Annotated in this window: 55 protein-coding genes and 3 riboswitches (2 of these 58 cut by a window edge); of the genes, 26 read left to right on the top strand and 29 right to left on the bottom strand. The window is 64.0% G+C overall.

Translation table 11 applies throughout. The features are described from left to right. Window positions 1-224, bottom strand: the beginning of a protein-coding gene (locus tag LY284_RS17870; RefSeq protein WP_014250660.1) for a bifunctional cobalt-precorrin-7 (C(5))-methyltransferase/cobalt-precorrin-6B (C(15))-methyltransferase. It extends 988 nt beyond the left edge of the window; 224 of the gene's 1212 nt are visible here — the first part of the coding sequence; its start codon is at window positions 222-224; the stop codon falls past the left edge of the window. A 76-nt stretch (window positions 225-300) separates the two neighbouring features. Continuing rightward, window positions 301-489: riboswitch (cobalamin riboswitch) on the top strand. A 64-nt stretch (window positions 490-553) separates the two neighbouring features. On the opposite strand from LY284_RS17870, the gene cobG reads away from it, so the two are divergent. The 4 genes from cobG to cobJ are packed head-to-tail and all read left to right on the top strand — an operon-like array spanning window position 554 to window position 4794. Then, window positions 554-1831, top strand: a complete 1278-nt coding sequence (gene cobG / locus LY284_RS17865) for a precorrin-3B synthase (RefSeq protein WP_375294267.1) — start codon at window positions 554-556, stop codon at window positions 1829-1831. Continuing rightward, the gene (locus LY284_RS17860; protein WP_233387486.1) at window positions 1824-2450 is read left to right on the top strand and encodes a precorrin-8X methylmutase; all 627 of its coding nucleotides are present in this window, start codon (window positions 1824-1826) and stop codon (window positions 2448-2450) included. Before cobG ends, LY284_RS17860 begins: the two co-directional genes overlap by 8 nt. Then, window positions 2447-3175, top strand: coding sequence for a precorrin-2 C(20)-methyltransferase (locus LY284_RS17855; protein ID WP_233387485.1), 729 nt, complete (start codon window positions 2447-2449; stop codon window positions 3173-3175). The genes LY284_RS17860 and LY284_RS17855 overlap by 4 nt, the downstream gene beginning before the upstream one ends. Further along, a complete protein-coding gene (gene cobJ / locus LY284_RS17850) occupies window positions 3172-4794 on the top strand; it encodes a precorrin-3B C(17)-methyltransferase (protein ID WP_233387484.1) in 1623 nt (540 codons plus the stop codon). Before LY284_RS17855 ends, cobJ begins: the two co-directional genes overlap by 4 nt. Here the strand turns inward: cobJ and LY284_RS17845 are convergent. From LY284_RS17845 to cobW, 4 genes are all read right to left on the bottom strand, one after another. Beyond that, window positions 4770-5348, bottom strand: a complete 579-nt coding sequence (locus LY284_RS17845) for a VWA domain-containing protein (RefSeq protein ID WP_233387483.1) — start codon at window positions 5346-5348, stop codon at window positions 4770-4772. The two genes, cobJ and LY284_RS17845, sit on opposite strands and share 25 nt — an antisense overlap. A gap of 107 nt (window positions 5349-5455) precedes the next feature. Beyond that, window positions 5456-6454 (bottom strand): ATP-binding protein, encoded by a 999-nt coding sequence (locus LY284_RS17840; protein ID WP_233387482.1) that lies wholly within the window; start codon window positions 6452-6454, stop codon window positions 5456-5458. Between the two features lie 5 nt (window positions 6455-6459). Then, on the bottom strand, window positions 6460-10230 hold the full coding sequence (gene cobN, locus LY284_RS17835) for a cobaltochelatase subunit CobN (protein WP_233387481.1): 3771 nt from the start codon (window positions 10228-10230) through the stop codon (window positions 6460-6462). 4 nt (window positions 10231-10234) lie between these two features. Next, the gene (gene cobW / locus LY284_RS17830) at window positions 10235-11338 is read right to left on the bottom strand and encodes a cobalamin biosynthesis protein CobW (RefSeq protein WP_041731582.1); all 1104 of its coding nucleotides are present in this window, start codon (window positions 11336-11338) and stop codon (window positions 10235-10237) included. Window positions 11339-11447: 109 nt separating this feature from the next. Then, window positions 11448-11705: riboswitch (cobalamin riboswitch) on the bottom strand. A gap of 80 nt (window positions 11706-11785) precedes the next feature. Between cobW and LY284_RS17825 the strand changes: the two genes are divergently transcribed. The 4 genes from LY284_RS17825 (at window position 11786) to LY284_RS17810 (ending at window position 14584) form a co-directional block, all read left to right on the top strand. Next, a complete protein-coding gene (locus LY284_RS17825) occupies window positions 11786-12187 on the top strand; it encodes a cobalamin biosynthesis protein (protein ID WP_233387480.1) in 402 nt (133 codons plus the stop codon). 251 nt (window positions 12188-12438) lie between these two features. After that, window positions 12439-13041: a cob(I)yrinic acid a,c-diamide adenosyltransferase gene (gene cobO, locus LY284_RS17820; protein WP_045453669.1), complete on the top strand. Its 603-nt coding sequence runs from the start codon at window positions 12439-12441 to the stop codon at window positions 13039-13041. 5 nt (window positions 13042-13046) lie between these two features. After that, window positions 13047-14345, top strand: a complete 1299-nt coding sequence (locus LY284_RS17815; protein ID WP_233387479.1) for a cobyrinate a,c-diamide synthase — start codon at window positions 13047-13049, stop codon at window positions 14343-14345. Then, a complete protein-coding gene (locus LY284_RS17810) occupies window positions 14342-14584 on the top strand; it encodes a DUF1289 domain-containing protein (RefSeq protein WP_233387478.1) in 243 nt (80 codons plus the stop codon). The genes LY284_RS17815 and LY284_RS17810 overlap by 4 nt, the downstream gene beginning before the upstream one ends. A 5-nt stretch (window positions 14585-14589) precedes the next feature. On the opposite strand, the gene LY284_RS17805 is transcribed toward LY284_RS17810, so the two are convergent. After that, on the bottom strand, window positions 14590-15387 hold the full coding sequence (locus LY284_RS17805) for a CbtA family protein (RefSeq protein WP_233387477.1): 798 nt from the start codon (window positions 15385-15387) through the stop codon (window positions 14590-14592). A 9-nt stretch (window positions 15388-15396) separates the two neighbouring features. Then, the gene (locus tag LY284_RS17800; RefSeq protein WP_077158366.1) at window positions 15397-15624 is read right to left on the bottom strand and encodes a CbtB-domain containing protein; all 228 of its coding nucleotides are present in this window, start codon (window positions 15622-15624) and stop codon (window positions 15397-15399) included. A 28-nt stretch (window positions 15625-15652) separates the two neighbouring features. Then, a riboswitch (cobalamin riboswitch) is annotated at window positions 15653-15777 on the bottom strand. A 49-nt stretch (window positions 15778-15826) separates the two neighbouring features. Between LY284_RS17800 and LY284_RS17795 the strand changes: the two genes are divergently transcribed. The 3 genes from LY284_RS17795 to LY284_RS17785 all read left to right on the top strand — a co-directional run bounded on the left by LY284_RS17795 (window position 15827) and on the right by LY284_RS17785 (window position 17175). Beyond that, window positions 15827-16375, top strand: coding sequence for a histidine phosphatase family protein (locus LY284_RS17795; RefSeq protein WP_014250645.1), 549 nt, complete (start codon window positions 15827-15829; stop codon window positions 16373-16375). Window positions 16376-16454: 79 nt separating this feature from the next. Continuing rightward, the gene (locus LY284_RS17790; RefSeq protein WP_014250644.1) at window positions 16455-16826 is read left to right on the top strand and encodes a DUF1428 domain-containing protein; all 372 of its coding nucleotides are present in this window, start codon (window positions 16455-16457) and stop codon (window positions 16824-16826) included. Window positions 16827-16860: 34 nt separating this feature from the next. Further along, entirely contained in the window at window positions 16861-17175 is a 315-nt protein-coding gene (locus LY284_RS17785; protein WP_233387476.1) for an antibiotic biosynthesis monooxygenase, read from the top strand. A 108-nt stretch (window positions 17176-17283) separates the two neighbouring features. On the opposite strand, the gene LY284_RS17780 is transcribed toward LY284_RS17785, so the two are convergent. Both LY284_RS17780 and lhpI read right to left on the bottom strand, forming a co-directional pair. Beyond that, on the bottom strand, window positions 17284-17595 hold the full coding sequence (locus tag LY284_RS17780; RefSeq protein WP_233387475.1) for a hypothetical protein: 312 nt from the start codon (window positions 17593-17595) through the stop codon (window positions 17284-17286). Window positions 17596-17728: 133 nt separating this feature from the next. Next, window positions 17729-18664, bottom strand: coding sequence for a bifunctional Delta(1)-pyrroline-2-carboxylate/Delta(1)-piperideine-2-carboxylate reductase (gene lhpI, locus LY284_RS17775; protein WP_233387474.1), 936 nt, complete (start codon window positions 18662-18664; stop codon window positions 17729-17731). 234 nt (window positions 18665-18898) lie between these two features. Between lhpI and ppk2 the strand changes: the two genes are divergently transcribed. Beyond that, window positions 18899-19795, top strand: coding sequence for a polyphosphate kinase 2 (gene ppk2, locus LY284_RS17770; RefSeq protein WP_233387473.1), 897 nt, complete (start codon window positions 18899-18901; stop codon window positions 19793-19795). Between the two features lie 9 nt (window positions 19796-19804). On the opposite strand, the gene LY284_RS17765 is transcribed toward ppk2, so the two are convergent. From LY284_RS17765 to LY284_RS17745, 5 genes are all read right to left on the bottom strand, one after another. Continuing rightward, on the bottom strand, window positions 19805-20032 hold the full coding sequence (locus tag LY284_RS17765) for a hypothetical protein (RefSeq protein WP_081478203.1): 228 nt from the start codon (window positions 20030-20032) through the stop codon (window positions 19805-19807). A gap of 151 nt (window positions 20033-20183) precedes the next feature. Further along, window positions 20184-21674 (bottom strand): efflux transporter outer membrane subunit, encoded by a 1491-nt coding sequence (locus LY284_RS17760; protein ID WP_375294266.1) that lies wholly within the window; start codon window positions 21672-21674, stop codon window positions 20184-20186. 5 nt (window positions 21675-21679) lie between these two features. Continuing rightward, on the bottom strand, window positions 21680-24880 hold the full coding sequence (locus LY284_RS17755) for an efflux RND transporter permease subunit (RefSeq protein WP_014250639.1): 3201 nt from the start codon (window positions 24878-24880) through the stop codon (window positions 21680-21682). A gap of 29 nt (window positions 24881-24909) precedes the next feature. Next, window positions 24910-26106 carry an efflux RND transporter periplasmic adaptor subunit gene (locus LY284_RS17750; protein WP_233387472.1) on the bottom strand — a complete coding sequence of 399 codons (1197 nt, stop codon included), beginning with the start codon at window positions 26104-26106 and terminating at the stop codon, window positions 24910-24912. 69 nt (window positions 26107-26175) lie between these two features. Then, window positions 26176-26994 carry an alpha/beta hydrolase fold domain-containing protein gene (locus tag LY284_RS17745; RefSeq protein ID WP_233387471.1) on the bottom strand — a complete coding sequence of 273 codons (819 nt, stop codon included), beginning with the start codon at window positions 26992-26994 and terminating at the stop codon, window positions 26176-26178. Window positions 26995-27213: 219 nt separating this feature from the next. Between LY284_RS17745 and LY284_RS17740 the strand changes: the two genes are divergently transcribed. From LY284_RS17740 to LY284_RS17725, 4 genes are all read left to right on the top strand, one after another. Continuing rightward, on the top strand, window positions 27214-28224 hold the full coding sequence (locus LY284_RS17740) for a LysR family transcriptional regulator (protein WP_014250636.1): 1011 nt from the start codon (window positions 27214-27216) through the stop codon (window positions 28222-28224). 24 nt (window positions 28225-28248) lie between these two features. Continuing rightward, window positions 28249-28785, top strand: a complete 537-nt coding sequence (locus LY284_RS17735) for a GNAT family N-acetyltransferase (RefSeq protein ID WP_255724414.1) — start codon at window positions 28249-28251, stop codon at window positions 28783-28785. A 176-nt stretch (window positions 28786-28961) separates the two neighbouring features. Then, on the top strand, window positions 28962-29330 hold the full coding sequence (locus LY284_RS17730; protein ID WP_053569135.1) for a DUF4148 domain-containing protein: 369 nt from the start codon (window positions 28962-28964) through the stop codon (window positions 29328-29330). Window positions 29331-29362: 32 nt separating this feature from the next. After that, window positions 29363-29500: a hypothetical protein gene (locus LY284_RS17725; protein WP_175582504.1), complete on the top strand. Its 138-nt coding sequence runs from the start codon at window positions 29363-29365 to the stop codon at window positions 29498-29500. A gap of 37 nt (window positions 29501-29537) precedes the next feature. Here the strand turns inward: LY284_RS17725 and LY284_RS17720 are convergent, their stop codons facing one another. Next, complete coding sequence (locus LY284_RS17720) at window positions 29538-32060, bottom strand: adenosylcobalamin-dependent ribonucleoside-diphosphate reductase (protein ID WP_233387470.1); 2523 nt, start codon at window positions 32058-32060, stop codon at window positions 29538-29540. A 129-nt stretch (window positions 32061-32189) separates the two neighbouring features. On the opposite strand from LY284_RS17720, the gene mobB reads away from it, so the two are divergent. Then, entirely contained in the window at window positions 32190-32714 is a 525-nt protein-coding gene (gene mobB / locus LY284_RS17715; protein WP_233387469.1) for a molybdopterin-guanine dinucleotide biosynthesis protein B, read from the top strand. On the opposite strand, the gene LY284_RS17710 is transcribed toward mobB, so the two are convergent. The 4 genes from LY284_RS17710 to LY284_RS17695 all read right to left on the bottom strand — a co-directional run bounded on the left by LY284_RS17710 (window position 32711) and on the right by LY284_RS17695 (window position 36087). Then, window positions 32711-32920 (bottom strand): DUF2783 domain-containing protein, encoded by a 210-nt coding sequence (locus LY284_RS17710; RefSeq protein WP_014250631.1) that lies wholly within the window; start codon window positions 32918-32920, stop codon window positions 32711-32713. The two genes, mobB and LY284_RS17710, sit on opposite strands and share 4 nt — an antisense overlap. After that, window positions 32920-34599: an FAD-dependent oxidoreductase gene (locus tag LY284_RS17705; RefSeq protein WP_233387468.1), complete on the bottom strand. Its 1680-nt coding sequence runs from the start codon at window positions 34597-34599 to the stop codon at window positions 32920-32922. Before LY284_RS17705 ends, LY284_RS17710 begins: the two co-directional genes overlap by 1 nt. A gap of 166 nt (window positions 34600-34765) precedes the next feature. After that, window positions 34766-35545 (bottom strand): IclR family transcriptional regulator, encoded by a 780-nt coding sequence (locus LY284_RS17700; protein WP_041731567.1) that lies wholly within the window; start codon window positions 35543-35545, stop codon window positions 34766-34768. Continuing rightward, window positions 35542-36087, bottom strand: a complete 546-nt coding sequence (locus LY284_RS17695; protein ID WP_233387467.1) for a cupin domain-containing protein — start codon at window positions 36085-36087, stop codon at window positions 35542-35544. Before LY284_RS17695 ends, LY284_RS17700 begins: the two co-directional genes overlap by 4 nt. A 77-nt stretch (window positions 36088-36164) precedes the next feature. On the opposite strand from LY284_RS17695, the gene LY284_RS17690 reads away from it, so the two are divergent. Then, window positions 36165-36902, top strand: a complete 738-nt coding sequence (locus LY284_RS17690) for an ABC transporter substrate-binding protein (protein ID WP_233387466.1) — start codon at window positions 36165-36167, stop codon at window positions 36900-36902. A gap of 2 nt (window positions 36903-36904) precedes the next feature. Next, window positions 36905-37327: an N-acetyltransferase gene (locus LY284_RS17685; protein ID WP_053569129.1), complete on the top strand. Its 423-nt coding sequence runs from the start codon at window positions 36905-36907 to the stop codon at window positions 37325-37327. Between the two features lie 9 nt (window positions 37328-37336). On the opposite strand, the gene LY284_RS17680 is transcribed toward LY284_RS17685, so the two are convergent. Further along, complete coding sequence (locus LY284_RS17680; RefSeq protein ID WP_233387465.1) at window positions 37337-38026, bottom strand: DJ-1/PfpI family protein; 690 nt, start codon at window positions 38024-38026, stop codon at window positions 37337-37339. A gap of 137 nt (window positions 38027-38163) precedes the next feature. On the opposite strand from LY284_RS17680, the gene LY284_RS17675 reads away from it, so the two are divergent. The 3 genes from LY284_RS17675 (at window position 38164) to pqqA (ending at window position 42706) form a co-directional block, all read left to right on the top strand. Beyond that, complete coding sequence (locus LY284_RS17675) at window positions 38164-39123, top strand: GlxA family transcriptional regulator (protein ID WP_077159085.1); 960 nt, start codon at window positions 38164-38166, stop codon at window positions 39121-39123. A 170-nt stretch (window positions 39124-39293) separates the two neighbouring features. Next, window positions 39294-42212: an EAL domain-containing protein gene (locus LY284_RS17670; protein ID WP_233387464.1), complete on the top strand. Its 2919-nt coding sequence runs from the start codon at window positions 39294-39296 to the stop codon at window positions 42210-42212. Window positions 42213-42631: 419 nt separating this feature from the next. Further along, window positions 42632-42706 carry a pyrroloquinoline quinone precursor peptide PqqA gene (gene pqqA, locus LY284_RS38665; protein ID WP_008353049.1) on the top strand — a complete coding sequence of 25 codons (75 nt, stop codon included), beginning with the start codon at window positions 42632-42634 and terminating at the stop codon, window positions 42704-42706. 61 nt (window positions 42707-42767) lie between these two features. Here the strand turns inward: pqqA and LY284_RS17660 are convergent, their stop codons facing one another. The 9 genes from LY284_RS17660 to LY284_RS17620 all read right to left on the bottom strand — a co-directional run bounded on the left by LY284_RS17660 (window position 42768) and on the right by LY284_RS17620 (window position 53113). Then, window positions 42768-43097: a hypothetical protein gene (locus tag LY284_RS17660; RefSeq protein ID WP_014250622.1), complete on the bottom strand. Its 330-nt coding sequence runs from the start codon at window positions 43095-43097 to the stop codon at window positions 42768-42770. Window positions 43098-43213: 116 nt separating this feature from the next. After that, window positions 43214-44632 carry an aspartate aminotransferase family protein gene (locus LY284_RS17655; RefSeq protein WP_233387463.1) on the bottom strand — a complete coding sequence of 473 codons (1419 nt, stop codon included), beginning with the start codon at window positions 44630-44632 and terminating at the stop codon, window positions 43214-43216. A gap of 46 nt (window positions 44633-44678) precedes the next feature. Next, window positions 44679-46157: an NAD-dependent succinate-semialdehyde dehydrogenase gene (locus tag LY284_RS17650; protein WP_233387462.1), complete on the bottom strand. Its 1479-nt coding sequence runs from the start codon at window positions 46155-46157 to the stop codon at window positions 44679-44681. 752 nt (window positions 46158-46909) lie between these two features. Next, window positions 46910-47392, bottom strand: a complete 483-nt coding sequence (locus LY284_RS17645) for an Lrp/AsnC family transcriptional regulator (RefSeq protein WP_233387461.1) — start codon at window positions 47390-47392, stop codon at window positions 46910-46912. A gap of 1 nt (window position 47393) precedes the next feature. Beyond that, complete coding sequence (gene doeB, locus LY284_RS17640; RefSeq protein WP_233387460.1) at window positions 47394-48416, bottom strand: N(2)-acetyl-L-2,4-diaminobutanoate deacetylase DoeB; 1023 nt, start codon at window positions 48414-48416, stop codon at window positions 47394-47396. Window positions 48417-48420: 4 nt separating this feature from the next. Then, window positions 48421-49638, bottom strand: a complete 1218-nt coding sequence (doeA, locus tag LY284_RS17635) for an ectoine hydrolase DoeA (RefSeq protein ID WP_233387459.1) — start codon at window positions 49636-49638, stop codon at window positions 48421-48423. Window positions 49639-49649: 11 nt separating this feature from the next. Continuing rightward, window positions 49650-50654, bottom strand: a complete 1005-nt coding sequence (locus tag LY284_RS17630; protein WP_233387458.1) for a cyclodeaminase — start codon at window positions 50652-50654, stop codon at window positions 49650-49652. A 4-nt stretch (window positions 50655-50658) separates the two neighbouring features. After that, a complete protein-coding gene (eutB, locus tag LY284_RS17625) occupies window positions 50659-51624 on the bottom strand; it encodes a hydroxyectoine utilization dehydratase EutB (RefSeq protein WP_233387457.1) in 966 nt (321 codons plus the stop codon). A gap of 91 nt (window positions 51625-51715) precedes the next feature. Beyond that, entirely contained in the window at window positions 51716-53113 is a 1398-nt protein-coding gene (locus tag LY284_RS17620; protein WP_233387456.1) for a PLP-dependent aminotransferase family protein, read from the bottom strand. A gap of 226 nt (window positions 53114-53339) precedes the next feature. Between LY284_RS17620 and ehuB the strand changes: the two genes are divergently transcribed. The 4 genes in view from ehuB to ehuA are tightly spaced (at most 50 nt apart) and all read left to right on the top strand, a layout consistent with a single transcriptional unit that may run on beyond the window. Next, complete coding sequence (gene ehuB / locus LY284_RS17615) at window positions 53340-54194, top strand: ectoine/hydroxyectoine ABC transporter substrate-binding protein EhuB (protein WP_041731560.1); 855 nt, start codon at window positions 53340-53342, stop codon at window positions 54192-54194. 50 nt (window positions 54195-54244) lie between these two features. Continuing rightward, complete coding sequence (gene ehuC / locus LY284_RS17610; RefSeq protein ID WP_014250612.1) at window positions 54245-54937, top strand: ectoine/hydroxyectoine ABC transporter permease subunit EhuC; 693 nt, start codon at window positions 54245-54247, stop codon at window positions 54935-54937. Beyond that, window positions 54934-55602: an ectoine/hydroxyectoine ABC transporter permease subunit EhuD gene (gene ehuD / locus LY284_RS17605; RefSeq protein ID WP_014250611.1), complete on the top strand. Its 669-nt coding sequence runs from the start codon at window positions 54934-54936 to the stop codon at window positions 55600-55602. Before ehuC ends, ehuD begins: the two co-directional genes overlap by 4 nt. Further along, a protein-coding gene (ehuA, locus tag LY284_RS17600) for an ectoine/hydroxyectoine ABC transporter ATP-binding protein EhuA (protein ID WP_375294265.1) crosses the window boundary here: on the top strand, window positions 55599-56098 show its 5' portion. It continues 355 nt past the right edge of the window; 500 of the gene's 855 nt are visible here — the first part of the coding sequence; its start codon is at window positions 55599-55601; the stop codon falls past the right edge of the window. Before ehuD ends, ehuA begins: the two co-directional genes overlap by 4 nt.

Raw genomic sequence — 56098 nt, 5'->3', positions numbered from 1 at the left:
ACGCAGATGCGCGTGTGGCCGTCGCCGCGCTCGGCGAGCACGGCATCGAGCGAAAAGGGCTTGGGCCACGGCACGCGCCGCGCCGCGACGCGCGCGGGCAGGAGCGCGAGATGGCGCTCGCCGCCGTGAATCGACTGCGCATCGACGAGCGCACGGCGCGCCACGCGCGACAGCCCGTGCCAGCCGTCTTCGCCGATCCCCACCACGGTCAGCCAGGTCGACATGCGCCGTCTCCTTTTTGCGGTTCGGAATACGCTTCGCGTTGCGGCCCGGAAGCGTCCAGATGGTCGATAAAAGCGGGCATAATACAGGTCCGTCGGTGCCCGAGGGTTCAGCCCGAGGGCCTAAGATGGAACACAGAGAAACTGTGGCTGCCCCCGCAATTGTACGCAGCGAGTCCGCGCTCCACTGCCACTGGTTTTCACCGGGAAGGCCGGCGCGAATGAAGACCTGCCAGCCAAGAGACCTGCCGACTCAACGCATTCGCGCAACGCCAGCCGGGCGGGGTGTACCGGTTCGCTCGACATGCGCGAAGCCCTGACGGGTCACGCTTTTGACTTCATTCGACCACTCACCGCTGACGACCGCCGCGCGCGCATCCGCGTGTCCGGGCCTTATGCGCATCGTGCCCGCGCGCGACGGCGGGCTCGCCCGTCTGCGCCTCGTCGGCGGCGCGCTGAGCGCGCACGCGGCGCGGGCCGTGGCGCGCGCCGCGCGGGAGTGCGGCTCGGGCGTGATCGAAGTGACCAATCGCGCGAATCTGCAACTGCGCGGCATTCGCGACGACGCCCACGCCGCGCTCGTCGATATCGCGCTCGATGCCGGCCTCGGCCCGGCCGCGGCGAGCGGCGACGACATCCGCAATCTGATGCTGAGCCCGCTCGCGAGCGACGGCACGCGCGCGCTCGCGGCGGACCTCATCGCGGCGATGCAGGCCGATGCCGCGCTTCACGCGCTGTCGCCCAAGTTTGCGTTGCAGCTCGACGGCGGCGAGCGCCTCGCGATGCTCGATCATCCGCACGATCTCTGGCTCTCGACCGTCGACGGCGGCGCGCGCTTCGCCTTCGGGCTTGCCGGCACACCGCGACAGCCCGCGCTCGGCGCCATCGCGGCGGGCGAACTGGTGACGTTCGTTCCCGGCATCTTGCGCGCTTTTCTCGCGATGGCCAGGCCCGAAGAAAACCGCATGCGCGATCTGCTCGCGCGTATCGGCACTACGGGCACTGCGCGTTTTCTCGGAGCCTTCGCCTTCGATACCGGTTTGGAAACATGGCGACGCGCCCCCGCCGATGCCTCGTTACGGCTCGGCGCGCACGAAGAGCCGCAGCGCGCGACATGGTATGCGGGCGCGCAGACGCCGCTCGGGCGGCTCGACGCCAGCACGCTCGATGCCCTCGCCGATCTCGCCGACGAGCACGCGCAAGGCCGCCTTTCGATGACGCCGTGGCAAAGCGTGCTGATCGCGGGCATCGCGCCGGCGGACACGCACGACGTGCTGCGGCGCCTGAACGCGCTCGGCCTCGCCACCGACCCGCGCGCGCCGCTTGCGCGCCTCATCGCGTGCGCGGGTTCGGCGGGCTGCGCAAAAAGCCGCGCCGACACCAAAGCCGATGCGCTTCGCCTCGCCCCGCTGCTGCCCGCGCACGACACGGCACAGGTGCATCTGAGCGGCTGCGAGCGCTCGTGCGCGGCGGCGCATCCGGTTCCGGCCACGCTCTATGCCGCCGCGCCGGGCCGTTACGACCTACATCGCGACGATGGAACCGTCGCGCGCAATCTCACTATCGAAGAGGCGGCCGAACGGCTCGCCCGGAGCCATGCCGATGTCTGACTATATCCGCGACGGCGCGGAGATTTACCGCCAGTCCTTCGCGACGATCCGCGCCGAAGCCGATCTGACCGCCCTTCCCGCCGATCTGGAAAAGCTCGCGGTGCGCCTGATCCACGCCTGCGGCATGGTCGATATCGTGAGCGATCTGCGCTTCTCGCCGGGCGCGGGCATGGCGGGCCGGCGAGCGCTGGCGGCAGGCGCTCCGGTTCTGTGCGATGCGCGCATGGTCGCCGAAGGCATCACGCGCGCGCGTCTTCCCGCAGGCAATCGCGTGATCTGCACGCTCGGCGATGCCTCGGTGTCCGAACGCGCCCGCGCGATGGGCAACACGCGCTCGGCCGCCGCGCTCGAACTCTGGCGTCCCGATCTGGACGGCGCGATCGTCGCGATCGGCAACGCGCCGACCGCGCTCTTTCATCTGCTCGACATGCTCGATGCGGGCGCGCCGAAGCCCGCGCTCATCCTCGGCTTTCCGGTCGGGTTCATCGGCGCGGCCGAATCGAAAGCCATGCTCGCCGCCGACAGCCGCGGCGTGCCCTTCGTCGCGCTGCTCGGCCGGCGCGGCGGCAGCGCGATGGCCGCCGCCGCAGTGAACGCACTTGCTTCGGAGACCGAATGATGCGCGGACGTCTTTATGGCCTGGGCGTCGGCCCGGGCGATCCGGAACTGATCACCGTGAAGGCATTGCGGCTTCTGAAGGCCGCGCCCGTGGTTGCGTATTTCGTCGCGAAGGGCAAGAAGGGCAATGCGTTCGGCATCATCGAGTCGCATCTCGACGCGGCGCAAACGCGCCTGCCGCTCGTCTATCCGGTGACGACCGAAGCACTCGAACCGCCGCTGTGCTACGAGACGATCATCAGCGCGTTTTACGATGAAGCCGCGCTCACGATCTCCGGTCATCTGGAAGCCGGGCGCGACGTCGCGGTGATCTGCGAAGGCGATCCCTTCTTCTACGGCTCGTACATGTATCTGCACGATCGGCTCGCCGCGCGCTTCGAAGCACAGGTCGTGCCGGGCGTGTGCTCGATGCTCGGCGGCGTCGCGGTGCTCGGCGTGCCGCTCGTGTATCGCAATCAGAGTCTGTCGGTGCTTTCGGGCGTGTTGCCCGAAGACGACTTGCAGCAACGTCTCGAAGCGGCGGATGCGGCCGTCATCATGAAGCTCGGACGCAACTTCGAGAAAGTGCGGCGCGTGCTCGGCAAGCTCGGGCTCGATGAACGCGCGCTCTACGTCGAACGCGCGACGATGAGCAACCAGCGCATCGTGCCGCTCGACGAAGTCGATCCGATGGCGTCGCCGTATTTTTCATTGCTCGTCGTGCCGGGGAAGAAATGGCGGGCATGAGTTCTCCGTTGGCGATCGTGATTTTGGGCCCCGCCGCGCTCGATACGGCGCGGCGCATTCAATCGCGTTTTGATGGAGCGCGCGTGCACGGCCTCGCGCATCGCGTGAGCGCCGATATCGCTTATGACGACTTCGGCGAGCATATGCGCGAGTTGTATCGCGCGGGTGTGCCGATCGTCGCGCTGTGCGCGGCGGGCATCGTGATTCGCGCGCTCGCGCCGTGCCTCGCCGACAAGTCCGCCGAGCCGCCCGTGCTCGCCGTCGCGCAGGATGGCAGCGCGGTCGTGCCATTGCTTGGCGGCACGAGCGGCGTGAATGCGCTGGCGCGCGAGATCGGCGCGGCGCTCGATATCGCGCCCGCGATCACGACGAGCGGCGAATTGCGCTTCGGCCAGTGTCTGCTCGCACCGCCCGAGGGTTACGCGCTCGCGGATATCGAGCAAGGCAAGCGCTTCGTGTCGGACTTGCTTGCGGGAGCAACGACGCGCATCGAAGGCGGCGCGCCGTGGCTCGACGCCGCCGCCCTGCCCCTCGCGGACGATGCGCGTCTCGCGGTGCGCATCACCCCGCACGCCGTGAACGACGAACACAGCCTCGTGATTCATCCGCGCTGCGTGCTGGCGTGGATCGACGACGATACCGGCATCGTGGAACGTGTGCGTATCGCCTTGCGCGAACGAGGGCTGTCGCCGCTGGCGCTTGCGGCCCTGGTCGCGCCCATGCATCTGATGACATCCGAAGCCCTCGCCGATGCCGCGCGTGCGCTGGATCTGCCTCTACGTTTCTCCGATGCCGCGCCGTTTGACAGAGGCGACGGCATCGCGTTGCAAGTGCACGATGCGCCCGTCGATGCGCAGTCGATAGGCCGCGCGCGCGGCACGCTGACCGTCATCGGGCTCGGCCCCGGCAACGCGGAGTCGATGACGCCCGCCGCGCGCGCCGCGCTCGACGCCGCGCAAGACGTGCTCGGCTACGAGACGTATGTGCGCATGGCGGGCCCGTTTCGCGGCGATCAGCGCGTGCACATCACCGACAACCGCGAGGAACTGCAGCGCGCGCGCCACGCGTTCGAACTGGCGAGCGAAGGGCGGCGCGTGGTCGTGGTGTCGTCGGGCGATCCGGGCGTCTTCGCAATGGCCGCGGCCGTGCTCGAAGCGCTCGACCGCGGCTACGCATCGCAGCCCGCATGGCGCGCGGTGAAACTCGCGATCCTGCCGGGCGTGTCGGCATCGCTCGCGACGGCCGCGCGCGCGGGCGCGCCGCTGGGCCATGATTTCTGCGTGCTGTCGTTATCGGATAACCTGAAGCCGTGGAGCGTGATCGAGAAACGTATCGCGCATGCTGGCGAAGCGGATCTCGTGATGGCCTTCTATAACCCGCTGTCGAAGGCGCGGCCGTTGCAGTTCGATCGTGCTATCGAGATCGTGAAGCGGTATCGGAAACCGCAGACGCCCGTGGTGCTGGGAAGAGACATCGGGCGTCCGGCCGAGGCCTTACGAGTCGTGACGCTCGGCGAGCTGAAAAGCGAGTGGGTCGATATGCGGACGATGGTCATCGTCGGCTCATCGACGACGCGCGTGGTGGGCGACTGGGTTTATACGCCGCGCTGGTACGAGTAGGACAGCGCGTCATCGGCGGTGACGTATTGCGCGTTCCAGTCGCTAGCGAAGCGCTTGCCGCGTCCCGCCCGTATCGCGCCTTCCTCGAAATCCACCACGACGATTTCGTCCGCCGATGCAGGCGCTTCGGGCCGCTCGTTCGTGCGTCCATCGGTCAGCACCCACAGCCAGCGCTTCTGCGAAGGCCTGCGCCTCGCCGCGCGTTCGAGCACCGTCGCCGCACTCGCCAGGCCGAGCGCGAGCGGCGTTCCACCTCCGCCGCCGATCGGCGCAACCCATCGCTTATTGAACCAATGCGCCGCGCCCGGCTGACGACGCACCTCCGCGCGGCCTCCGCCGAAGCACACGAGCGCGATCTGCGCGCGCTCGCGATAAGCCCGGTCGAACAGCGCGACGAGCATCCCTTTCGCGCGCGCGAGCCGCTCGCCGGCGAGCATCGAACCGGAGCAATCGAGCACGAAGCAATGCAGTTGCGCGCCCTCGCCTTGCGTGCGGCGATAGCGGAGATGCCGCGCATCGAGTGGGGCGGAACGTTTTGCGCGCAGTGTCGCCATCCAGTCGATGGACGCGCCCGGTTCGCCTTCACGCGACGCGAAACGGCCTGTGTTCCATCGAAGGCGATGCCCTGTGTCGAAGGCATCCGCGTCGCGCCTTCGATGGCTCAGGCTTTTTTTGCGGCGAGCGGCCTTACCGATTTGACGTGCGCGGTTCCCGCCGGCTCGGGCGGCATGTAGCCCCAATCCGCGTCGCCTTTGTTTGTATCGCCCGGCGTCGGATCAGCCGTGTTTTGCGGCGCTTCCGAACCGGCTTGCGCTTCACGACGCCGATGCTTCAACACGGCATCGGCGACGCGTTCGACATGCGTCACGGAAATACGCGATGCGCCTTCGAGCGCGGCCAGGGCCCGCGCCGCACGCAGCATCACGATATCCGCGCGCAAGCCATCGACATGCGCTTCGATGCAAAGATCGCTCACGCGCGCATGAACGGCATCGTCGAAATCGAATGTGGAGAGCGACGCGCGCGCCGCGTGAATGCGCTCGACCAGGGAAGCCTGCTCGCCTGCATACCGCGCGCGAAATGTTTCGGCATCCATATCGAATTCGAGACGCGCTTTCACGATGCGCTGCCGCACGCCCGCATCGAAATGATTGCTCATCTCGACCGCAAGCCCGAAGCGATCCAGCAACTGCGGACGCAAGTCGCCCTCTTCCGGATTCATCGTGCCGATCAGGACGAAGCGCGCATCATGCTGATGCGAGATGCCATCGCGCTCGATGATATTCACCCCGCTCGCCGCGACGTCGAGCAACTGATCGACGAGCGGATTCGGCAGCAGATTGACCTCGTCGACATAGAGCACGCCGAGATGCGCTTTCGCGAGCAGGCCCGGAGAAAAGCGCACCGCGCTGTCGCGCAATGCGCTTTGAATATCCAGCGTGCCAATGAGTTGCTCCTCGCTTGCGCCGAGCGGCAGCGTCACGAGCCGACCTTCGGGCAGCAACTCGGCGAGCGCGCGCGCCGCCGTCGATTTCGCCGTGCCGCGCGGCCCGCTGACGAGCACGCCGCCAATCGACGGATCGACCGCAGCGAGCAAGAGCGCCTGCTGCAAGGGCGCTTGCGCAACGAGCGCGGAGAAAGGAAATACGGAAGATGACATGGATGCTATCGGCCTTCGATTCGCTGTTCGACATCGAGCAGATGGCGTTCCACCTGCTCGCGATAACCCGCCGGCTCACGCCACAAGCCGCGCTCCATCGCTTCGAGCAGGCGTTCGCAGATCGATTGCAGCGCATGCGGATTGTGCTCGGTGATGAACGCGCGCGTGCCGGCATCGTTCACGTAAGCATCGGTGACGAGCGCGTATTGATGATCCGACACGACGCGCGCGGTCGCATCGTAGCCGAAGAGATAATCGACCGTCGCCGCCAGCTCCGACGCGCCCTTGTAGCCATGCCGCTTCACGCCGTCGATCCACTTCGGATTCACGACGCGCGCACGCACCACGCGCGCGATTTCCTCGTTCAGCGTGCGCACGCGCGGCGCGGCGGGATTGCTGTGGTCCGCGTTATAAGTCTGCGGCTGCACGCCCGACAGATAGCGCACGGCCGCGACCATGCCGCCCTGAAACTGGTGATAGTCGTTGGAATCGAGCAGATCGTGTTCGCGGTTGTCCTGATTCTGCACCACGACATCGAGCGTGGAAAGCCGCGCACCGAAGCTCGCGCGCGCTTCCACGCCGTCGCCGGATTGCGAATATGCATAACCGCCCGTGCTCTGATAAGCCGCCGAGAGATCGGCGTCGGTCTGCCATTGCCGCGAGTCGATCAATTCCTGCAAGCCCGCGCCATAGGCGCCCGGTTTCGTGCTGAACACGCGCCAGCCCGCACGGCGCCGCGCCTCCTTCGCATCGATGCCGCGCGCGATGAGTTCGTCGCGCTCGCGAAGAATGCGCGCGCGAATCGGGTTGACGTCGTCGGGCTCGTCGTCGAGTTCGGCGACCGCTTGCACCGCCGCATCGAAGAGATGCATGAGATTCGCGAACGCATCGCGAAAGAAGCCCGACACGCGCAACGTCACATCAATGCGCGGACGATTGAAAATGGAAATCGGCAGGATCTCGAAGTCGGTCACGCGATGACTGCCCGCGGCCCATTTCGGTCGCACGCCGATCAGCGCGAAGGCCTGCGCGATATCGTCGCCGCCGGTGCGCATCGTCGCCGTGCCCCACACGGACAAGCCGATCGCGTGCGGGAAATCGCCGTGATCCTGCACGTGACGTTCGACCAGCGCATTCGCCGACTTGACGCCGAGCGACCAGGCGGCCTGCGTCGGCAATGCGCGCGTATCGACGGAATAGAAGTTGCGGCCCGTGGGCAAGACATCGGGCCTGCCGCGCGATGGCGAGCCGCTCGGGCCCGGCGGCACGAAACGTCCTTCCAGACCGCGCTTGAGTTGCAGCAGTTCCTGCGGTCCGCATGCATCGAGCCGCGGCAGCACGTCGCCGCGCAAGCGTTGGAGCACGCACGCCGAATGCGGACCGGGCGCGGCGGCGTCATCGTCGGATAGCAATTGCATGGCGAACGATTCAAGGCGCTCGCGCGTATCGCCATGATGACGCCACGGCGCATCGATGATATCGGCGAGCGCTTGCGGGCGCGGCCCATTCCACGGCGCGGCCCAGTCGGCGTCGAGCGGATCGAAGTCATCAGGCAATCGCAGATCGCGCGCAATGGCCGCGATGAGACTCGCGTTCGCGCCCTGAAGGTCGCCCACAGGAAAGCGTCCGAGCGCAAGCAGGGTATCGCGCCGTTGCACGCCTTGCGGCGAGACGCCGAACACATGCAAGCCGTCGCGAATCTGCGCTTCCTTCAGCTCGCAAAGATAGGCATCGGCGCGCGTGAGCAAGGCATCTTCGCCGGCGACATCGCGCGGCGCATCGAGGCCGAGTTCTTCGTGAAGGCTGTTCTCGACGATGTTCTCGAGGATCGATTTGCGCAACAGCTTCGCGCGGCGCGCATCGACCATCAGCGCCTCGTAGTATTCATCGACCTGACGTTCGAGATCCTGCAACGGCCCGTAGTTCTCGGCGCGCGTGAGCGGCGGCATCAGATGATCGATGATCACGGCCTGCGCGCGGCGTTTCGCCTGACTGCCTTCGCCCGGATCGTTCACGATGAACGGATAGAGATGCGGCATCGGCCCGAGAATCGCATCGGGCCAGCACGACGACGACAACGCGACGCTCTTGCCCGGCAGCCATTCGAGATTGCCGTGCTTGCCGACATGCACGAGCGCATCGGCCTCGAAGCGCAGCCGCAACCAGAAATAAAACGCGAGGTACGAATGCGGCGGAACGAGTTCGGCGTCGTGATAACTGGCGTAATCGTTGCGCTCGCGCGAGCGCGACGGTTGAATGCCGATAAAGACCTGACCGCAGCGATAACCCGCGATCATGAAGCGGCCGCGCCGCACCGTCGGATCGTCTTCGGGCGCGCCCCAGGTTGTTTCGAGTGCGATGCGCGCATCCGCTGGCAGCGCGCGATACGCTTCGCGATAGTCTTCGAGCGACAGACTTTGCAACGCGGGCCGCAGATCGCGCACAACGGCATCGTTGGTCACGCCTTCGGTCAGCGCGGCGATGAGCGCATCGCCATTCGCGGGTATCGTGCCGACGCGATACGCTTCGCGCGCGAGCATCGACAGAATGCCGATGGCCGACGCGGGCGTGTCGAGGCCCACGCCATTGCCGATGCGCCCTTCGCTCGCAGGATAGTTCGCGAGCACGAGCGCGATGCGCTTTTGCGCATTCGGCGTGTGGCGCAGCGCGCACCATCGGCGGCTCAGTTCCGCGACGAAGCGCACGCGTTCCGCATCGGCCTGATAGCGCACGACGTCCACTTGCGTGTGCTCGCAGTGATACGCGAGGCCCTTGAAACTGACCGCCCGCGTGATGATGCGGCCATCGACTTCGGGCAGCGCAATGTGCATGGCAATGTCGCGCGAATTCAGGCCGTGATTGTCCTTGAGCCAGTCGTCGCGGTTGCCGCCGCTCAGAATGACTTGCAGCACCGGCGCATCGCCCGCGACTTCAAATACTTCGTCTTCGCCGATCACGCTGGCCGCGAACGCCGTCGTATTCAGGACGAGCGACGCGCGATGCTCGGCGCACAAACGCTCGACCACTTCGCGGCTCACGCTTTCCTTCAGCGACGAAATCGCGATCGGCAGCGGGTTCAACCCTTCTTTTTCGAGCGCTTCGATGAGCGCGTCGAACACGGCGGTGTTGCCCGCCTGCAAATGCGCGCGATAGAACAACAGGCCGACGACAGGCGCGTCTTGCGTCCAGCGCGCCTGCCAGTCGTCGATGACGGCGATATCGCGCTCCGGATGATAGATCGCGACCGCGGGCAACGGACTCGGCGACTGCGGCGCGCGTCCGAAACCGAATGCCCGATATGCGATGCTGCGCAGAAATTCTTCCGCATTGCGCGCGCCGCCTTCGCGCAGATAGCGCGACAACTCGCGGCAGAACGGCGCGTCCGCGGTGCTTTTTGCCGTCAGGTTGGGGTCTTCGGCGAGATCGCCCGAGAACATCGCGAGCAGTTGCTTTTCCTGCTTCGCCAGCGCGACGAGCCGCTCGATGCCATACGGCCAGTACGATTCGCCGCCGAGATGATCGACGATCACGACCTGCGCGTGCCGCAATACATCGTCGATATAAAAATCGACGGACGCGGGCTGACGCAGAAACGACTGATTCACCAGCCGCACTTCGGGAAAGCCCGCTTCCAGACGCGGAAACACGCTTGCGAGCAAGGCGAGCGTGGTATCGGCGGAACTGAGCACGACGATCGGCGCACGCGTCTGATCGATGCGCATGACGCCCTGCGCGTCGTCGACGAAGCCCCCCGGTGTCGTGCGAAGCAGATGCATTGCGTCAGGCCTGCACGGGCGCGCTCGCGAGCGCGGCGTCGAACGCGCGTTGCAACGTGTCGCGATCGAGATCTTCGCCGATCAGCACGAAGCGGCTTTCGCTCTTCGCATCCTTCAGTTCATTCACTTCATTCACGTTCCAGCGCCGGTCGAAATAGCTGTCGAAGCGCCGTCCGACGCCCTGCACGACGAGCCGCATCGCCGCGCCGGGCAACGCGGCGAAACCCTTCACGCGATAGATCGTGTGATGCTCGACGAGCGCATGCAGCGCCGCGATAGCCTGCTCGCGCGATTCGACGCGGCCATGCACGACGACCGAATCGAATTCGTCATGGTGATGGTCGGCATGACCTGCATCGTCGGGCGAGCCGTGATGATCGTGCCGCAGGTGAATGGTTTCCTCCGATGCCGATTCGAGCCCGAGCAGCGTATGCGCATCGAGCTTACCCATGTGCGCGGGCACGATCTTCACTTCGGGCGGGATTTCGGGGCGCACGAGCGCCACGACCTTTTGCAGCGCGTCGTCGTCCATGAGATCGGTCTTGTTGACGATGACCAGATCCGCCGACGAAAGCTGATCCTCGAACAACTCGTGCAGCGGAGATTCGTGATCGAGATTCGGGTCCGCCTTGCGCTGCGCATCGACCGCGACGGGATTGGCCGCGAACTGGCCGCTCGCGGCGGCGGGGCCATCGACCACGGTCACGACCGCATCGACGGTGAACGCGTTCCTGATCGACGGCCAGTTGAACGCCTGCACGAGCGGCTTGGGCAACGCGAGCCCCGACGTTTCGATCAGCACGTGATCGATGCTGTCGCGCCGCTCGACGAGTTGCTCCATGACCGGATAAAACTCTTCCTGCACCGTGCAGCACAGGCAGCCATTCGCCAGCTCATAAAGATTGCGATCGGCGGAACCGGCTTCGTCGTCGCAGCCGATGCCGCAACCCTTCAGGATTTCCCCGTCGATGCCAAGCTCGCCGAATTCGTTGACGATGACGGCGAGACGTTTTCCCTGCGCGTGGGAGAGGATATGCCGCATCAACGTGGTCTTGCCGCTGCCGAGAAAGCCGGTCACGACCGTGACGGGGATCTTGCGGGTTTGCATCGTAGCTCCGTGGCGGATGAAGCGTGAAAGTCGGCGCGATGCGTTGCGGGGACCGCGTGCGTCGTGCCGCGCTTCGATGGATCATGGACCGTGCCGCATCCCCGCGGCATCGATCCCTCTGAAGTCTGGCCGGTATCCGGGCTGACGATGACGCCGCTTCGCCTTCCCGCGCGTTTTCGCGCAGTGGCTTCGAAGCCGGCTTCCCGCACACGCGTTGAAAAACACCGTGCGCGCGGGGAATCGCTTACCGTTGCGGGGGCAGCGCAGGTTGACGTCCGTTCGATCGGCCGAATGGAACGCGCCCTGCTTCCCGTTTAACTGCGCGCGAGAGAATCCGCGCGCGAGCACCAAAACTGCGTGAAAGTCTAGGGCCGGCGGGGCCGAGCGTCAAGAAAAGGCGGACAGGCGTTGTATCATCTTCGGTCTTTACGGGAGGCCGGTTTCGCCATGGAGCACAGCATCATGCGGCTCGCGATCGGCATCGGCTGCAGGCGCGGTGCGAGCGCGGATTCGATCGAGCGAGCGGTGCGCATCGCGCTCGGCGCGCATGATTTCGGCGCGATCGCCATCGTCGCGAGCATCGATGCGAAAAGGGAAGAAGCGGGATTGCTCGCGTTCTGCGAGCGCCATCGCGTGCCGCTCGCCTTCTTTACCGCCGATGAAATCGCCCAAGCGCCGCGCACCGCGATTTCATATCATGCGCAACAAGCAATGAACGTCGATGGCGTATGCGAACCGTGCGCGCTGCTCGCAGGCAACGCGGACACGCTCATCGCGCCAAAAACGATCTATTGCGGCGTAACCGTCGCGATTGCAAGGGCGCGCGATTTCTCTGCGGCCGGAACATGAAGAGCGGCTTCTTCATCGCGCGGGGTGCTTCGTTTGCAGCGGACTTTTTCTGGGCTCGCGCTTTGAACATGTCCTTGCAGACGTAGACGAGTAAGACGAGCGCAATGAGTTCCATATATAAGTAGATCGCGTCCATTTCCTTGCTCCTCGAATCGGTTGCTGCATGGTTTCATGATGCACACCGTTTGTTAGCGCCGAGTTAGCACGTTATCTGGGGTACGATACGGCCCTTCCTTCACACTGGAGATCATGTGAAAACCGATACCGAATCGCATCTGCGCATGACCCAGCGTCGCAAAGAAGGGCACGAGAAAAAGCAGGCCGCGGCCGATCACGAGAAAGGTCTGTTGATCGTGAATACCGGCAACGGCAAGGGCAAGACCACGGCCGCTTTCGGCATGGCCGTGCGCGTGCTCGGTCACGGCATGAAGCTCGGCGTCGTGCAGTTCATCAAGGGCGCGCTGCACACGTCGGAGCGCGATTTCCTCGGCGCGATCGCGCAATGCGATTTCGTCACGATGGGCGACGGCTACACCTGGAACACGCAGAACCGCGAAGCCGATATCGCCACCGCCCGCAAAGGCTGGAACGAAGCGCGGCGCATGATCGAAAGCGGCGAGTATCAAATGGTCGTGCTCGACGAGCTGAACACCGTGCTCAAGTACGAGTATCTGCCGCTCGACGAAGTGCTCGGCGTATTGAAGTCACGTCCCGCGATGCTGCATGTGGTCGTAACGGGCCGTCACGCGCCGGACGCGCTCATCGAACTCGCCGATCTCGTCACGGAGATGCGCCTCGTGAAGCATCCGTATCGCGAGCAGGGCGTGAAAGCGCAACGCGGCGTCGAGTTCTGAACGCGATGCCCGACTGCCCCGCTCTTTTCATCGGCGCGAGCGCGTCGCATCAAGGCAAGACCACGGTCACGGCCGCGCTTGCGCGGCATCACGCGCGCCGCGGCCTGAAGGTGCGCGTCTTCAAGACCGGCCCGGATTTCCTCGATCCGATGATCCTCGAACGCGCATGCGGCGCGCCCGTCTATTCGCTGCATCTGTCGATGGTCGGTCTCGAAGCATGCCGCGCGCTGCTCGCACAGGCCGCGCGCGAGGCCGATCTCATTCTTATCGAAGGCGTGATGGGCCTCTTCGACGGCACGCCGAGCAGCGCCGATCTCGCCGCCGCGTTCGACGTGCCCGTGCTCGCGGTGATCGGCGCGCACGGCATGGCGCAGACCTTCGGCGCCATCGCGTTCGGCCTCGCGCGTTATCGCGCGGACGTGCCGTTTCATGGCGTGCTCGCGAATCGCGTTGCGTCGCCGCGTCATGCGCAGATGTTGTCCGAGACCATTCCGGAAGGGCTGCGCTATTGCGGCCATCTTTCGAATGCCGACGATATCGCGCTGCCCGAGCGTCATCTCGGTCTCACGCAGCCGGACGAGGTCGCCGGGCTCGATGCGCGTCTTGACCGCGCCGCCGATGCCATCGCGCAAACGACGCTCGCCGCGCTTCCGCCGCCTGTGCATTTTGCCGATGCGACGCTTCCCGCGCCGCCGCGTCTTCTGGAGGGCCTCGATATTGCGATCGCACGCGATGCCGCGTTCTCGTTCGTTTATCCGGCGAATATCGATCTGCTCGTCGCGATGGGCGCGCGCGTCCACACGTTTTCGCCGCTCGCCGACGAGCCCGCGCCGCCCGAAGCCGATGCGCTCTATCTGCCCGGCGGGTATCCCGAACTGCATGCCGCAACGCTCGCGGCCAATGCGCGCACACGCGCGTCGATCGCGCATCACGTCGCGCGCGGGAAGGCGGTCGTCGCGGAATGCGGCGGCATGCTGTATCTGCTCGATACGCTCACCGACGTCGAAGGTACACGGCATGCCATGCTCGGCGTACTGCCCGGCGATGCCGCGATGCAACGCAAGCTGTCGCGCCTCGCGATGCAGCGCATCGACACGGCGCATGGCGCGATGACCGGCCACACGTTCCACTACTCGACACTCGACACGCCGATGCGCCCTGTTCTCAACGCAACGCACGCGACCACGGGCGCGGCGGGCGAAGCGCTGTATCGGCATGGCCCGGTGACGGCCACGTACATGCATGCCTACTGGCCGTCGAATCCGGCCGCAGCCGCCGCGCTCTTTCGCGGCGAAACACTATGACGACCACGCAAGACATCCGCACGCCGCTCGACCTCGCCGACACCATCGAGCGTGCAAGAACGCAGCAGCCGGTCGGCTCCCCGTGCACCGACGTCTGCAAGCTCGATGCCGAAAGCGGCCTGTGCCTCGGCTGTTTCAGAAGCCGCGAAGAGATCAAAACCTTCAGGTCGATGGACGACGCCGCGAAGCTGGCTCTGTTCGACGCCCTGCTTGCGCGGCGCGCGGCGAAAGCGAAGTAAGACGCTCAGGCCGCAGCCATGCGCCGCACCGAAGGACTTTCCAGTTCCCGCGCGGCGAGCGCGCCGAACACGAGGCCGAGCGTCGTCCAGATCAGCGCCTGAATACCGATCGCGGCCACGCGGAAATTCCACAGCAGCGACGCGGAGAACCCGGCGGGCACTTCGTCGATACCCGGCAGCGCGACCTGCGCAATCACGATCACGACGACATACGCCGCCACGGCGATGAGCGTCGCGTTCCAGCCGCCGTGCCGCGCCGCCATGCGCCGCTGCAAGCGCACGGCGAACACGGCCGCCGCGAGGGAAATCGCGACCATGCCGAAGAACAGCGCCGTACGCGGCCCGATGGTCTCGGCATTGCCCACGGCGGGCGGATTCGGCGGGTACTTGAGAAACGGCACGATCGCGACGCTCACGAAGCCGAACAACGCCAGCAACGCCGCCGTGCCCCGCGCCCGCAGCGCGCCGAGCCGTCCATAGGCGAATGCGAACACGAGCGAGAAGAGCCCGCCCAACGCGGTGCCGAATACGGCGACGCCCGTCAGCAGGCCGAGGCCCGCTTGCGTATCGCGCGAGACCACGTCTTCGCCGCCGTGATCGTGCGAGTGCGCGGCGTTCGCCGATGCATCGGCGGGCGCGTGTTCATGCTCGTGTTCGTGCGCGGGCTGCGCCTCTTCGTGTTGTTCCTCGAACGCAATGGCGCGCGCCACCGACGGCTCGCCGAACGCACGCGCGAAACCGAAGCCGATCAGGCCCGCGACGAGTCCCGCGATCATGCCGCGTATCAGCAAGGTGCGAATCATGAATCGCCCTCAGTGGCACGGAAAGCCGAGCAGATGCCGGCCATCGTGAACGAATTCGTGGACGTAAGTGCCCGAGAAGATCGATGTCGCGCCCTGCTCCGCCCCGACGAAATAAATGGCGATCAGCAGAATGAGGCCGATGAAAATGGCCCAGGGCAGCACCTCGCGCACCGGAATGGGCACGGGTGCATCCAGCGACGAGGGAGCCGGAAAGACCGGCGCGTTGGAAGCGTTCATGGTGGTTCTCCAGGGAAAAGCGCGTCCCGATTGACGAAGAGCATGCAGCGGGGTCTGACTCGCGGCGCAGCGCCTTTCGGCTCTGCCGCATACAGTGGCGCGACCGTGCCGGGTTTGCACCGGCTTCCTCGCACTGCAAGCTTGCCATTCTATGATGATTGACGGCAAAGTGAAACGATTCCGATCCGCCCGTCACGCTCCCTTGGAACTCATCTTTCTGTGCCACGCCGCCACGCGCGCGATGAAAGCCGGCCGCTTTCCCACCGGCGACGAACCGGCCGCCCACGATGAGCGCGACCGGGTCGCTTCGCTGCGCGCACGCGGCGGCACGCGCGTCATCGCGAGCCCGGCGCGTGTTGCGCGCCAGACGGCGGAATGGATCGCCGATGCCTTCGAGATCGTGCCCGCGTTCGACGACATCGATTACGGCCGTTGGCGCGGGCTTTCTCTGCGCGAAGCCGGCGAGCGCGAACCCGCGCAACTCGCCGCATGGCTCGCGGACCCGGAGGCGCATCCGCACGGCGGGGAAAGCGTCGCGATGCTCGCTGCACGCGTCGCTCAGGGTTTTGCGTTTATCGACCGGCTCAATGCGCGCGAGCGCTGCATCGTCGTCACGCATGCGATCGTCGTGAAAGCCGCGCTCGCGCATGCGCTCGGCATGCCGCTTCGATCGGTCTACGGGATGGACCTCGCGCCGCTGTCCTCGACGGTGCTGAAACGCGCTTCGCCCGCCGATGCATGGATCGCCTGAACTTCGCTCCCGGCGAACGGCTCAAAGCAGACAGCGTATCGCATGCGCGATGCCGCCCGAACCGTTACAGGAGACTCAGATGGCGCACTACGTGGATGGATTCGTCGTACCCGTTCCCATCGACAAAATCGATGCCTACCGTGCGATGGCCGAAGCAGCCGGCAAAATCTGGCTGGAACACGGCGCGCTGCAATTCGTCGAGACCATCGCCGACGATGTGAAGCCCGGCAAGGTCACGTCTTTTCCGCAGAGCGTGCAGTTGAAGGAAGGCGAGACCGTCGTGTTCTCGTATATCGTCTACGCATCACGCGAAGAGCGCGACAGCGTCAACGCGAAAGTCATGGAAGACCCGCGCCTCAAAGCCATGATGGAAAACGGCGAGCCGCCGTTCGACGGGAAACGCATGTTCTTCGGCGGCTTCACGACCATCGTCGAACTCGAACGCAACTGATTTTCTTGTTCAATCGCGAAGGAAATATATCGACATGTATATCGCCATGAACCGCTTCAAGATCGTGCCCGGCGCCGAGGCCGACTTCGAACGTCTCTGGACCAGCCGCGACACGCATCTGAAAGACGTGCCGGGGTTCGTCGAGTTTCATCTGCTCAAAGGTCCGACAAAGGACGATCACGTCCTCTATTCGAGCCATACGATCTGGGCCAATCAGGCGGCCTTCGAAGACTGGACGCGCTCGGACGCGTTTCGCGCCGCGCATCGCAACGCGGGCGGCGAAACGCGCCAGCTCTATCTCGGGCATCCCGAGTTCGAAGGATTCGAGGTCATTCAGACCGTTAAATAGGCACTGGCGCGTGGATTCGAACGGTCGCGCGCTTCTCCGGTGAAACACGTTCGTTTTACACAGATGTGAAAAAACGCGCTTTGCATTCGTGCTTTTTTCAGACGGTTGTCAGTTCTTCGCGCCGCGCGCCATGCGCTGCAACGTCGACGAATCGATCGCCGCCGCGCAGATGCGCACGGCTTCCTTCAACGTACGCGGGCGCCCCGCGCCGAATTGCGATTCGAGCATCGCCACGGCGCGCAAACGCTCGTCGTTGCCGAGCTTCTCGCCGGTGGCAAGCTCGAGCACGGATATGAAGTATGCCGCCGGCGGCGCGGCGCTTGGCCGGGCCGCCCCCTTGCGGTCCCCGCCCGCGCCCTCTCGTCCGTCCTCGTGTGCCGGAATCCACGGGTGCCATTTGCTGTCGTATCGACTTTTCATGGGTCAGTTCGCTGGCTCTATTGCTGTGGCGCGCTGTGCGCCGTTCATCCGATGGCGTCTTCGCGCCTTCATCGCTCAAAAAAAACAGTCAGCAAGTCCCGTTCCAACCCGCACGGCCTTATGGGGTCTGGCGTTACGCGCCTTTTTCCTCCGACAAAATCGCGCGCGCGACGCGGCACGCCGCCAGGTCCCACGCCGCGCAGCCGACCGACTTGAACATCACGGCGCGCGTGGCGTCGGCGTTCTTCGCCGAAGCCGCGAGCGCCTCGGCCAGCGGATGCACCGCGTTCCAGTCGATGCCCGCGAGAATGAAGTCGCCCGCTTCGTGCCGCGCGCCCGCGGGATCATCCACGTAAAGCTCGCTCGCATGAACGGTCGCGGCGGCGATCTCGGCGGCATCGGCGGTGAACGCGCCCACGCCGATCACGAGGCGGCCCGCGCGCGCGGGCATCGTGTAGACGGGCGTCTTGCTCGTGGTCGCGGCGATCACGACATCGACGGAATCGGGAATCGCCGCGTCGTTCAGCGCGGTCAGACTGGCCGACAGCGACGCGTGCGCCGCGCAGAATTCGCGCGCACGTCCCGCACGCGAGCCCTGCACGCGAATACGCGCATCGGGATAGACGGCGGCGAGCGCCTCGATGTGATACGCCGCCTGCTTGCCCGTGCCGATCACGAGCACCTCGCGCGGCGCGCCCGCATGCAGCGCGCGGATCGCGAGCATCGAGACCGACGCCGTGCGCCGGCCCGTGACGGTCGGACCGTCGAGCATGAACTGCGGCACCCCGGTGACGGCGTCATACGCCGTGACCTGGCCATGAATCGTCGGCAGGCCGAGCGCGCCATTGCCCGCGCAGACGTTCACGAGCTTGTGCATGGCGAGATCGGCGGCGCTCGCGGGCATGGAGAGCATCACGCCGCCTTCGATCGGCACCACCATGCGCTCCGGACTGACGATGCGCCCCGCCGCGTAATCGAGCATGGTCGCGGCGAGCGTGTCCACGAGCCGGTCGTACGGCACCAGGCGTGCGGTGTTGGCTTCGTCGAAACTGTGGATCGTCGCGGTCATCGTGTCGCTCGCTGTTAGGGTTGAAAGTGCCATCGGCATGCCATCGAAATGCCGGAACATTCTAACGGCGCGCGCCGTCGTGTCATAAAGCGCGCGCGCTTTCTAAAATGAATCAGCGAATCGCCGATGCGGTCATTGTCATATGACTGCCATCGAATGCCGTCATAATCGGCCGTCCCGCGCCGCAAGTCGAAACGACGACAGCGGCTGCCCCAGAACGCCACGGAGCCCTTCATGAACACGACGGACAAACAGCGCCGTTTCCATGCCGACATCATCGACAGCTACGACGAAGAGTTCGAGATGGAGGTCGACGATCGCTTCCTGGACGGCGAATCGACCTTTTCGGAAGAAGAGCGCCAGTTGCGCAAGACGTATTTCCGCGAACTGTTCCGTTTGCAGGGCGAACTCGTGAAGCTGCAGGACTGGGTCGTGCACACGGGGCACCGGCTGGTCGTGCTTTTCGAAGGACGCGATGCGGCGGGCAAAGGCGGCGCGATCAAGCGCATCACGCAACGCCTGAATCCCCGCGTGTGCCGCGTGGCCGCGCTGCCCGCGCCGAACAATCGCGAACGCACGCAATGGTATTTCCAGCGCTATGTTTCGCACTTGCCGGCGGCCGGTGAAATCGTTTTATTCGACCGGAGCTGGTATAACCGCGCGGGCGTCGAGCGCGTGATGAATTTCTGCAGCGACGAAGAGTATGAAGAATTCTTCCGCTCGGTGCCCGAGTTCGAGAAGATGCTGGTGAGAAGCGGCATCCAGATCGTGAAGTACTGGTTCTCGATCACCGATGACGAACAGGAAGTGCGCTTCCAGGCGCGCATCGAAGATCCGCTCAAGCAGTGGAAGCTGAGCCCGATGGATCTGGAAAGCCGCCGCCGCTGGGAAGCGTATACGGCGGCCAAGGAAGTGATGCTTCAGCGCACGCACATTCCCGAGGCGCCGTGGTGGGTCGTGCACGCGGTCGACAAGAAGCGCGCACGCCTGAACTGCATCAGCCACCTGCTAAGCCAGGTGCCGTATCACGATGTCGAGCATGCGTCGATCGAACTGCCCGACCGCGTGTTCAATCCCGATTATCTGCGTCAGCCCGTTCCCGACGATATGTACGTTCCCGAAGTCTATTGAGCGTCGATATCAGCAGCAGTTGTTGCAGGGCAGATGCTTGACGGCGGCGCTGCTGCGCTGACGCGCCACCGTATGACGCAGCGCGAACTGATACGCGTGCTGCGAGCCCTTCAGCATCATCACGAACATCACCTGGGCGAGATTGAAGTCGAGCGTGACCATCAGGCGCGTCAACAGCAGCAGTGGCAGCACCACCGCCGGCTGATACAGTTGCTTTGCGATCAAGTCTCTCATCATCGGCTCCTTATCCCTTGATTGAATTCTAAGGATTCGAGCCCTGCGGATAAACGCTAGATAGGTGAAGACATATGTTCCGGGAAACGAACAATCGCGTTTACCCGGCGCCTAATGCATATGGCCCTGCATTGAGCAGGGCCATATTCATGCATTACTTCTGCGCGAGACTCGGCTCGGGCACGGGTTTGGGCATCGCATCGCCCCAGCCGCCGCCCAGCGCGCGGATCAGATTCACCGTCGAGATCGCCTGCGCGCCCTGCAATTGCACCGATGAACGCTGCGTTTGCAGCACGGTGCGCTCGGCATCGATCACGTCGAGATAGTTCACCGCGCCCTCGGTGTACTGCGTGCGCGAGAGCTGCGCCGCGCGGACCGACGCCTTCACGGCATCCTCCTGCGTGGCCGTCTGGTCTTCGAGAATGCGCAGGTCCGAGAGGTTGTCCTCCACCTCGCGGAACGCGACCAGCACCTGCTGGCGATAGCTCGCCACATCCTCTTCATAGATCGCGCGCGCATTCGCGAGATTGCCCTTGCGCCGGCCGCCATCGAAGATCGGGATATTGAGCGCCGTGCCCGCGAACGGCCCGAGCAGGAATGTGCGGCTCGACCATTTGAAGAGATCGCCGAGCGTCGCCGATTCGAAACCGCCCAGGCCCGTCAGCGTAAGCGACGGGAAGAACGCCGCCTTCGCCACGCCGATGCGCGCATTCGCCGCCGCCATGGCGCGTTCCGCCGCCGCGATATCGGGACGACGCTCCAGCAGCGACGAAGGCAGACCCGGCGGCACGCGGATCGTCACCGGCTTGAGCGGATTCGCGGCCATCGTGAACTCGGCGGGCGCCTTGCCCAACAGCACCGCAAGGCTATGCTCCGATGCCGCGCGCAGACGTTGCACCGTCATCGCTTCCGAGCGCGCCGTCGCAAGCTCCGACTTCGCGCGCGCCAGATCCAGTTCGCTGATATCGCCTTCGTTGAAGCGCTTTTGCACGAGCTTCAGCGCTTCCTCGCGCAGTTGCACCGTGCGCGTGTAGACGTCGGCTTCGGCATCGAGCTCGCGCAGATTGAAGTAGTTCTGCGCGACATCCGCCTGCAGCGCGAGCTGCACCGAACGGAACAGCGCCTCGCTTTGCTGCGTCTCGGCGTTCGCGGCCTGCACCGTGTTCGCGACGCGGCCGAACAGATCCACTTCATACGACACGCTCGCCTGCGCGCGCCACAACGTCTGCGCGGGCACGTTGCCATTGGGCGGCAGGAACTGCGATGCGGGCGAGAACTTCTCCCGCGTCGGCCCGAAGCCCGCGTCGAGCGTCGGGAACAGGCCCGCTCGCGCCGTCTGGTTGATCGCGCGCGCTTCCTTCACGCGCGCGGCGGCGGCCCGCAGATTCTGGTTCGCGTCCTGCGCCTGCTTTTCCAGATCGTCGAGCGTGGCGTCGCCGAAAATCGTCCACCATTCGCCGCGCAGCATCTCTTCGGAAGGCTGCGCGGCTTTCCATGTGCCCGCTTCCGACGCCTGCAAAGCGGGCGTTTCCTTATAGGCGGAAGGCGCGTTGACGTCGGGCTTCTCGTAGGTGGGCGCAAGCGAACATCCGACCAGCAGCAACGCGGCCATCAGACTCGAAACAACATGCAGCTTATTCATCATTGACCTCATTGCGCTTCGACCGAAGCACCGATACCGCGCATCTGCGGATGCGTGCCGTGCTTGTCCGTCACATGCTCCGTGCGCGAGAGCTTGCGCAGGATCACATAGAACACCGGCGTGAGCATCAGACCGAAGAGCGTGACGCCCAACATGCCGAAGAACACCGCGACGCCCATTGCATGACGCATTTCCGAGCCCGCGCCCGACGACAGCACGAGCGGCACCACACCCATGATGAACGCGATGGACGTCATCAGAATCGGGCGCAGACGCAGGCGGCTCGCTTCGATCGCGGCCTGCACGATGGAACGTCCCTGCATCTCCAGTTCGCGTGCGAACTCGACAATCAGAATCGCGTTCTTCGCCGACAGGCCCACGAGCACCATCAAGCCGATCTGCGTGAAGATGTTGTTGTCGCCATCGGTGAGCCATACGCCGAGCAAGGCGGAGAGAATGCTCATCGGCACGATCAGGATGACCGCGAGCGGCAGCGTCAGGCTTTCATACAGCGCGGCGAGCACGAGGAACACGAGCAGCACGCTGATCGGGAAGACCCACAGCGCGGCATTGCCGGCAAGAATCTGCTGATACGTGAGATCGGTCCATTCGAACTTGATCCCGCGCGGCAGCACTTCCGCCGCAATACGTTCCGCCGCGGCCTGCGCCTGGCCCGACGAGTAGCCCGGCGCGGGCCCGCCGTTGATATCCGCGGCGGTGTAGCCGTTGTAGCGCACGACCATTTCCGGGCCATACGTCGGCGTGACCTTCACGAGCGAGGACAGCGGCACCATGTCGCCATTCGCGTTACGCGTCTTCAGCAAGCCGATATCTTCCGGATTCGCGCGGAACGGCGCATCGGCCTGCACGCGCACCTGATACACGCGTCCGAAGCGATTGAAGTCGTTCACGTAGAGCGAGCCGAGATAGACCTGCATCGTGTCGAACACGTCCGTCACGGAGACGCCAAGCTGCTTCGCCTTCACGCGATCCAGATCGACGTTGAGTTGCGGCACGTTGATCTGATAGCTGGAGAACGTCGGTCCGAGCTCGGGCGTCTGCGCGGCGCGCTTGATGAACGCCTGCGTGGCATCGTTGAGCGCCGCATAACCGAGCGCGCCGCGATCTTCCAGTTGCATCTTGAAGCCGCCCAGCGTGCCGAGGCCCAGAACCGGCGGCGGCGGGAACACGGCGATGAACGAGCCCTTGATGCCCGCGTACTTCTGATTCAGCGCGCCGGCGATCGCGCCCGCGGACAGCGCCTTGTCATGCACGCGTTCCTTGAACGGCTTCAACGTGACGAACACGATGCCCGCGCTCGACGAGTTGGTGAAGCCATTCACGGACAAGCCCGGGAATTCCACCGCGCTCTCCACGCCCGGCTGCTTCAACGCGATATCGCTCATCTGGCGGATCACGCCTTCGGTGCGATCGAGCGATGCGCCGTTCGGCAGTTGCGCGAAGCTAATCAGATATTCCTTGTCCTGCGCGGGCACGAAGCCGCCCGGCACGACCTTGCCCATCAGCACCGCGCCGCCGAGCAGCACGGCATACACGCCCATCATCAAGGCCTTGCGATTGATGACATTCTTCACGCCCTTGCCGTACGCATCGGAACCGCGATGAAACACCTTGTTGAACACACGGAAGAATCCACCGAACACGCGATCCATGCCACGCGTGAGCCAGTCTTTCGGTTCATCGTGACCCTTGAGCAGCAAGGCGGCGAGCGCGGGCGACAGCGTCAGCGAGTTGAACGCGGAGATCACCGTCGAGATCGCGATGGTCATCGCGAACTGCTTGTAGAACTGGCCCGTGAGACCCGACATGAACGCGAGCGGCACGAACACGGCGACGAGCGTCAGCGCGATCGCGATAATCGGCCCGCTCACTTCGCGCATGGCCTGATAAGTCGCCTCTCTCGCCGATAAACCCGCCTCGATGTTTCGCTCGACGTTTTCGACGACCACGATCGCATCGTCGACGACAATGCCGATGGCCAGCACCATCCCGAACAATGACAGCGCGTTGATCGAGAACCCGAACGCAAGCAGCAGCGAGAACGTCCCGACGATGGAGACCGGCACCGCGAGCAGCGGAATGATCGACGCGCGCCACGTCTGCAGGAACACGATCACGACGAGCACGACGAGCGCGATGGCTTCGGCGAGCGTGTGAATCACGGCTTCGATCGACGAACGCACGAACTGCGTCGGGTCATAGACGATCTGATATTCCAGGCCTGCGGGCATGTCCGCCTGCAGTTCCTTCATCGTCTTGCGGACTTCGTCGGAAATCTGCAGCGAGTTCGCGCCCGGCTGCTGATTGATCGCGATCGCGACCGCCGACTTGTTGTCGAGCAGCGAGCGCAAGCCATATTCCGACGCCGCGAGTTCGACACGCGCCACATCGGAGAGATGCGTGACCGCGCCATCGGGCGAAGTCTTCAGCACGATGTCGCGGAATTCCGACTCGTTCTGCAAGCGGCCGCGCGCGTTCACGTTCAGTTGCAGCGGCACGTTCGGCAGTGTCGGCGAGCCGCCGATCACGCCTGCGGCCACCTGCACGTTCTGCTCGCGAATCGCGTTGACGACATCGGTCGCCGTCATGCCGCGCTGCGCGACCTTTTGCGGATCGAGCCATACGCGCATCGAGTAATCGCCCGAGCCCCACAACTGCACTTCACCCACGCCCGCAATGCGTTCGAGCCGGTCCTTCACGTTGATCAGCGCGTAGTTGCGCAGATACGTCATGTCGTAACGGCCATTGGGCGAGTTCAGGTGCACGACCATCGTGAGCGTGGGCGACGACTTGATCGTCGTCACGCCGAGACGCGTCACGTCCTGCGGCAGGCGCGGCAACGCCTGATTCACGCGGTTCTGCACGAGCTGCGTGTTCTTGTCCGGATCGGTGCCGAGCTTGAACGTGACGGTCGTCGTGAGGTTGCCGTCGCTATTCGCCTGCGACTGCATGTAGAGCATGTCCTCGACGCCGTTGATCTGCTCTTCGAGCGGCGAGGCCACGGTTTCCGCAATCACCTTCGGGTTGGCGCCGGGATACTGCGCATGCACCACGACCGAAGGCGGCACGACTTCCGGATACTCGGAGATCGGCAGCTTGAACATGGCGATGATGCCCGCCAGCAGCACGATCACCGAGAGCACGCCCGCAAAGATCGGGCGGTCGATGAAAAATTTGGATATGTTCATGACGAGTTCTGTCTGTTGCGGAACGGCCCTTACTGCGCGGACGCCGTCTTCACGGCGGGCGCCTTGTCGTCGTCGTTCATCGCGACGTTGTTGGCCTTGATCACGTCGTTCGGACGCACGCGCTGCAAGCCGTTCACGACGATGCGCTCGCCCGCCTGCAGACCCTTGCTGATGACGCGCAGGCCTTCATGCGTCTGACCGAGCGACACTTCGCGGTACTGCACGCGGTTGTCCTTGTCGACCACCATTACGAACTTCTTGTCCTGATCGGTGCCGATGGCTTCGTCCTCCACGAGCACGGCCGGATGCGGCGTGCCGCCGCCCACTTTCACGCGGGCATAGAGCCCCGGCACCAGCGAGCCGTCCGGGTTGTTGAAGCGCGCGCGCACGCGAATCGTGCCGGACGTCGTATCGAGCCGGTTATCGACGGAATCCACCACGCCGTCGCGCGAATAGCCGTCTTCGTTCGCGAGACCGAGCGACACCGGCACGTTGCTGCCCGCATCGCGGCCGAGATAGCGCAAGTACGTTTGTTCATCGACATCGAACGATGCGTAGATCGGCGAGACAGACACGAGCGTCGTCAGCAAGGGCGCGTTGCCGCCCGTCGAGACGATGTTGCCCACCGTGAGCTCCGCGCGCGATACGCGGCCCGACACGGGCGCCGTGATGTGCGTGTACGCGAGATTGATCTTCGCGGCTTCGAGCGCGGCCTGCGCGGCCTTCAGGTTGGCGACGGCCTCGCGCGCGGCGTTCTGCTTCTCGTCGTAATCGCGCTTCGCGATCGCGTTGTCGGCGAGCAGGCGTTCGGCGCGCGCCGCATCCGTCGACGTATATCCGTTGCGCGCCTGCGCCGCCGCGAGCTGCGCCTGCGCGCGATCGACTTCGGCTTCATACGGGCGCGGATCGATCGTGAAGAGTGCATCGCCCTTCTTCACGAGCTGGCCGTCCTTGAAATGCACGGCGACGATGGTCCCGGGAACGAGCGGACGAATATCGACGTGATCGACGGCTTCGAGCCGGCCCGAATAGCTTTGCCAGTCGGTGATGGTCTTCGATACCACGGTCGCGACATCGACTTCGGTGGCGGTCGGACTATGAGCGGCGGCTTTGGCTTCGCTGATCGCCGCATCGCCGTGGCCGCGCCAGGCGGTGTATCCGCCCGCGCCGGCGATGATCAGCGTCGCGCCCAGCGCGGCGTAGATGCGTTTGCGAGTGAAAGACATGGTGAGAGGCTCCGGTTTGCGTTGAGATTGTTGTTGTGTGGGGCGATTCGTGCGTGCCGAATCTTGCGGTCACTTTGCGCGCGCGAGACGCTTCCTGAAGAACGCGACGACATCGGCGAGCGCGTCGGGATGCGCAGCCAGCGCGTTGTGCGAGGCCTTGTTATGGCGCGTGACTTCGGTCGGCACGCCGGCGGCGATCAGCTCGCCCGCGTATTTCTCGGCTTCGATATGCAGCAGATCGTGCTCGGCGCTCGCGATCAGCGCGGGCGGCAGGCCCGCGAGACGGCGCGATTCGAGCGGCGCGGCATACGGATGCAAACGTTGCGACGGATTCGGCAGATACGCGCGATAACAACGCGCGCACTCGCTCGCCTCCAGGTCGGGGCACAGCACTTTGCGCTCGTCGGCGAGGCGCGTCATGCTCGGATCAAGCAGCGGCGCGAGCAGCACCTGCGCCGAGATGCGTATATCGCCGCGATCGCGCGCGATGGCCGCGACGCAGGTGGCGAGATTTCCGCCAGCGTCGTGGCCCGCAATGCCGATGCGCTGCGGGTCCGCCCGCTGCGCGCGGGCCTGCGCAACCGCCCATTGCACCGCGCGGTAGCCGTCTTCCGGCGCGGCGGGAAACGGATAAGCGGGCGCGAGCGAATAGCCCACCGACACGACCCACGCGGGCGTATCGCGGGCAATCGTCGCGGCGGCAATATCGGCGTCGTCGAGATGGCCGCGAATAAAACCGCCGCCGTGGAAGTAAAGAACGATGGGCAGTAGCGTGCCGTCCGAGGCCGGACGATAACTGCGCAGCGTGATCGGTTGCGCGTGTCCCGTGATGTGCACATCTTCGACGCACAAGCGCGGACCCGACTCCAGATCCAACAGTGTTGCCATGGTTATTTTCGGTGCAAGGCCGGTACTGCAAGGCCTTCACGCATAAGTTGCGATGGTGCGAATGATGGAGTCCGCGCCTTTTTTGATAAATGCCTATAATCCGGCAACACAATTCGGTCGCACCGAACAATCGTGGTTATCCCTTGCGATTGTTTGTATCGGCCATTCTTTAGCGCTCGCTTAATAAAGTGCGTCGCTAAGCCAGGAAGGTGAGAGAACATGGATCGGCTACAGGCAATGCAGGTCTTCACCCGCGTCGTGGACACGAATAGCTTTTCGCGCGCGGCGGACACGCTCAATCTCCCGCGCGCGTCGGTCACGACGATCATTCAGAATCTCGAAGCGCATCTGAACGTGCGGCTCCTTCAGCGCACGACGCGCAGACTCAATCTCACGCCGGACGGCGCCGCGTATTACGAGCGCTGCGTGCGCATTCTCGCGGATATCGAAGAAGCGGAAAGCACGTTCTCGAATAACGGCAAGGGACCGCATGGCAAGCTGCGCGTCGATATGCCGGGCGCGATCGGGCGGCTTATCGTGATGCCGCAGCTATGCGATTTCCACACGCGCTATCCGGATATCGAGCTGATGATGGGCTTCGGCGACAAGCCCGTCGATCTCATTCAGGAAGGCGTGGATTGCGTGATTCGCGTCGGCACGTTGCAGGATTCGAGTCTCGTCGCGCGGCGCATCGGCGTGTTTCAGGGCGTGACGGTGGCCGCGCCGCAATATCTGGAACGCAATGGCACGCCGAAAACGCTCGAAGATCTGCAGAATCACACGGCGGTGAATTACTTTTCGAGCCGCACGGGTCGCATTCTGGATATGGATTTCGTCGTCGACGATGAAACCATCGAAGTGAAGATGCGCGGCATGATTGCCGTCAACGATGCCGAAGCGTATCTGAGTTGCGGCCTGAAAGGCGTCGGCATCATTCAGGTGCCGCGCTTCATGGCGCTGCCGCATCTGCGCGCGGGCGAGCTTGTCGAAGTGCTGCCGCAATGGAATCCGCTGCCCATGCCGATTTCCGCGGTGTATCCGCATAACCGGCACTTGTCGCCGAAAGTGCGCGTATTCGTCGATTGGGCCGCCGAGTTGTTCGAGCGCTGCCCGCTTCTGCAAGGCCAGAAAGAAGCGGAAGAGCGCTGCCTGCCGACGAGCACGGCATCGCCGACCATCATTCGGCATGGCACGCCGGAAGTCGCCGGCACCGAAGATGTCGTTGCATAACCTGCGCTCCTGAGCCGCGCACGAATGACGATAAACGAAAACACATTCGTGCGCCGCGTGGGCGCGGACGAAGCGCTGAGCTATGTCGATGCGCTTGCCGACGTGCTCATCGACTGCGTGGAAGGCGGCGCTTCAGTGAGCTTCATGCTGCCGATCTCGCGCGCAACGGCTATCGCATTCTGGACGCGTGTCGCGCAAGGCGTCGCGCGTGATGAGCGCATTCTGCTCGTCGCCGAAGACGCGCATGGCGATGTCGTCGGCACGGTGCAGTTGATCCTCGATCAGCCCGAGAATCAGCCGCATCGCGCCGATATCGCGAAGATGCTCGTCGCGCGCCGTGCAAGACGCAAAGGCATCGCGCACCGTCTGATGGCTGCCGCCGACGATGCCGCGCGCCACGCGGGCAAATCCGTCCTCGTGCTCGATACAGTGACCGGCGGCGATGCCGAACGCCTCTACGAACGCGCCGGCTGGCAACGCGTGGGCGTCGTGCCGAACTATGCATTGATGCCCGACGGCACGTTGTGCGGCACCACTTTCTTTCACAAGCAACTCGCGTAGGCGCTTGCCCGACAAGGGTTTACGCGATTATTCGCCGATTTCAATAAATCTTTTCGCGGATACGGCATTTATCCGCATGTGGCGCGAGACTACATTCGTTCCTACCGCAGCGTGCTTAACGCGAATTGCAATCCGCATTTGCCCGCACGCCGCATCGGAACGAAGGAGTCGCCAGCATGAAGCAGCTCATCACGGGGTTTTCGCTCGCCGCCATCTCGGCCGTCGTCACGACCACCGCCTTCGCGGAGGGCGGACAGGGCATTGGCCGCGCCGGCAATTATCAGGTTCAAACGCAGACGCAAGCCAATGCGGGCGATACGCCGAAGAGCCGCGCACAAGTGCGCGCGGAACTCGTGGCCGCCTTTTCGAATGGTTCGCTGCCCGCGTTGAACCGCAATAGCTACCCGGAGCGCAGCATGTGGGGCGACGCCATCGCCGCGCAAAGCGAGCAGCGCGCCCGCGATGCGGCGCAAGCGGAAGCACGCAATCGTGAAATCGTCGAGTACGCAAACGGCTCGGCAACCGGCAACGTGACGGCGCGCTGATCGCGCCGTGATTCAGGCATCAAGAGGTCATCATGTTCGATAACACATCACTCGATCAATTCTCGCTTCTCGACGAACTCCCTTCGACGACGCCGGTATGGCGTCCGTTCGTGCCGCATGCAGCGGATACGATGCAGGACGCTAAACAGGAAAGCGATTCGAAACATTGAACGAAGGCGCGGATGCTGAATCCGCGCCTTTTTTCATTCAACCGCACGCGCCGATTTCACCGCACGACGTGCAGAAGTCGCAGCCATCCTTGCGGATGACGGCATTCGCACCGCACGTCGCGCATTTGCGGCCGTGCATTTGGGGAAGGCCATGAGGATCGATTTCGCCTTGCGCGACACCCTCGGAAACATCTTCGCCTTCGTCGCTTGCAGTTACCGCATGCGCCGCGCGATCGGCGCTCTTGCGCGCAAGCACGCGCGACGGTACCTGGTTGCCCTCTGCATCGAGGAAGCCACGGCGATGAAGAATCTGCTGGATCGCATACGCTAGCGCCGCGACTTCCGAATCGTGCCAGCGCGGACTGCGATGACCGTCGAGCCGCTCGACGTCGCCGAGCCGCACTTGTCCGCGATCCCACGACACCTTGCGCATGTCCTGCAGCGTGCGCGCGGCGAACCCGCCGCGTGCGGCCAGCGACAGCGAACGCATCGTCGCCGTGATCCACTGCTGCGATTCGTCGCTCTGCCCCGTCGGAATGAAGAACTCGATGGGCCGCTCGATCGTGACGTCCTCGCCCGCGATGCGCCCCGTCACTTCGATGAACGACACCGCGAGATAGAGCGACTTCTTCCCCGCCTGCGTCAGATATTCGACCTTCTCGATGATGGCAGGCAATTCGCCTCTCGGCCGATGATCGATCGCGATGCGCAGCGGATCGAGATCGAGCTCGGGGTCCGGCGAATCGCTCGGCGTTTCGGCGGGCGCGACGGAGAGCACCGCGCCCAGCGTCTCGTTGGGCCGGTACGTGGCCAGCCCCTTGAGTCCGCGCCGCCATGCTTCGAAATAGAGATCCTGAAACTTGTCGAACGGATAATCGGCGGGCACGTTCACGGTCTTCGAGATCGACGTATCGACGAACGGTTGCACCGCCGCCATCATCTCCATGTGATCGTGCGCGGACATGTCCAGCGCGCTCACGAAGTAATCGGGCAGCGCGGTCACATCGCCGCCCATCTCGCGATAGAGCCGGTACGCATGATCTTCGACGGCGAAGGTCTGACGCGAACCGTCCGCCATGCGCTTCGTGCGCTGATACGTCCATGAAAACGCCGGCTCGATGCCGTTCGATGCGTTGTCCGCGAACGCGAGGCTCACCGTGCCCGTCGGCGCGATCGACAGAAGATGGCTGTTGCGGATGCCATGCTCGCGAATCGCGCTTTTGATGTCGTCCGGCAGGCGCGAAGCGAACGTGCCTTCTTCGAGATAACGCTTCGCATCGAAGCGCGGAAACTTGCCGCGCTCGCGCGCGAGATCGACGGAGGCGCGATACGCTTCGTCGCGCATCGTGCGTGCGACGCGCGTGGCGAAGTCGCGCCCTTCCTGCGCGTTGTAGCGCAAGCCGAGCATCACGAGCGTATCGCCCAGCCCCGTGAAACCCACGCCGATGCGCCGCTTTGCCGCCGCTTCGTCCGCCTGTTCTTCGAGCGGCCAGAGCGTGACGTCGAGCACGTCGTCGAGAAAGCGCACCTGCGTGCGCGTGGTGCGTGCAAGCCCGTCCCAGTCGAACGAAGGCGCGCCGCCGCGCATCTGCGCGAACGGATCGCGCACGAAGCGCGTGAGATTGAGCGGGCCGAGATTGCAGCAGCCGTATGCGGGCAGCGGCTGTTCGCCGCATGGATTGGTCGCGCGGATCGCTTCGATGGCGCGCAGATTGTTGTCGTCGTTCATGCGCGACATGAACACGACGCCCGGCTCGGCGACATCGTAAGTCGAGTGCATGATCGTGTTCCACACTTCGCGCGCCTGCACTTCGCGATAGACCCACATGCCGTCTTCGCGCTGATGCATGTCTTCGGCGGCACGCTGCGCGGGCGAAGGCTCGGCCTTGTGCACGAGCTGCCATGCGGCATCGTCGGCGACGGCCTGCATGAATTCGTCCGTCACCGCGATCGACACGTTGAAATTGTTCCAGCGTCCCTTCGTATGTTTCGCCGCGATGAATTCGAGCAGATCGGGATGCGTGCAATCGAGAATGCCCATCTGCGCGCCGCGCCGCGAGCCCGCGCTTTCGACCGTGCGGCACGAGGCGTCGAACACATCCATATAGCTGCACGGCCCCGACGCCGCCGATCCCGTGGAATGCACGCGTGCGCCGCGCGGCCGGATCGCAGAAAAGTTATAGCCGACGCCGCCGCCGCGGCGCATCGTCTCGGCTGCCTGCAACAGCGCAACGTAGATGCCCGGCAAGCCATTGCTGTCGACGCCCTGGATCGCATCGCCCACGGGCTGCACGAAGCAGTTGATGAGGGTCGCGTCGATGCCCGCGCCCGCCGCGCTCATGATGCGCCCCGCGCCGAGCGCGCCGCGCCTGAAGTTATCGACGAACTCCGCTTCGATCTTCGCGCGCGCTTCTTCCGGCTCGGCCTTTGCGACGCCGCGCGCCACGCGGCGGTAGATATCCTCCACGCGCGTCTCGTCGCCCTTGGCGTATTTTTCGAGCATCACGTCGATGGAAAACTGCTGCGGTGCGAGAGCGGTGCTGGGATTGTCTTCGGCCATGTCGGTTCCTTTGAAATCTGCGTGAACTGCCGCAAAGGGAATGCCCGACGATAGCGCGATTTTCCGCCGCTCGCCATCGACCCGTTACACTCGTCTGATCCAGAACAGAACAATCAGCCGACCATTCGCATGAATTCGCCTCATCCGCCGCTCTTCGGCATTTCGGGCCGCTCGGGCCAGGGCAAGACCACCTTGATCGAAGCGCTGTTGCCCTGGCTGCGCGCGCACGGGCTTATAGTCAACGTGATCAAGCACAGTCATCACTCGATCGAACTCGAGCCGCCAGGCAAGGACAGTGCGCGCTTTCGTCGCGCGGGCGCGGGGGAAGTGCTGATCGCATCGCCGTATCGGTATGCGATCCTGCGCGAATTGAATGGCGAAGCGGAGCCGTCGATCAGCGAACTGGCGGCGCGGCTCTCGCACGCGGACCTCGTGATCGTCGAAGGCTTCGCGCGTGAAACGATGCCGCGGCTCGAAGTCGTGCGGCCCTCGGCGGGCCGCGATCCGCTCTATAAGACCGATGTGGAGATCATCGCCATCGCCACCGACGATCCCGCCGCCATCGATACGATCTTGCCCACGCTCGCGCTCGACGACATCGCGGGGATCGGCGCGTTCATCTGCGAGCGTGTGGGCATTGCATTGAAGGATTAGCTCGCGGCGAGGCCATGACGCGCCATCGCCAGCGCTTCTTTCAACACGTCGTTATCGCCGATGTGATTCGCGAGCAACAGCACGAGCTTCGCGTTGAGCAACTGGCTGTCTTCGTCGGAGAGGCCGTTGTGCGTGTCGATGAGGCGCTCGTAGAACGCATCGTGGTCCGCAATATTCAGTTCGAGATTGAGCTTCATACGATTCATCATCCGTTGCAGGTTGCACGCTTGACCGCGGCCATGACCGATGCGGCATCGAAGGCGCGCCAGCGCGCGCATACGTGCTGATCGGGGCGCAGCAGATAGAAGGTTCCCGGCCGCGCGTCGAAGCGATGCGCGACCATGCCTTCCACGTCCTCCACGACGGTCACGCCCGGCACGGCGCAAGCCATACCCCTCGGCACGACGATCAGCGTGCGCACCGGCAACGCAGCGCTCGACAAAGCCGCGAGGCTCTGCGCGCATGCGTCGGGACCGTGGCCGAGCCCGCAGAAATAGAGGCCCGTGAACGCGCCACCATGCGTTTGCGGCAAGAGCCACGCATCGCGGTCATCGACGCGCACGGGTGCATCGACGCACGGCGCGCCGGGCATCATCGCGCCGTCGAAGACATCGTCCTTGCTATCGGGCGTACTGAGCGTCGAGTCGCGCAGCACCGCCGGCACCGAGAGCCGCCCGCTGTTCGCGATGCGCCGCGCGAACGCGGCGTCCTTCGCGAGCTTGAGCGTCGCGTCGCGAAAGAGCCGTGAGACCGCGCTCTTCGGCGTGATGAAATCGGTGGAACGCGTGGAATTGAGGATGTTTTCATCGGCGGCGTATTCGCGCTCGGACGCATAGGTATCGAGCAGCGCGTGCGGCGCATCGCCGTTGACGACGAGTCTCAGCTTCCATGCGAGATTGTCCGCGTCCTGCACGCCGCTATTCGCACCGCGCGCGCCGAACGGCGACACGCCGTGCGCGGCATCGCCCGCGAAAATGACGCGTCCATGCCGGAAGCTTTCCATGCGCACACACGAGAACGTGTAGACGCTCACCCATTCCAGCTCGAATTCGGCGTCTTCGCCGAGCAGCGCCTTGACGCGCGGAATCACACGCTCGGGCGCTTTCTCCGCGACGGGATCGGCGTCCCAGCCGAGCTGGAAATCGATGCGCCAGACATCGTCGGGCTGGCGATGCAGCAGCACCGACTGGTTGCGATGAAACGGCGGATCGAACCAGAACCAGCGCTCGGTCGGAAATGGCGCTTTCATCTTCACGTCGGCGATCAGGAAGCGGTCCTTGAACGTGCGGCCCTGGCTGTCGAGGTTGAGCGCGCGGCGCATCGGGCTGCGCGCGCCATCGGCGGCCACGACGTATTGCGCTTTCAGCGCGTAGACGCCATCGGGCGTTTCGACCTGCAACTCGACGTGATCCTCATGCTGCGTCACGCCGACGACATTGCTTTTCCAGCGCAATTGCAGTTGCTCCAGCTCCATCGCGCGTTCGGCGAGAAAGCCTTCGACGTAGTACTGCTGCAAGTTGATGAAGGCCGGACGCGAATGCCCCGTTTCGGGCAGAAGATTGAAGGTGTACACGAGGTCGTCGTGCAGAAAGACCTTGCCGACATTCCAGCTCACGCCCTTCTCGATCATCCTGTCGCCGCAGCCGAGGCGGTCGAAGATCTCCAGCGTGCGCTTGGCGAAGCAGATCGCGCGCGAGCCGGTGGACACGGTGTCGTCGTTGTCGAGCAGCACCGTGCGCACGCCCTGTTGCGCGAGATCGATGGCCGTGGCGAGGCCGACCGGTCCCGCGCCGACCACGGCCACGGGATAAGGCGAGGATGCGGGCGCATCGTGATCGGGGGCGCGCTCGTATTCGAAACGCAGACTGGCGTAGTTCACGGACATTCGATCGTCTCCATCGTCGATGGGCGAATTGCTTCGCTTTCGGTTATCTGTTTATTATTGTACAAGCCGTTTTATATTGTTGAATTTGCGTTTACCCGTACGCGGGCCGCGGCGCGAGCGCCGCAGGTCTCATATGAACATTGAATACGATGCTTTTGCTAACGCATCATGCGACGAAGCCGAGCATCTTCGACACGCGTTGCGCGCAGTCGCGCAGGGCCTTCGAAATAGCGCCGTCCCAGGCGCCATCGAACGAGCCGCTCGGCCCGATCGCCGTGATCGCGAGCACGATATTGCGCGTGTGGTCGAAGACCGGCGCGCTCATCGCGCCGATGCCCGCGACGGGTTCATCCACCGCTCTCGCGATGCCGTGCTCGCGCACTTCGGCGAGCATCGCGTCGATCTGCGCACGCGTGTAATCGCGACGCTCCGCGCCGGTCTGCAATGCGCCCGCCCGCTCCATCGCGACGAGCGCATCGACGGTCATCGGCGGAAGATAGGCGGCGAACGCGCGGCCTGTTGCGGTCTGCAGCAGCGACATCACGGTGCCCGTGCGCATCGTCACGTGAATCGGCACGCTTGCCTGCTGAATATGAACGATGGTCGGTCCGTAGCTGCCCGCGCTCGCGAGCGCGACCGTATGCTCGATGCGCGGCGTCATGTTCGCCACCTCCGCGATCGCGAGACGCACCGGATCGACGCGCTGCAAGCTGATCAGACCCATCTGCAGCGCAAACGGCCCGAGTTCATAGCGGCCGGTGGCGGGGTCCTGCTGAATCAGGCCGAGATTGCCGTACGAGACGAGATACGGATGCGCCTTCGCCGAAGGCATGCCCGCCTTCTTCGCGAGATCGCCGAGCAGCATCGGGCCGCCGTGATCCACGAGCGCGCGCAAGAGCGCCCCGCCTACTTCGATCGATTGAATGCCCCGGCGCGCTCCGTTCATGCCTGACCCTGCGTGGTAGTTGACGATGCGCGCGATGATAGCGGACCGAGCCGCGCAATCAATTCCCGATGCCGCGGATAACGCGTTTCGAGCATGCCGGGCGTGGCCATTTCGAACTCGCTGAATTCGAAACCGGGCGCGACCGTGCAGCCGACAAGCGCCGCGCCGTTCGCCTCGCGGCACTCGGCGGCGAACCAGTCGCCCGCTTCGACGACCGCCTGAAACACGGTATCCGGATGATGCAGCGCATTGCCGAGCCGATGCGTGACGAGCGCGCCGTTTGCATCGAGCACATGCACATCGACCGGATCGCCCGCATAGAAATGCCACACCTCGTCGGAACGAATGCGATGCCAGGCCGAATGCGCGCCGTCGCATAGCAGGAAATAAATCGCGGTGGAGGCGCAACGCGCATCGCTTTCCTGCTCGCGCGTGACCTTGCCCTGCGCGCGATACGTCTCGCGGAAGAATCCGCCTTCCGGATGCGGTTCGAGCTTCAGACGTTCGATCCAGACTTTACTGTCGATGCGGTCACGTTGCATGTCGTTCCCTTTGCAAGAGCGGTTGCGGTTCGCGTATTCTGCATCGGATATTCGCTCCCCACTCGACGACCCACACCATGACGCTTTCCTCTTCCTTGCTGAATGCCTTCGCTCCGACCGGCACGCTGCGCGCGTCGATCAATCTCGGCAATCCCGTCCTCGCGCGCCGCACGGACAGTGCCGAACCCGGCGGCGTATCCGTCGATCTCGCCCGCGAGCTGGCCTCGCGGCTCGGCGTGCCGGTTTCGTTCACTTCATTCGAGCGCGCTGCGGAATCCGTCGCCGCCGTCACGAACGAAGACGCCGATATCGGCTTCTTCGCGATCGATCCGTTGCGCGGCGCGGGCATCGCATTCAGCGCCGCTTATGTGCTGATCGAAGGCTGTTATCTCGTGCGCGATGCATCGCCGGTCACGCGCAACGAAGACGTGGATCGCGAAGGCAACCGCATCATGGTCGGCACGGGCAGCGCGTACGATCTCTTTCTCACGCGCGAGATCAAAAAGGCGCAGATCGTGCGCACGGCGTTGTCGGAGAAGGTGGTCGATGCGTTCCTGCGCGAGAACATCGAAGTCGCGGCCGGCGTGAGGCAGCAACTCGAAGCCGATGCCGCGCGCACGTCCGGATTGCGCCTGCTCGACGGGCGCTTCATGGTGATCCAGCAGGCAATGGGCATGCCCAAGGCGCGTGGCGACGAGGCCGCGCGATATTTGCGCGAATTCGTCGAAGACGTGAAGCGCTCGGGCTTCGTCGCGGATGCGCTCGCGCGGTACGGCATCGAGGGCGCATCGGTCGCGCCGGCCGCGCCCGTCTGACAATGAGCGCGGACGTCACGCTCGCGATTACCGACTGGATCGACGCGACGTTCGAGCATGACGTCGCGGGCGGTCTCGCGGCGTTCAATCGCGCGCAACTCGGCCCGAGCCATCAGCGCGATCTCGCGGTGTCGCTCTATCGCGATGACGATTTTCTCGGCGGCCTCGCGGGCTTTACCGCGTGGGACTGGCTCTTCGTGAAATGGCTCTGGATACGCGAGGACGCGCGCCGCGCCGGACTCGGCACGCGCGCGCTCGCCGCCGCCGAAAACGAAGCGATCAAGCGCGGCTGCCGCGCGGCGTGGCTCGACACGGTCAATCCCGCGGCGCACGCGCTCTACGCGCGCTGCGGTTACGAGACCTTCGGCGAACTCGCCGACTTTCACGCGGGCAAGCCGCGCTATTTCATGCAGAAGCGGTTCTAGCGTTTCACATTACGCATTCGCTTTCAGGCGTTCCGCAACGCGCGTGGTAATCGCACTGCGCGCCGCGAACGACGATTCCAGCCGCTTGCGCACGTCCTCCACGACATCGGCGGGCGCGCTGTTCGGATCGCCCGCATCGAACGGCGGCGCGGGCGCGTATTCCATCTGCAACTGCACGGCCTGCGCCTCCTGTTCGCCGACGAGTTCCGCCGCGAGCGTCAGCGCGAAATCGATGCCCGCGGTAATCCCGCCGCCCGTGAAAAGATTGCCGTCGCGCACGACGCGCTCGTGCACCGGGATGGCGCCCAGCTTCGCGAGCAGCGCGTGGTACGCCCAGTGCGTCGTCGCGCGCTTTCCGTGCAGCAGCCCCGCCGCGCCGAGCACGAGCGAGCCGGTGCACACGGAGGTCACGTAGCGCGCGCCCTTCGCCTGCTCCCGCAGGAACGCGAGCGTCGCCTCGTCCTCCATCAGATCGCCGACGCCCGAGCCGCCCGGCACGCATAGCACATCCAGCGCGGGGCAGTCGTCGAAGCTCGCGTCGGGCGTCAGGATCATGCCTGCGCTCGATTTAAGCGGCTCGCGCGTTTTCGCGACGAGATGCACGCGCGTATCGGGCAGGTGCGCGAATACGTCGTACGGGCCGGTCATGTCGAGTTGCTGGACGCGCGGAAACAGCAGCAGGCCAATATGCAGGGTCATCGTCTTCTCCTCGGTAGGCGGTTTTTCCAATGGACGAACCCATGCTACGCCGCTACCCTATGGCGAAATTGACATAGACCCCACGTTTTCCGCCACGTCTCGCGAGGAAAGCCGCCGTGCAAACCGAATCGCCGCGCATGATCGACGTGCTCGCCTTCCCCGATGTCCAGTTGCTCGACGTCGCCGGTCCGGTGCAGGTGTTCGCGTCCGCGAACGATCTGGCGGCAGCCGCGGGCCTGCCGCGTCCGTATCGCCCGCGCGTGGTTGCGCAAAGCGGCACGGTGAGCGCATCGGCGGGCCTGGGGCTCGTCGGCGAAGCGTTGCCCGATGCGCGCGAACCCTGCGACACGCTGATCGTCGCGGGCGGCTGGGGCGTGCATCAGGCGGTGCAGAATCGCGAGCTCGTCGACTGGGTGCGCGCGCGCTCGGCGCATGCGCGCCGCACGGCGTCGGTCTGCACGGGCGCGTTTCTGCTCGCCGCGGCGGGCCTCCTGAACGAGCGGCGCGCCGTCACGCACTGGACGCGCTGCGCCGAACTGGCCGCGCGCTTCCCGGCGGTGCGCGTCGAGTCCGACCCGATCTTCATCCGCGATGGCGACGTCTGGACGTCTGCCGGCGTCACGGCGGGCATCGATCTTTCGCTTGCGCTCGTCGAAGACGATCTCGGCCGCGCGCTCGCGCTGGATGTCGCCCGCCAGCTCGTCGTGTTCCTGAAACGCCCCGGCGGGCAGGCGCAGTTCAGCGCGGCGCTCTCGCTGCAAAAATCGGGCGAGCGCTTCGCCGAACTGCACGCGTGGATCGCGGAGCATCTGGAGGCGGATTTGTCGGTCGGCGAACTGGCCGCGCGCGTGGGCATGAGCGAGCGCAGTTTCGTGCGCCATTACCGCGCGCAAACCGGCACGACGCCCGCGCGCTCGATCGAGCGCATGCGTCTGGAAGCGGCCCGCCGCCTGCTCGCGGATACGGCGTTGCCGGTGAAGCGCGTCGCCGCGCGCTGCGGCTTCGGCACGGAGGAAACGATGCGGCGCGGCTTTCTGCGCTCGCTCGGCGTGTCGCCGCAGGCATATCGCGACCGGTTCGCCGCGCGACCGGAATGAAGGCACGCCCCGGCCGCGCGACGTTTTTTTGTCTGGCGCGCTCAAGCCTGTAAGCTGCGTGCCGTTACCCCATTTAGAACGTTTGCTTGAGACGCGCGCCCCAGGCGGCGTGCGAGCGCTGTCGCTAATGAGAACCGCCCGCCGTGGCGGCAATATGGCCTGGAGCGCCGATGAGTGTGTTTCCCGCGTACGACGCGCTGGTTGCCCACGCAACCGCGGTCGAACCCGCAACCGTAACGGCAAGTGGCGAGAAGAGCGGCGCCTGCGCCGCGCCATCGATCGACGCCCTGCTGCGCGAAGCCGCCGCGACGGGCTGCCCGCAGCAATGGGCGTGGTATCGCGCGGGCGAGCAGTTGCATCTGGAGCGGCGCGGCGAAGCGCCGGCCGACCGCAACGACTGGCCGCATAGCCTCGCCGAGGAGCGGCTCGACGAGACCTGCGCCGCGCACGGCTGGCATTGCTGGCCGACCGGGCGCGGCGAGAGCGTGCTCGGCTGGCTGCTCGCACCCGCCACGCACCGCGACGATGCGCATCTCGCCGAACTCGCACGCACGCTCGGCGAGCGCGTGCAGTCCGATGCTCTCGCGCGCGCTCAGCTCACGCAGCGCGTGCTGTACGAAATCGCTTATCTGGCGAGCTCGGTGCCCGAGCGCGCCGACTTTCTGCGCGGCGTGCACGAGCGCCTGGGCACGCTCATCGACGCGGAAAACTTCTATCTCGCGCTCTACGACCGCAAGACCGGCAGGATCACGTATCCCTATTACGTCGACGTGATCGATACGGACGTGGTCGCCGCCGAGAACTACGACCTCCTGAATCCGGCGCGGCTCTCGATGACCGGACAGGTGCTCACGAGCGGGCAGCCGCTTTTCATCACCGCCGGCGATATCTGCGAGGCCGAACGCACGGGCCGTTTCTATTGCATCGGGGACCGGCCCGAGTTCTGGATGGGCGCGCCGCTCAAGAACGCCAGCGACGAAGTGTTCGGCATGCTCGCGATGCAGGTCTATGATCTCTCGCGCATTTACACGGCGGAAGACCGCGCGCTCTTTCTCGTCGTCGCGCGGCACGTGGCGATGGCGCTCGACCGTATCCTGCACCGCGCCGATCTCGAAGAACAGGTGGCGCGGCGCACCTCCGAACTGTCGAAGCTCAACGCGGCGCTGCGTCACGGCATCGCGGAACGCGAGCGTTCCGAGCATTTGCAAGCTGCGCTCTACCAGATCGCAGAATTGTCGAGCCGCCCCGGCGACATGATGGAGTTCCTGCGCAGCCTGCATGGCATCGTCGGCGAGCTGCTGTATGCGCGCAATTTCTTCATCGCGCTCTTCGAAACGGAAACGGGCGAAGTGTCGTTCCCGTATTACGTCGATGAGATCGTGCAGGATCGCCCCGCGCCGCGCCGCGGCCAGCGCGGTCTCACGGAATACGTGATTCGCGAGCGGCGCGCGCGGCTCATCGACCATTCGGAAGCGCTGCGTCTCATCGAAGAAGGCGCGTTCGAGATCGAGCACAGCGAAGTGCGCCTGCGCTCGTGGCTCGGCATTCCGCTCTTCGACGGCGATGTCGTGCGCGGCGTGCTCGCCGTGCAGAGCTATTCGCCGCTCGTGCGTTATTCATTGCGCGACCAGGAATTGCTGACGTTCGTGTCGCGCCATATCGATACCGCGCTCTCGCGCCGACGCGATGCCGAAGCGCTGCATGCTGCGAATCTCGAACTCGAAGCGCGCGTGCAGGCCCGCACGCGCGAACTCGACGACGTCAACGCGCGCCTGCTCTACGAGAACGCGCACGACTCGCTGACGGGGCTTCCCAATCGCAGTCATCTGATGCACAAGCTGCGCTGCGCGTGGCAGGACTATCAGACGCGCGGCCATGAACTCTCCGTGATGTTCATCGACCTCGACCGCTTCAAGGTGGTGAACGACAGCCTCGGGCATCACTTCGGCGACATGCTGCTGGTGCAGGCCGCTTCGCGTCTGCGCGATTGCCTGCGCTCGACGGATCTGCTCGCACGCCTCGGCGGCGACGAGTTCGCCGTGCTGTCGCCGGATGCGTCGGTGCGCGATGCGGTGTCGATCGCGAAGCGCATTCTCGCCGCGTTCGATTTGCCGTTTCATATCGAAGAGCATGTGGTGTTTTCGTCGTGCAGCATCGGCATCGTGAGCGCGGACAGCCAGTTCCATACCGAGCCCGCCGATCTGCTGCGCGATGCCGATACCGCGATGTATCGCGTGAAAAACGCGGGCCGCGACAGCTTCGTCGTGTTCAATCAGGAACTGCGACGCCAGGTGTCGGACCAGGTCGAACGCGAAGGCGCGCTGCGCAACGCGATCAAGCGCGACGACGAACTGTTGCCCTACTTCCAGCCGATCGTCGATGTGAAAAGCGGTGAAGTGGTCGCGCTCGAAGCGTTGATCCGCTGGCGTCAGCCGGATGGACATATCGTTGGGCCGGCCGAATTTCTGCCTTCGGTGGAAGGATTGCGACTCATCGGCAGGCTCGATCTCTATATGCTCGAACGCGTCGCCGCGATTCTTTCGAATGCGCGTTTCGCGCACTGGCCGCCCGTGCATGTGAACTGCTCCAGTTACAGCATGACGCGCCCCGAATTCGCCGACGACGTTCTCGCCTTGTTGCGGCGTTATCGCGTATCGCCGTCGCGCGTGTGCCTCGAACTGACCGAAGGCGCGCTCGTCGCCGAGCCGGATCTCGCGCGGCGCACGATGCAGCGGCTCGCGGACAATGGCATGTCCGTCGTGCTCGATGACTTCGGCGCGGGCTTCTCGTCGCTGAGCTACGTGCATCAGTATCAGTTCACCGGATTGAAGATCGACAAGTCCTTCATTCTCGAACTGACGGAGAGCCCGCGCAGCCGCGCCATCGTTCGCGCGATCGTGCGCATGGCCGAGTCGCTCGATCTGACGCTCGTTGCGGAAGGCGTCGAAGATGCGGCGACGCTCGCCGTGCTGCGCGACATGGGTGCGGCGCAGGCGCAAGGCTATTTCTTCGACAAGCCGCTGCCACTGGAAGCGCTCACGCGCGCCTCGCTGGCACCGCGTGCGACAACCATAAGCGCTGCGCTGTAGTCATGCGCTGCGTTGCGCAAAGCTTGCGATAGCCTGCGATCCGATGCATTCGATAGAGAAAACGTAATGGCTGAAAAACCGTGTTCCCGGGCACGCGACATAAGCCGCACGCGCCGGGCGGCAATAATCTGAGCAATATCGAACGCGAAGAGGCAGACAGGGTAATCCCTCGGCCGAAAAAAGGCGAGACAGAGCGCGCCTGACAAACTCGGTACGACGCCTGACGATTCGGGAAATCGCCCGCAATCGCTATAAATAAAATAAATGAACGCCGGTGCAATTTCCAATCGTGCATCGGGCTAACTGCGCTAGGATTGAAGGTGGGTCGATTTGGGGTGCGCGGCTTTGCACGGCCCTTGGCAGGAGATCCGCGCAGTGGCCTGGCATCCGTCTGGCCAATCAATGCACAAGGAGGCTCTATGAAGTGGGAAACCCCGAGTTTCACCGATATGCGCTTTGGCTTTGAAATAACGATGTATATTGCGACGCGTTAATCGGAAATGACAAAACGGCCATGTGAGTGGCCGTTTTGTTTTATTGACGTCTTATAGCATTTCATTCGCGTCTGATCGGTTCGGTATGCTTGTTCGCCGGATCGGGCTGATCGGCATTTTGTGCGTCCAGACCGCCCTTTCCAGGGATTTCCGGCGCATTGCCCGAGCCATACGGCACTTCCGCCGTCTGATGCGGATGTTGATCCAGACGACGATTCTCCGGTTCGATTTCACCCGCATTCGGTTGGCGCACGCCCTGCTTTGGATCGCCGCCCGTCGCCGATCCCGGCCCCGGCGTATTGCCGATGGAACCGCCGCCGCTCGCACCACTGCCTGCATCGCCCAGAGGCTTGTCGGTGCTTTCCCTTTGCTGTTCGCTCTCACTCATCATGGTTCTCCTTTTCGAACGTCATCGAAGAACGATGAGCAACGCGCATTCCAGTTCCATCGCGAATGAAAAGGCCCGCGCTTGCGCGCGGGCCCGTGGTGCCGCTCTTGCTGCGAGAATCAGATAGCCTGCGTCGCAAGCGCCGAGCCGATCACTTCGTTCGCCACCGCATCGACAGCCTGCTTCACGATGCCGACGATCTCATCCACTTCGGCGCGCGTCGTCGTGAGCGGCGGCGCGAAACCGAGGATATCGCCATGCGGCATGGCGCGCGCGATCACGCCGCGTTCGAGCGCCGCCGCCGAGACCTTCGGCCCGACCTTCAACGCCGCATCGAAGGGCTTTCGGGCGTCCTTATCGGCCATGAATTCGAGCGCTGCGAGCATGCCCGCGCCACGCACTTCGCCGACGAGCGGATGCGAATCGAATGCCGTATGCAACTGCTGCTGCAAGTAAGCGCCGACATCCGCGGCATTCTGCGTGAGGTTTTCGCGTTCGAGGATGTCGAGATTGGCGATCGCCGCGGCCGCGCAAATCGGATGTCCCGAGTACGTCCAGCCGTGACCCATCGGACCGAATTCCTTCGAGCCTTTCTCGATGACGTCCCACACCTTTTCGCCGACGATCACGCCCGACAGCGGCGCATACGCGCTCGTCAGACCCTTCGCGACCGTGATGAGATCCGGCTTGATGCCGAAGTGCTGCGCGCCCATCTTCGAGCCGAGACGTCCGAAGCCGCATACGACTTCATCGGAGATCAACAGGATGTCGTGCTTGCGCAGCACTTCCTGAATCGCTTCCCAATAGCCTTGCGGCGGCGCGATGATGCCACCCGTGCCCATCACCGGCTCGGCGATGAAAGCGGCGATCGTATCCGCGCCTTCCTTGGCGATCAGCTTTTCCAGTTCTTCGACGCAATATGCCGTGAATTGCGTCTCGCTCATGCCGGCCGGCGCTTTGCGATACCAGTGCGGACACACCGTATGCTTCACGCGATCGACGGGCAGATCGAAGTTCTGATGAAAGCTCGGCAAGCCCGTGAGACTGCCCGTCACGATGCCCGAACCGTGATAGCCACGCTCGCGCGAAATGATCTTCTTTTTGTTCGGACGGCCGAGCACATTGTTGTAGTACCAGACGATCTTGATCTGCGTTTCATTCGCATCGGACCCCGACATGCCGTAGTACACCTTCTTCATGCCTTCGGGCGACCAGTCGATGATGCGCGAGGACAACTCGATGATCGTATCCGTCGAGTGCCCGACATAGGTGTGGTAATACGCGAGCTTCTTCGCCTGCTCATAGATGGCCTCGGCCACTTCGGTGCGGCCATAACCGATATTCACGCAATAGAGCCCGGCGAATGCATCGATATAACTTTTGCCCTGATGATCCTCGATGCGAATCCCCTTCGCGCCCGTGACGATCTTGCCGGGCAGCGCGCCGCTCGCGTGATCCTGCGCGTGCGTGGACGGGTGCATGAAGTGCGCGCGGTCTTCGGCGAACAACTGGTCGAGCGATTGTTTTTGCTGGGTCATGTGCTTCTCCTTGATTCGATGATGCGTGTCTTTGAGGATAGTGCTTTCAGGCCGCGCTCGTGAGCGGCAGGCCGAGATTGCCGAGGCAGAAGTATTTCGTTTCGACGAAAGGCTCGAAGCCTTCCGCACCGCCTTCGCGGCCGAGACCCGATGCCTTCATGCCGCCGAAAGGAATCGGCGCGCCGGTGAATTTCACGCCATTGACCGACACCATCGCGAAATCGAGGCGGCGCACGAGTTGAAAGATCGTGTCGATGCGCGTCGCGCAGATATACGCGGCGAGGCCGTATTCGGTGTCGTTGGCGCGCATCACGGCTTCGTCGAGCGTATCGAACGGGGAAATCGCGGAGATCGGCGCGAAGTTCTCTTCGTCGTAAATACGCATGCCGGGTTTGGCATCGGCGACGACGGTCGGTTCATAAAACCAGCCGCCGAGCGCATGCGCCTTGCCGCCGACGGTGATGCGCGCGCCTTGCGCTTTCGCGTCGTCGATGCGTGCCACGGTCGAATCGAATGCAGCCTGATGCATGAGCGGACCGACATCGACATTCGCTTCGAAGGCAGTGCCTACTTTGAGTGCCTTGACCGCTTCCGTATAGCGTTCGACGAATTGCTCGTAGAGCGGACGCGCAACCAGAATGCGGTTCGCGGCGCAGCAATCCTGACCGGACGTCTGGAACTTCGCGCCCACTGCCACGCGCACGGCCTGTTCCAGGTCGGCATCTTCCGTGACGATGAAGGGCGCATTGCCGCCCAGTTCGAGCGCCACCTTCTTGATACCCGATTGCGCTGCCGTTTGCGCGACGAGATTGCCGACGCGCGTCGAGCCTGTGAAGCTGACGGCGCGCACGCGCGTATCGCTCACGAGCGTTTCCATCGCCATGTGCGGCTCGCCGATCACGACGTTGAACACGCCCGGCGGGAAGCCTGCTTCTTCCGCGAGTTGTGCGAGCGCGATCGCGGAGAAAGGCGTTTCGTGCGCGGGCTTGACGACCACCGTGCAGCCTGCGGCGATGGCCGCCGCGGCCTTGCGCGTGATCATTGCGACGGGGAAATTCCAGGGCGTGATGAGCGCCGCGACCCCGACGGGTTCCATGATGGTGCCGAGATGCGCGCCGTCGATATGCGTGGGAATCGTGCGGCCCGAGAGACGCTTTGCTTCGTTCGCGAACCATTCGACGAAGCTTGCCGCGTAGGCGATTTCCCCTTTCGACTCGGCGAGCGGCTTGCCTTGTTCGAGCGACAGAATGCCCGCCAGATCGGACTGATGACGCATGATCAGTTCATGCCAGCGAAGCAGCAGTGCGCTGCGTTTTTGCTGCGGCATCCAGCGCCATGACTGGAAGGCGCGGTCGGCGGCATCGATCGAGCTTTTGATTTGCGCCTTGTCGAGCATCGGGACATGGCCGATGACGTTTTGATCCGCGGGGTTCGTCACGGCGATGGAGGCGGCGCTGTCGCTGTGGATCCAGCGGCCGTCGACATAGCAGAGGGATTTGAACAGGACGGGATGGCCTAGAAGCATGGTCGTCTCCTTGCGTTTTCGCTTTAGTTGATTCGATGTTTGTCAGTTTATGGACGTTTTGGGGTTTGGGTTTTTTGTTATTGCGGTGTGAGGTTGGTGTTTTTTCTGTTTGGTTCGGTGTTTTGGTTTGGCTTTTCTGGAAGCTTGTATTCGTGTTGGTCTATTAGCACTGCCCCTCCCCGGGGCGGGGGTAACTTTCTTTGCTGCTGCAAAGAAAGTCACCAAAGAAAGCAGCCTTCTCACCGCCCGCGGTCACACGCACGTTGGCCATTTTTCTCCTCCGGGAACGGCCCTCGCCTAAAGAGTGCCCTCAGAGTCCCAACCGGGCTTGGATCGCGCACGGTCTGACAAACCATAACTTTGAGCGCACTGGTGCAGCACGAAATAGCTTCGGCACAGCGCTGCGCGCTGCCGCTGGGTATGCAAGGGAAACCAACGGAAGGCGAGCGCGCACGCATACCCGATTGACCCATCGGCCGCGAAGCGGGCTGGAGCTTGAAATGGCTGTACCAGTTTGTTGTGTGGTGCGACGTGACGGATCGTGCGCGATCCAAGCCCGATTGGGCCTATGGGGGCACTCGTTAGGCGAGGGCCGTTCTCCGAGGAGAAAAATGGCCAACGTGCGTGTGACCGCGGGCGGTGAGAGAGCTGCTTTCTTTGGTGACTTTCTTTGCAGCAGCAAAGAAAGTTACCCCCGCCCCGGGGAGGGGCAGTGCTAATAGACCGACAAGAAAACAAGTTCAACGCAAAAATCAACCGAAGCTATCCCCCCACTCCGGCGCCCCCTCGCCAAAGTCCTTCACGATCTTAGTCACAATATAAGTAAAGTACCTCTCAATCCCCAACTCCTCGACGAGCAGCGAATCGATGAACCTTTGATAATGATCGATATCCCGCGCCACGACATGCAGCACATAATCCACCCCGCCACCAGTGGCATAACACTGCACAATTTCGGAAGCCCCTAAAACCCGTTCCTCGAATCGCCGCATATCCTGCGCGGTATGACGCGAAAGCGTCACCTCAACGACGATACGGCTGCCCTTGAAAGCCGCCGCCCAATCGATATCCGCGCGATAGCCGCGTATCAGTCCGCTGTCTTCGAGTTTCTTCACACGCTCCCACGCCGGCGAGATGGAAAGATTCACCTCTTCGGCCAGGCGCGATTTCGTAATGCGGCCATCCCGCGCAAGGATGCGCAGAATGGCCAGATCGTAGCGGTCGAGCTTGATCAACTTATACGCTCACGGCAATGTTGCGTTCGACGATATCCGCCACGACAGCCACGGTATCGCCCGTCTGCACGAGGCCCGGAAAATGCCGCGCCGCAAGCAGTCCATCACGCTTCGCACGATACTCGATCGCAGGCTCGCCCGTGCGCGCAATGTCGTACACGCGCGCGAGCACGTCGCCGGCCTTCACGCTATCGCCGAGATCGCGGCACATTTCGAGCAGCCCCGTATGCTCGCTCGTGGTGTAACACGAACCATCGGGCATATCGAGCAGCGTCGTCGTGCGCGCTTCGCCCTGCACCACCGATTTCTCGATGATGCCCGCATAAGCCAGAAAGCCATACACGCCGCGCTCCGCGATCGCCACGCTCTTCGCCGTCGACGATCCGCCGCCGCCCAGTTCCGTCGATACGAATACCTTGCCCGCTTCTTCCGCCGCGCTGTCGTAAAGCCCGATGCTGTCGAGTTCGAGCATGCGCATCGAATACGGCGCGCCAAATGCGCGCATCGCGGCTTCGCAGCGCGATTGCTGTGTCGCGTCGTCGAGCACGTGTATCGCCGCGAACGGCAGGAAATCGAGCGTACGGCCGCCCGCGTGAATATCGAGCACGTAATCGGCGAGCGGCAGCAAATGACGCTGGAAGTAATCCGCGATCTTCTCCGTCACCGTGCCGTCCGGCTTGCCGGGAAAGCTGCGATTCAGGTTGCCCGCATCGATCGGCGAGGTGCGCGCGCCCGCGCGAAACGCCGGGTAGTTCATGAACGGCACGATGATCACGCGGCCGTTCACGTCGCCCGCCTTCAACGTCGATGCGAGCTTCGCCAGCGCGATCGGCCCTTCGTATTCGTCGCCGTGATTGCCGCCCGTGAGCAGCGCGGTGGGTCCGTCGCCGTGCTTGATCACGGTGACCGGAATCATCACGGCGCCCCAGGCGGAATCGTTGCGCGAGTACGGCAGTTTCAGAAAGCCGTGCTGAACGCCTTCGGCGTCGAAATCGACGGTCGGGCTGATCGGTGACGCGCGCATCGTGTTACTCCTTCACGAACAGTTTTCGAGGCGTGTTGCAAAAGGTCTCGACGCCGGTATCCGTAATCAGGATGCTCTCCGTGATTTCGAGGCCCCAGTCGTCGAGCCACAGCCCCGGCATGAAGTGAAACGTCATGCCGGGTTCGAGGACGGTCTTGTCCCCCGGACGCAGGCTCATCGTGCGCTCGCCCCAGTCCGGCGGATAACTCGCCCCGATCGGATAACCGCAACGGCTGTTCTTTTCGATGCCGAACTTGGCCAGCACCGCGAAGAACGCATTGGCGATATCCTCGGTCTTGTTGCCCGGCTTCGCCATCGCAAGACCCGCTTCGATGCCTTCGACCACCGCCTTCTCGCCTTCGATGAAATGCTGCGGCGGGCGTCCGAGATACACCGTGCGTGAGAGCGGGCAGTGATAACGCTTGAAGCATCCCGCGATTTCGAAGAACGTGCCCGCGTTCGCGGTGAAGGCCGAGTCGTCCCATGTGAGATGCGGCGCAGCGGCATCGGAACCGGTCGGCAGCAGCGGCACGATGGCGGGATAATCGCCGCCGTAGCCTTCCACGCCCGTGATGCCCGCTTCGTAAATCTGCGCGACGAGATCGCTTTTCTTCATGCCCGGCTCGACCTTGTCGAGAATGCGCGCATGCATCTTTTCGACGATACGCGCAGCCACGCGCATGTATTCGATCTCGCGCGGCGACTTCACCGCACGCTGCCAGTTGACGAGCGCGGTCGCATCGACGAACTTCGCGTCCGGAAGATGCTGCGTCAGCGACGCATACGCCTTCGCGCTGAAGTAGTAGTTATCCATCTCCACGCCGATGCGCTTGCCATTCCAGCCGCGCGCGGCGATCACTTCGGTGGAGAGATAGTCCATCGGATGGCGCAGCGTCGATTGCACGTAATGATCAGGATACCCGATGATATTCTCGTGCTTCATGAATACCGTGCGCTTCGCCCCGTTCGCATCCTGGCCGCGACCGTACCAGACCGGCTCGCCGTCCATCGCGAGCAGCACGCACTGGTGTACGTAGAAGGACCAGCCGTCATAGCCCGTGAGCCACGCCATGTTGGTCGGATCGGTCACGATCAACAGATCGACGCCCGCCTTCTCCATCGCGCGCCGCGTCTTCGCAATACGTGCGTCGTATTCGCTGCGCTCGAACGGCAGGCGTACCACAGGCGCCTCGCCTTTCTTGTCTTGCATGATTTCGGACATCGTCCCCTCTATCAAGCGGTCACATCGTTGTGGAAAATGGTTCCTGCCTTGGCCGCGCGCGCACGCTGAATCGCTAACGTTGCAATCGCGGTGTCCTGCGCGCCCGTGCCGGTGAGATCGCACACGGTCACTTCGTCGTCGTTCGTGCGGCCGGGCGCCTGTTGCGCGATCACTTGCCCGAGTTCGGCGAACGACGCACCGGCATCGATCACGCCTGCCTCGATCGCGTGATGCAGTTCGCCCAGCACGCGCACTTGCTGCAGGCGGTCGCAGACGTAGCGCGCTCTCGCGAACACGTCCGGCGCGATTTCGTTCTTGTGCTCGGCATCCGATCCCATCGCCGTGATATGCAGGCCGGGATGCAGATCGCGCGCATGAATCAAAGGCTCGCGACTCGGCGTCGTCGTGACCGCGATGTCGGCACGCTTCAGCGCACTGCTCACGCTATCCGCGACATCGCAATCGATGCCGTCGCATTCGCGCGCGAACTGCACTGCGCGATCGCGCTCGCGCGCCCACACCGTCACATGATCGATATCGCGCACGAGACGCAAGGCCTTCAGTTGCAAGCGCGCCTGCTCGCCCGCGCCGATGATCGCGACGCGCTTGGCGTCCTTGCGCGAAAGCCAGCGCGATGCGACCGCGCCCGCCGCTGCCGTGCGCACCGCGGTGAGATAACCGTTATCGAGCAACACCGCTTCCGTAAGGCCCGTGCGCACCGACAGCACCAGCATCAGGCCATTCAGACTCGGCAGGCCGAGCGACGGATTGTCGAAGAAGCCCGGACTCACCTTGATCGCGAAGCTCGGAAAGCGCGGCAAATAAGCGGTTTTTACATCGACTTCGCCGGCGTGCTCGGGAATGTCGAGACGCAAAATCGGCGGCATCGCAACGGCTTCGGTCGCGAGCGACTTGAACGCGGCTTCGACTTGCTCGATCGCGTCGAGGTCGAGCGGCACGAGCTTGCGCAATTGCGCCTGCCCGAGCAAAACGGTGGAAGTGTCGATGTTGGACATGAAGTTAGGCCGCTCCGATCAGGCGACGATGTGTTTCGATATCGATGTTGCTGCCGCTCACGACGATGACGATCGGCCCGCCCTGCGTTTCGATCGCGCCATCGAGCAGCGCCGCCATGCCGACCGCCGCCGCACCTTCGACGACGAGCCGCTCCTCGCGATACGCATGCACGATGCCGCGCGCGATCGATACTTCATCGAGCAGCACGACGTCGTCGATGAGATCGCGCGTCATGGTGAAGGTATGCCGGTTATCGAGGCCGATGCCGCCGCCGAGCGAATCGGCGAGCGTTTCGAGTTCATCGACGAACACGGGTTTGCCGGCCGCAAGACTCGCGTGCATCGCGGCGCCGCGCTCCATCGACACGCCGATCATCTTCACGTCGCGGCGAATGTGCTTCGCAGCGAATGCGACGCCGCTGAAGAGTCCGCCGCCCGACAAGGGCACGACGATGCTCGCCGGATCGGGCAGGGCTTCGAGAATTTCGAGGCCGATAGTGCCCTGTCCCGCGATCACGCGTTCGTCGTCGAAGGGCGGCACGAAGGCATAGCCTTCCTCGCGCACGAGACGTTGCGCTTCGACCTGCGCATCGTCCTGGCTCTTGCCCGCAATCACGACACGCGCGCCGAGCGCGGCCACGGCATCGACCTTGTTTTTCGGCACGAGCGACGACATGCACACCGCCGCTTCGATGCCGAGCGCGCGGGCCGCATGCGCAACGGCGCGGCCATGATTGCCCGTCGATGCTGTAACCACGCGCGTGCATCCCGCTTCGGCAATCTGCGCAAGCGCATTGGTCGCGCCGCGCAGTTTGAAGCTGCCGGTGGGTTGCAACGTTTCGAGCTTCAGATGAACCGGCACGCCCGCGGCACGCGAGAGCGCCATCGACTGGACGAGCGGCGTGACGAGCGCGCGCCCTTCGATGCGTTGGCGGGCACGGTAGACATCGGCGAGCGTGAGAGCGGACATGTGAGACCGGATTGCATGTTCAGGTAACGATGCAAACCAGTCTAATGTCCTAAAAAATCGTTTTCGATTGTCCTAGTTCAATCGCGCCGATCTAATTGAAATCGTGCACGTGCGGGTATTGGCCGAATACTTCGCGCATCGTCTGCACGGCCGCGCGAAAGGTGCTCTCGCCCACTTCCGCGCCCACGCAAAGACGCACGGCATTGGGCCGTTCCGCACCGCGCACGAGAAACGGATCGGGCGATGTCACCGCGATGTTCCGGTTGCGCAGCTCGCGCGTGATGCGTTCGGCTTCCCATTCATCCGGCACGCGCAGCCATACGGAGAGCGCATTCGGATGACTGCCGAGCACGTAATCGCCGAGCAGTTCGCGCACGACGCTCTGCCGCGCGGCAAGACGCTCGCGCTGGATCTGCACGAGACGCTGCGCCGTGCCGTCCATGATCCAGCGCGCGGTGACTTCGGCGATCGGCGATGTCGCCATCCAGCAGCTCACGCGCAGCACGCTTTCCGCGCGCAACGCGAGACGGCGCGGCACCGTCATGAAGCCGGTGCGCAAGCCGCTCAGCACGGACTTGGTCATGCTCGTGCAATAGAACGCGAGCTCGGGAATGAGGCTCGCAATCGGCGTCTGCGTTTTCGCGGGCAGCGCGCCATAGACATCGTCTTCGATCACATAGACGCCATAGCGCTCGGCAATGCGCGCAATCGCGCGGCGGCGCGAATCGGGCATCATCGCGACGGTCGGATTGTTCAGCGTCGGCGTGCAGACGAGCGCGCTCACGCGTTCGCTGTCGCAGACTTCCTCGAAGTGTTCCGGGCGAATGCCGTGCTCGTCTATTTCCAGACCTTTGAGCGTAAACCCCAGCACGTTCGCCGAGCCGATCACGCCGTGGTCGGTGAGGCTTTCGCACAGCACCGTATCGCCGGGACCGACGATGCTCGCGAGCGCGAGAAAAATGCTATGCGCAACGCCATTGGTGACGAGCAGCGTCTCCACCTTCGCAGGCATGTTCAGCGACGCAAGCCATTCCACGCCCGCCTGCCGATGACTGTCGAAGCCCGCGATCGGCCTGAATGCGCGTATCCACGGCTGATCTTCTATCGTCGATAGCGTCGCGCAGACCTTGCGCCACATCGCGTCGTGCTCGGGCGTATGCACGATGCGCGCGATCGAGAAATCGACGACGGAGCGCTCGGCCGTATCGAGCATGTAGTTGGACATCGTCTCGGTCACGCGCGCGGACACGAAGCTGCCGCGCCCCACTTCGCAGCGGATCAGCCCTTGCCTTTCGAGTTCCTTGTAGGCGTTGGTGACGGTCTGCACGCTGATCGCGAGATCTGCTGCCACCGCGCGTTGCGGCGGCAAGCGCTCGCCCGAGGCCAGCGCGCCGCTTTCGATATCGGCGGCCATCGCCTTGACGAGCCGCTTGTATTTGGACTGCACGCCCTGCACCGTGCGCACGGCGTCGCGCCATCGTTCGTTCACGTCCTGCTCCTCGCTTGCCTGGTTCCTTGCGCAATAGTGGCGCAAAAACGCGCGTGAAAATAATTGTCCTAGAGCAATCGGAACAAATATATGGCTTTGTATTCTGCGTCGGTGGCTGTGCGGCGTGAGGCGTCAAAGCCCTCTGGAGTCAGGGTTTTCCTCGGTCTCTCGCGCATTTCCTCGCCCTATTCGACCACGCTTGAAGAACCATCAATACGGGAACGATATGAACACGAAGCGACTGTCTGGACTGCTGGCAGCGGCGTGCGTCGCGGCAGCGAGCCTTGCTGCCTATGCCACGAGCGCAAGCGCGGAAACCACGCTGCAGCGCATTCAGCGCACCGGCGAGGTGCGCATCGGCTATGCGAACGAAACGCCCTTCGCCTACACGACGCCGGATGGCACCGTGACCGGCGAATCGCCGGAGATCGCGAAGAAAGTGTTCGCGAAGCTCGGCGTGAAAAAGGTCGATGCGGTGCTGACCGAATGGGGCGCGCTGATTCCGGGCCTGAAGGCCGGCCGCTTCGACGTGATCGCGGCGGGCATGTACATCACGCCCGAGCGCTGCAAGCAGGTCGCTTTCGCCGATCCGCAATATCAGATTCCCGACACGCTGCTGACGATGAAGGGCAACCCGAAGAACCTGCACAGCTACGCCGATGTCGCGAAGCAACCGGACACGAAACTTGCTGTGATGGCAGGGACGGCCGAACTCGGTTATGCACGTCAGGCGGGCATCAAGGATGACCAGATCCTTCAGGTTCCGGACACGACCGCGCAATTGCAGGCCGTGCGCGCGCGCCGCGCCGATGCCGCCGTCGGCACCGCGCTGACGATGAAGGGACTCGCCGCGAAGGGCGGCCCGCAGGTCGAAGCGATCAGCCAGTTCAACGACGATCCGAAACACACGGGCTACGGCGCGCTCGCATTCCGCCCCGAAGACACCGATCTGCGCGACGCCGTGAACAAGGAACTTCATCAATGGCTGGGCACCGACGATCACCTGAAGACGGTCGCGCCCTTCGGCTTCGACAAGTCCAACGTGACGACGAAGAAAGCGCCCGAACTGTGTGCCGGCTGAACATCGGCGCTTGGCGACGCGCGGCGTCCATCAAATAGCGAGGAACCGTCATGAGTGACCTCAATCAGCTTCTGCCCTTGATGATGAAGGGCACGCTCGTCACGATCCAGATCGCCGTCATCAGCATCGTGCTGGCGATCGTGATGGCGGGCGTCGCGACGGCGTTGCGCGCCGCGCCCTACCGTCTCGTGCGCTGGGCCGGCAACGTGTATGTCGAAGTGTTCCGCGGCACGTCCCTGCTCGTGCAGTTGTTCTGGCTCTTCTTCGTGCTGCCGCTGCCGCCGTTCGATGTGAAGCTGACGCCCTTCACGGTCGCCATCGTCGGACTGGGGCTGCATTACGGCGCATACGGCTCGGAGATTCTGCGCGGCGCGCTGCGCTCGGTGCCGGGCGGCCAGTATGAAGCGGCGCTCGCACTGAACATGCCGGCGGCCGCGCGGCTGCGCCGTATCGTGCTGCCGCAGGCGATGATCAATGCGCTGCCGCCCGCCACGAACCTGATGATCGAACTGCTCAAGGGCACCTCGCTCGTCTCGCTGATCACGCTCTCGGATCTCACGTTCCGCGCGCGCCAGCTCGACGAAGCGACGTTCAAGACGGCCGAAGTCTTCGGGCTCACGCTGCTCATCTACTTCGTGCTGGCGCAGATCATCGTCGCCGTGATGCGTGTGTTCGAGCGCCGCGTGAGCAGTCATGTCGCGATCCGCAAGATCAGCCGCACGCCTCAGGGAGCCGCATCATGACATCGCTCGGCCAGCTCTTCGATGTGAATTACGCGCTGCATATCCTGCCCGAACTCGCGCGCGCGGCCATGTACACGATCGGCATCACGCTGGTCGGTTTCGCGATCGCGCTCGTGCTCGGCCTCGTGCTCGCGATCATGCGGCGCAGCGATTTCGCGCCGCTCGCGAAGACCACTGCGTTCTTCATCGAGTTCATCCGCAGCACGCCGCTGCTGATTCAGGTGTACGTGCTCTTCTATGTCGCGCCGCTCTACGGCTTCACCATGTCCGCGCTGACGGCGGGCACGCTCGGCATCGCGGTGCACTATGCGTGTTATGTCTCCGAGGTCTATCGCGCAGGGCTCAACGGTGTCGCGCGCGGACAGTGGGAAGCATCGTGCGCGCTGTCGATCTCGCCGTGGCGCACGTATACCGGCGTGATTCTGCCGCAGGCGATTCGCCCAGTGATTCCCGCGCTCGGCAACTATCTCGTCGCGATGTTCAAGGACACGCCCGTGCTCTCCGCGATCACGGTCGTCGAACTGATGCAGCAGGCGAAGAACATCGGCTCCGAGACCTTCCGCTATCTCGAACCGATCACGATGACCGGCATCTTCTTTCTCATCATCAGCGTGACGTTCGCCTCGGGCGTGCGTCATGTCGAACGGCGCGTGAGGCTGCCATGACCGCCACCCACATTCAGGAGCAGCACATGAAGCGAGACCTCGACCCGCGCCTGAGCGCGGCGGCCGAAGCGCAGGCCAACGCGGCAATCGTGCGCTTTCGCAATGTCACGAAGCGCTATGGCGCGCTGACCGTGCTCGACGGCCTCGATCTCGATGTCGCGCCCAACGAGAAAGTGGCGATCATCGGGCCGAGCGGCTCGGGCAAGTCCACGCTGCTGCGCGTCTTGATGACGCTCGATCCGCTGACCGATGGCGTCATCGAAGTGGACGGCGAGCCGCTCACGCACGAGATGCGCGGCGGCAAGCTCGTGCCCGCTTCGCCGCGTCACGTGCGGCAGGTGCGCAGCAAGATCGGCATGGTGTTTCAGAGCTTCAATCTGTTTCCGCACATGACCGCGCTCGCGAATACCATCGAAGCGCCGATGAGCGTATTGGGGTTATCGAAGAAGGAAGCGACCGAGCGTGCGCGCGAACTGCTCTCGATGGTCGGCCTGGC

This window comes from Caballeronia sp. PC1 (genome assembly GCF_021353155.1).
Taxonomy (GTDB): domain Bacteria; phylum Pseudomonadota; class Gammaproteobacteria; order Burkholderiales; family Burkholderiaceae; genus Caballeronia; species Caballeronia cordobensis.
This window is presented reverse-complemented; position numbering and strand designations above follow the sequence as displayed.

What these genes read in the sequence shown, in the direction of transcription:
- ehuD (WP_014250611.1), top strand. Translation starts at nt 54,934, where the DNA reads ATGACATCGCTCGGCCAGCTCTTCGATGTGAATTACGCGCTGCATATC.
- LY284_RS17750 (WP_233387472.1), bottom strand. Translation starts at nt 26,106, where the DNA reads ATGTCTTTCACTCGCAAACGCATCTACGCCGCGCTGGGCGCGACGCTG.
- LY284_RS17730 (WP_053569135.1), top strand. Translation starts at nt 28,962, where the DNA reads ATGAAGCAGCTCATCACGGGGTTTTCGCTCGCCGCCATCTCGGCCGTC.
- lhpI (WP_233387474.1), bottom strand. Translation starts at nt 18,664, where the DNA reads ATGACCGCGACGATCCACAGTTTCGACGAAGCCAACACCGCACGCCTG.
- LY284_RS17675 (WP_077159085.1), top strand. Translation starts at nt 38,164, where the DNA reads ATGATCGACGTGCTCGCCTTCCCCGATGTCCAGTTGCTCGACGTCGCC.
- LY284_RS17860 (WP_233387486.1), top strand. Translation starts at nt 1,824, where the DNA reads ATGTCTGACTATATCCGCGACGGCGCGGAGATTTACCGCCAGTCCTTC.
- ehuC (WP_014250612.1), top strand. Translation starts at nt 54,245, where the DNA reads ATGAGTGACCTCAATCAGCTTCTGCCCTTGATGATGAAGGGCACGCTC.
- LY284_RS17705 (WP_233387468.1), bottom strand. Translation starts at nt 34,599, where the DNA reads ATGTCCGTGAACTACGCCAGTCTGCGTTTCGAATACGAGCGCGCCCCC.
- ehuB (WP_041731560.1), top strand. Translation starts at nt 53,340, where the DNA reads ATGAACACGAAGCGACTGTCTGGACTGCTGGCAGCGGCGTGCGTCGCG.
- LY284_RS17805 (WP_233387477.1), bottom strand. Translation starts at nt 15,387, where the DNA reads ATGATTCGCACCTTGCTGATACGCGGCATGATCGCGGGACTCGTCGCG.
- LY284_RS17765 (WP_081478203.1), bottom strand. Translation starts at nt 20,032, where the DNA reads ATGATGAGAGACTTGATCGCAAAGCAACTGTATCAGCCGGCGGTGGTG.
- LY284_RS17650 (WP_233387462.1), bottom strand. Translation starts at nt 46,157, where the DNA reads ATGCTTCTAGGCCATCCCGTCCTGTTCAAATCCCTCTGCTATGTCGAC.
- LY284_RS17655 (WP_233387463.1), bottom strand. Translation starts at nt 44,632, where the DNA reads ATGACCCAGCAAAAACAATCGCTCGACCAGTTGTTCGCCGAAGACCGC.
- cobW (WP_041731582.1), bottom strand. Translation starts at nt 11,338, where the DNA reads ATGCAAACCCGCAAGATCCCCGTCACGGTCGTGACCGGCTTTCTCGGC.
- mobB (WP_233387469.1), top strand. Translation starts at nt 32,190, where the DNA reads ATGAATTCGCCTCATCCGCCGCTCTTCGGCATTTCGGGCCGCTCGGGC.
- LY284_RS17670 (WP_233387464.1), top strand. Translation starts at nt 39,294, where the DNA reads ATGAGTGTGTTTCCCGCGTACGACGCGCTGGTTGCCCACGCAACCGCG.
- LY284_RS17790 (WP_014250644.1), top strand. Translation starts at nt 16,455, where the DNA reads ATGGCGCACTACGTGGATGGATTCGTCGTACCCGTTCCCATCGACAAA.
- cobN (WP_233387481.1), bottom strand. Translation starts at nt 10,230, where the DNA reads ATGCATCTGCTTCGCACGACACCGGGGGGCTTCGTCGACGACGCGCAG.
- LY284_RS17695 (WP_233387467.1), bottom strand. Translation starts at nt 36,087, where the DNA reads ATGCAACGTGACCGCATCGACAGTAAAGTCTGGATCGAACGTCTGAAG.
- LY284_RS17745 (WP_233387471.1), bottom strand. Translation starts at nt 26,994, where the DNA reads ATGGCAACACTGTTGGATCTGGAGTCGGGTCCGCGCTTGTGCGTCGAA.
- eutB (WP_233387457.1), bottom strand. Translation starts at nt 51,624, where the DNA reads ATGTCCGCTCTCACGCTCGCCGATGTCTACCGTGCCCGCCAACGCATC.
- LY284_RS17810 (WP_233387478.1), top strand. Translation starts at nt 14,342, where the DNA reads ATGACGACCACGCAAGACATCCGCACGCCGCTCGACCTCGCCGACACC.
- LY284_RS17755 (WP_014250639.1), bottom strand. Translation starts at nt 24,880, where the DNA reads ATGAACATATCCAAATTTTTCATCGACCGCCCGATCTTTGCGGGCGTG.
- LY284_RS17630 (WP_233387458.1), bottom strand. Translation starts at nt 50,654, where the DNA reads ATGTCCAACATCGACACTTCCACCGTTTTGCTCGGGCAGGCGCAATTG.
- LY284_RS17735 (WP_255724414.1), top strand. Translation starts at nt 28,249, where the DNA reads ATGACGATAAACGAAAACACATTCGTGCGCCGCGTGGGCGCGGACGAA.
- LY284_RS17840 (WP_233387482.1), bottom strand. Translation starts at nt 6,454, where the DNA reads ATGTCATCTTCCGTATTTCCTTTCTCCGCGCTCGTTGCGCAAGCGCCC.
- LY284_RS17690 (WP_233387466.1), top strand. Translation starts at nt 36,165, where the DNA reads ATGACGCTTTCCTCTTCCTTGCTGAATGCCTTCGCTCCGACCGGCACG.
- LY284_RS17845 (WP_233387483.1), bottom strand. Translation starts at nt 5,348, where the DNA reads ATGGCGACACTGCGCGCAAAACGTTCCGCCCCACTCGATGCGCGGCAT.
- LY284_RS17825 (WP_233387480.1), top strand. Translation starts at nt 11,786, where the DNA reads ATGGAGCACAGCATCATGCGGCTCGCGATCGGCATCGGCTGCAGGCGC.
- LY284_RS17855 (WP_233387485.1), top strand. Translation starts at nt 2,447, where the DNA reads ATGATGCGCGGACGTCTTTATGGCCTGGGCGTCGGCCCGGGCGATCCG.
- LY284_RS17785 (WP_233387476.1), top strand. Translation starts at nt 16,861, where the DNA reads ATGTATATCGCCATGAACCGCTTCAAGATCGTGCCCGGCGCCGAGGCC.
- doeB (WP_233387460.1), bottom strand. Translation starts at nt 48,416, where the DNA reads ATGCGCGCGTCACCGATCAGCCCGACCGTCGATTTCGACGCCGAAGGC.
- LY284_RS17700 (WP_041731567.1), bottom strand. Translation starts at nt 35,545, where the DNA reads ATGAACGGAGCGCGCCGGGGCATTCAATCGATCGAAGTAGGCGGGGCG.
- ppk2 (WP_233387473.1), top strand. Translation starts at nt 18,899, where the DNA reads ATGAACACGACGGACAAACAGCGCCGTTTCCATGCCGACATCATCGAC.
- cobJ (WP_233387484.1), top strand. Translation starts at nt 3,172, where the DNA reads ATGAGTTCTCCGTTGGCGATCGTGATTTTGGGCCCCGCCGCGCTCGAT.
- LY284_RS17680 (WP_233387465.1), bottom strand. Translation starts at nt 38,026, where the DNA reads ATGACCCTGCATATTGGCCTGCTGCTGTTTCCGCGCGTCCAGCAACTC.
- LY284_RS17725 (WP_175582504.1), top strand. Translation starts at nt 29,363, where the DNA reads ATGTTCGATAACACATCACTCGATCAATTCTCGCTTCTCGACGAACTC.
- LY284_RS17800 (WP_077158366.1), bottom strand. Translation starts at nt 15,624, where the DNA reads ATGAACGCTTCCAACGCGCCGGTCTTTCCGGCTCCCTCGTCGCTGGAT.
- LY284_RS17815 (WP_233387479.1), top strand. Translation starts at nt 13,047, where the DNA reads ATGCCCGACTGCCCCGCTCTTTTCATCGGCGCGAGCGCGTCGCATCAA.
- LY284_RS17710 (WP_014250631.1), bottom strand. Translation starts at nt 32,920, where the DNA reads ATGAATCGTATGAAGCTCAATCTCGAACTGAATATTGCGGACCACGAT.
- LY284_RS17720 (WP_233387470.1), bottom strand. Translation starts at nt 32,060, where the DNA reads ATGGCCGAAGACAATCCCAGCACCGCTCTCGCACCGCAGCAGTTTTCC.
- LY284_RS17740 (WP_014250636.1), top strand. Translation starts at nt 27,214, where the DNA reads ATGGATCGGCTACAGGCAATGCAGGTCTTCACCCGCGTCGTGGACACG.
- LY284_RS17660 (WP_014250622.1), bottom strand. Translation starts at nt 43,097, where the DNA reads ATGATGAGTGAGAGCGAACAGCAAAGGGAAAGCACCGACAAGCCTCTG.
- LY284_RS17760 (WP_375294266.1), bottom strand. Translation starts at nt 21,674, where the DNA reads ATGATGAATAAGCTGCATGTTGTTTCGAGTCTGATGGCCGCGTTGCTG.
- LY284_RS17780 (WP_233387475.1), bottom strand. Translation starts at nt 17,595, where the DNA reads ATGAAAAGTCGATACGACAGCAAATGGCACCCGTGGATTCCGGCACAC.
- doeA (WP_233387459.1), bottom strand. Translation starts at nt 49,638, where the DNA reads ATGTCCGAAATCATGCAAGACAAGAAAGGCGAGGCGCCTGTGGTACGC.
- LY284_RS17685 (WP_053569129.1), top strand. Translation starts at nt 36,905, where the DNA reads ATGAGCGCGGACGTCACGCTCGCGATTACCGACTGGATCGACGCGACG.